Genomic DNA, 57,671 nt, shown 5'->3' with positions numbered 1-57,671 from the left:
TAACTAAATAAGCATAGTAAAAACTAAACTTTTGTTCAGGCTATTCAGCCGATGAATTTAAGAAGCATTATGCTTCTAGATTAAGCTCCGTACAACGCTTCATCGTATACATTTGTGCGGAGCAAAGTTCTCTAATGAGTTTTACAAATTTTATATAAAGCATTTTAAAGCACCTTCCTTATTATAAATTTTAAATCAAATTTTAATAAGTGACAAGTTAAAATCCCTGTGACTATCAATGCCTGCATTTAATTGGTTTGCTTTCTTATCCATCTCTTCATAATCTCCAGCTGTAACTTTCTCTCCCCCCACCCAAAATTCGCAAAAACCCTCGCCTCTCTTAGCTTCAATCCCTCTTTTTAGCCTCTAGGCAATGGAACTAAGTTCTACCGTAATGGAGAGAAGATAGCAGAAAGAAGAATGGAACGCAGCTTTTCTTTAGTGTTTATACAAAAAAAAGAAATTAACGGAATAAAGAGTGGAAATCCTACGGAGTTATGGCATGGTGAAAACAAATTGAAACTCGTACGAATCAGCAGTGACAAGGGATTGAGACAATATTAGACCAAAAGAAAAAGACTGGAAGCGTATTGGATCCAGTCCGAATTTGTATTGATTTTGGATGTTAGAATATCTCTCTTTCTACTCTCCACTTTTTCCCTTTCAGGTACCAACTTAGTTACAGTAGGGGGAAAACAAAGTTACATGGGTACCGACTAAGTTACAGGGGGATAAAATTTGTTTCTTTGAAATAAAATAGTTTTATTATTTCTACCTATGTTGTTTTAACATCGCGCCCGTTTTGTTGAATGCGGAATATTGAAAATCATGAAAAGGCTACAAAAATGGTTTCTCAGTTATTTTGTAAAGCCACCATTGGTAAGGTGAAAAATGTTGTAAAGCTACGGATAATACTATATGTTTTTAGAATTTATTTTTCATTATTAGATAATAATATATCATGTTAAGGGGCTGATATGATATATGAAATTTAACAAGAAAAAAATCAACGTTGTAAATATGAAACAAACAAAGAAAAGCGTGTTTGCTACAGCAGTAGGAAACGCTATGGAATGGTTTGATTTTGGATTATATTCATATTTAGCTGTTATTATTAGTCAAAACTTTTTTAGTGCTGTTAAGAATGATGAGATAAAATTAGTTTTCACATTTGCCACATTTGCGATTGCCTTTTTAATGCGCCCATTAGGCGGTATTATATTTGGTAAAATCGGAGATAAATTAGGTAGAAAAGTCGTTTTAACAATTACGATTATGTTAATGGCTTTTTCCACACTACTAATCGGTTTATTACCCACTTACAATCAAATAGGTATATGGGCACCTATACTCTTATTAATAGCAAGAATTATTCAGGGTTTTTCGACTGGTGGCGAATACGCTGGTGCAATGGTCTACATTGCAGAATCTTCTCCAGACAATAAACGTAATATGCTTGGGAGTGGTTTAGAAATTGGTACCCTCGCTGGTTATATATTAGCTTCACTACTCGCCAGCATACTCTTTATCACTTTGTCTGATCAGCAGATGGCCTCGTGGGGTTGGAGAATACCTTTTCTACTAGGTTTACCATTAGGGCTTATTGGGTTTTACTTAAGAGGCAGCTTAGAAGAAACACCGATTTTTGAAAATGAGCTTTCTGATGACGAAGTCCAAGAGGAAGGCTTCCTAACTATTTTAAGAAATCACAAAAGGGATGTTCTTGTATGCTTTGTAGCTGTCGCATTTTTTAATATTACAAACTATATGTTATTATCATACATGCCTTCTTATTTAGATCAGATTATTGGATTATCGAGTACGTTAGGAACCGTATTAATTACTATCGTAATGGTTATTATGGTGCCTCTTGCTTTCATGTTTGGAAAGCTCGGTGATAAAATTGGAAACAAGGCTGTTTTCTTAATTGGTTTAGGGGGATTAACCCTATTATCTGTCCTTGCTTTTTATTTAATAAACTTGAATACGATAGTATTTATTTCCTTAGGAATTTTAATTCTGGGTGTTCTTCTTTCAACTTATGAAGGCACAATGCCCGGATCGTTACCAACTATGTTCTACACAGATATTCGATATAGAACATTAGCTGTTACCTTCAATGTCTCTGTTTCATTATTTGGTGGGACTACCCCATTAATTTCAACATGGCTAGTCCACCAAACTGGGAATAACTTAGCACCTGGCTTCTATCTAACAATCGTTAGTATTATCGGATTTCTAGTGATATCATTCTTTTTCAGCAACACCTCGGGAAAATCTCTAAAAGGTTCTTACCCAACAGTTGCTTCAAAGTCTGAGTATAAAGAAGCTGTTGAAAATCCAAAGGATTCATTATGGTGGAAAACAGAAAAAAGAGAAAAATAAATTGAATTAAAAAGCACCTTTTCAATATTGAACTATTACTCGGGATATGGACACTCAAAAAGAGTGTCTGTATTTCGAGTTTTTGTTTTACTTAATTAATTTTTAAAAATATGTAGCGACAAATAAAAGGGTAAACTGGAATGATTATTCATACTCCTGTAACTAATTTATTATATAATCCTTGAAATAAAAGTTTGATCAAAAATAGTGATGTTTCAGGACTAAGGCTCATTAAAAGAATACATTTTGAATGAACCGGATCTCCTCCCCCAAAACGATAAAAATCTATTGTACAACTATCATCTTTAGTAGCTAGATATCGTCTCATTTAGCATACAAACTTATAGAAAGACTTAAAATGATTTAAGGCAGACCCAGCTATAGTTAATTACTCTATTTAAGCATAAAATGGAGAAGCATCCAAACTGGTTCATTTGGATGCCTTTTTCTGCAATCTAAGACGGACACTATAAGATGTTCATTGAAAGTAATTATTTTTCAGCTGCTGTATTCCCCATACGGTTTTCAATGAAGAGCCCTTGCCAAAATTGTACGGCATTTTCTTTCCTACTATACTTACCGGAGTTGGGTATCCCCCTTTATACATTTTTATTGCGATGGATCCAAATCCGACTCCTTGTATATATAATGAAAAAATTTTCCTCACTGTTTATATGATTGCATCATTTCTTGGTTATAATTTTGCATCCTTAATAAAGTAGCCATAAGGAAGATTAGAGCCTTTATACTCTTCCTTTAGTGAAGCTGTTTTTATACGGGTAGAGATTCTCTGACTCTTTTCCTCGTAAAACCAAGCATACAGACCGAATTTATCATCAGTATTATCCTTTATTGTATCAATAGCACCAGCGAAAAACGTTCGCTTCAATTTATTGCTGAATTTGCATTCTATATGTGGCCAGAACTAAAAACCGCTCATCCTCCAAAAGAAGTAAGCGGGTTTTAAGCGTACTACTATCTCAATCCGATGTCGTCAGGGACGCCTGGACTTCTGGACTAATTTTTGGGTAAGGATAGTTAATTTTTTCATCAAATTCCACCCAGTCGAGATTTGCCATCATTAGCAGGTAGCGTTTGCCGCTGGACGGGTCGCTGATGATGATGTGGTCACGACCAGCCGTTTCTATGCGCCCGTGGTAAACCATTGCATTCCATCTTTTGTTACCTTGATAAGTAAAGTAGAATGTACCTACCTTACCTTTGTTAAACCGTATGATATTTTCGATAAATGATTCTTCCGTCGCGCCTGCCAGAAGTTGCTGCGCAGTCCCCATCGGGACCACTGGGGCGGCATACGCGGGGCCAGAAGGCATGGCCATCGGAGAGCCAGTAGGTTGTGTGCGACTGGTCCGCATCATGGAAGCTGGATAAAAACCAGGATAATAATTTATTGGATTATAACCAGAGTCTCCACAAGTCATGGGAAAATCAGCTCCTTATTATTTTATCTATAAAACTCTGGGCAATAGCCCGGTACCGCGACATAGAAGCAATGGTTCCTGTACGCAAAATCGAACTTCGTACTGGGGGATCTTGGCATCGTTTCGGTACAAGGAGCTCGGTACTTTTTCCCCGGACTAGGGTTAAAAAACCACAAATTCATCCTTGCACGTGGTTCCCTATCACCTTGTAACAAATTCCTAGCCCTCTGGAGGTCAGCTTCTGTGGGACGTTGTGTATACAATGTTCCATTTAAGACAGGCTCGAAGTGAGGAATATTGGTTCCAGGTATGGTTTGATAGATCGCGTGTCTGATATTACGCAACCCTTTGAAGTCGGGAGCACAGTCAGCCTCGACTCGATTAGCCACAACCGATCCTACCATGTTCATCCCTTGAACGCCTTCACCGATTGCTTCCGCCAGCATGAGTCTCGCTAACTCCTCCACGTCACGTGAAGTATGTTTTATTCGTCTGCCCATTTTCTCACCACCTTTGGCTTATACAAGTAATTTATTACCTGAAGCTGGATTTGGTAACTTGCCTATCAGCCCAAATACTTTGCTTCTGAAAGTTCATAATTAGGACATATGTTTGCCCGTTTTCCCGAAAAGGCGAACATTGCAAGACAAAAGCGGAAGCGCCTTGCTCATCGACGTACAAACTGGAGGGGCTTCAGTACGAGATAAAGGAAACACGATGAGCCTGATAAGGCGAATCGATGTTGACTTATCGTAGGGAGGAGACCTGAAGTTTGCTAGTCGATAGGCGCTGGAACTGGACGAAGAAAACTTTTCACAGAGGTATACACTTTGTACGATTTTATAATTTCCTATACCACTAAGGAAAGCGCAAGGCGAATTTTGATGAGGGAGTTCTTCAGCCACCACAGCAATTTGACTTGATCCTTTCGCCGATGGCGCCTGAGGCGGGCTTAGGCAGCGACGTCCTGTCGCTTCGACCGCGCTAGGACATCCTGTCCATCGCTTGACATATCACATCACCGTTTGAATAAAAATTTCGTATCAAATGCGCCTTGGCGTATTTGAGCCCAGATTTTATCGAGCTTCGCTCGATAAGTTTCCTCTGAAAATCTGTGGCATCCGCAGGAGGCTTTAACTTTATTCAGCCGGGGTTTGAACCCCCACTGAATGGAATACCAATATGCATTCATCTCACCACTTATAGAAGTGGGAGACTTCTACTGAATCAAGTTAAAAGAATACATTTTGAATGAACCGGGTCTCCTTGCCCAAAACGATAAAAATCTCTTGTACAATTATCATCGGCGGCCTAACTGTTTTGAGCTTGCATGAGTTCATATATCTTACGAGCTGTGTTGACATTTCTTATAGTAACTTGTTTGTATAACTTTGACCCAATTATCTTTGACATTCCGCTTTTGGTTACATTTTTCTTGTCAACGGACCATAGAATCGCGCCGGGGACATATTTCACCGTGTCAATATTTGGTTTGATGACCAAATTCTTAAGTACAGATTCATCATCAATTTCATCCCATAAAAACATGACATCACTTTTCATGTCTTTGTCATTTTTCCATGTGTCAGGAATTGCATTAATGATTCCTCTGACATCATCGACACTACGAACTACTACTTTAATTTGTAATCCGAAATCATAATGTATCGCTTCTTCCAAAATACATGATAGTTCAGTTTTTGAGTTGCCTTTGAATGAAAAAATAATATTACCTGTATTGATGTATGTCACCACATCATTCATCCCGGCTTGTTCAAACGTTTGTTTAAGCAACTTCATGTCAATTTTATTTTTCCCACCTACATTAATTCCCCGAAGAAGAGCGATATAAACCATAACCATCTTCCTTTCGACTTTTTACTCATTAATCCATAATATCTTATTGACTATTCTGATCAAATGCGCCTTGGCGTATTTACGCCCAGATTTTATCGAGCTCCGCTCGATAATTTTCCTCTGAAAATCTATGGCATCCGCCGGAGGCTTTAACTTTATTCAGCCGGGGTTTAACCCCCCACTGAATGAAATACCAATAGTCATTCATCTCACCACTTACAGAAGTGGGAGACTTCTGCTGAATAAGTTAAATATTTCCTTGCCCACCCCTCTGCCATTTGGCTTCTGCAAGAGTTCCTGGTGTATAAGAAGTAGATTGACTTTTTAAATATAATATTACTTCTTCTATTAAAATAAGATGGCAACATATAGACCTAATAATGTGATGTATGGAATGGGAATCGTTAATACAATCCCTTGTTTAGGCGATAGGTGGTTTCATCCGTTCATTAAAACAACTTTCCCTTTATTTCCATTTGAGAATTCTGCAATATCTTATTAATGATATATAGTTTTAGAAAATGTGTACAAAAATTTCCATTATATTGTTATCGCTTTTCCTGGGTCTGACTAAGACAAGATTCAATAGAGTTTTTCATATGATTAACGAGTGCTGTCACCTCGGAATCCAGTCCTTCCCACTTATCAACATACTCTCCTCGATAAGCTTTTCTGGCTAAGTCGAGTAAAGTCGAATATTCTTTGGGCAACCGAGGTAAAGCCCATTTTGCAGCCACATCTTTTGGAGAAATTTCACCGATGGATACTGTCTGCCACATTCGAGCCAGGGTTAAAATTACATTACGCTCATCACCTTTGATACCCTCAATCAACCCTGGCAAAGACCCCTTAATCCCTCTTCGAATATCTGTCATCGGAACGGGGTCAAGTATATCAGAAGCATCAGGACCAAATAGAGAAATGCTATTCTTTCTCGCTTGTGCTAAAACAATAGCCAAATCAGGGTCATAGGTTGGTTCCTGGATTTGTCCTTTTTCAAACTCACTTCTGAGCCACTCACCATAGGTAAATTCATTTCTTGGTGGATATCGCCAAGGTACAACATCGCTATGGTTTATCACCGTGACTTCAAGTGGTCTTACAGAATCTGTATTTCCTATCTTTCCAGATATAAGCATTAGTCTGTCTGTTAGTTTTTTTCGATTTACTTCAGGTAAACAATGATTCACAACCACTAGGACATCTACATCACTGTTAATGCGTAAGCCACCATTTACCGCAGAACCAAATAGATATACCCCGACTATCGAACTTCCAAGCAACTCCTCTACGATTTTTAATGCTTTCATCGCTTGTTTTGGTATTTTTTCGTTACTCAAATCGCTTATCAACTGCAAACTCCTCTCCTCTGATTATGTTCGCATAATGTACGTTTATATTGGTTTCGTTGGTATTCAATTAAATGACTGATTACTGAACAGAAACATTTTTTACAGAACATTTTATCAAACTTTAATATAATTATCGTTCTTTATTTCAAATGATCAACCTTTATTATACGTTCGAAGTGAGAATTTGCCTAACTGTGGTTTTGAAATAAAGTTTAATAATTTTAGCAGTGGCAAACCTGTAATTCCATCTTATAGACGCGATTCATAGTAGATATTTGTAGTAATTACAATGATAAATGACAGAAATACCATAAATGCAAATGTTAGAAGCATACCTAATAATAATTCATTTGGCATCCATGCATACAAAAAAATAAACATAACCACGAATCCTATACAAACTATTTGCATTATATGAAAGCTTTTACTAAGACTTTTTTGAGTAACGTATTGATTCCGTTCATCTATTTCTTCTAAATGACTATTACGTACCTTTTCTTTAGAGATGCTATTTCTGATTTCAACAAAAGAAAAGATAAATAAAATACATGTCAAGATACTTAATTTCAGGTCAAATCCTTTGATAAGAAGCACTGACAAAGAAACTATTGTCATCGTTATACTGACTATGCCTGATAAAAATTTCTTTTTGCTATAAATCTTCATACACTTGATCCTCCAATTTTTTATTTTCAGCTAAACAAAATAGATCCTCGACGGTTGTTTCAAAAACACAAGCTAAACGATACGCCAACATAATCGATGGTCTATACTTTCCTTTTTCCAATGAAATGATTGTACGCTGTGATACAAAAACATGTTCTGCTAGTTGCTTCTGCGTTAAATTAGATCTGTTTCGATATTCCTTTACTCGATTTTTCATCCTATCTCCACCCTAAACATGAAGTGAACTTCACATGAAGTACACTTCACATTTTTGCATATAATTCATTCCATTGCAATCTAAAAGGGCAGTATTTTAAATAACCTGCCCTTTACTAAAATATCTGAATTTGAGTATTTTATTTTTGTTCAATTCAAATAATTATACATTTTTACAGAATTTCATTGCGAATTATAAAAGTAGTGGAAAATGTAATTATGATTACTTCCTCTTTTACATTTGAATTTTGACTTACCAACAGTTCATTTGGGTGTTTTTTCTGATTCAATGCACTTTTTCTTAGTAACTGCAGTATTTGTTTAGATGAGGTTCACTTCTCTTTTCTTTCCTTTTTGATTCAATTCCATTAACCCTTGAATTGCTTGAAGCTTCAACTTATTATAATCCGTGTCGATTGCTGATGTTTTTACGATTTTTTCAACTAACTTATGAATCTCTTTAGAAGATAATGCATCAAAAATACCAATAGCAGCAAAAGAAAAAAGGCTGGATCACTATTGGACCCAGCCCGAATTAGTATTGATTTTTGATTGGGAAAACCAATTGAGCAAGGATTGAATCTGTCCACTCTTTTTTCTCCATGCTCTTTCCTCTAATGTACCAACTGTTTAGCAGTAAGTACCGACTTTTTAGTAGGGAGATAACTTTGTTTAAAACAGTACATCTTTTTATAAACGGTACAACTTTATTCCAAATCCACAAAATTATGTAGCTTTAAAATAAAGTGTGATTAAAAGTACCCTGCAAAAACCTGATTATAGGAAAGAATCTGTATACATTTTTTATAAAAAAGTGTGATCATTTTTTGGCTGTCCATTTTCCACAATCAAACGCGATTGTTAGAAGAATAACATTCCAAAACGGTAAATCGCAGAGGATGGCTTTATTTTCCTTGCCTTTATTGCATGTTTTTTGGTGTTATATTGTGTTATTTCAATTTTCCTCTACCGGAAAGTGAACTACTTATCTTACTGACATATCCTTTTCACATGTTTAATATATATTACTAAATCTTAGATTTAACAGAGACTAGCTCTCCGTCCATGTGTTTGTTTAATTTCTTCGGATACTTATTTGTTACTTTCTTTGAACTCATAACAAACCCTTGGTTGTATTGCTTAACCGTACCATTTGAAATACGATTCATAGGATCGAACCTCTAATATCCCTTCCAGCCAGATTTGATAGTCATTGCATGACTACTAGATATACTTGCAAAACTGCTTCAGGTGTAACCAACATTTCCTTTTACTGCTGATTTCTAACCAGTGTTTAATGTTACGCTAAAGGAATGCCCTTTGCTGGCTGAATAACTTAAAGTAAAGGTGTCGCCTCCACCATTCTTTGCAGGGTTTTTCTGAATAAGACTAGACCGTTTACCCTTTACTACTTTTGTTGACTTACTAGTCCCTATGTATCGATAATATACCTGTGGAGCAAAAACAGTATAGCCGTTTTAAACTTCAGTGGCATTTTTATCATTTTAGGAGATGCTGTCAGAAATATCATCTTCTTTTAGGTTCGGATCAGATGCTTGTCTATCAATATATTCATCCATATCAACCTTTCCAACAACCTCCCCGTCTTCGACCTTGAATACTTCGATGTATCCCTCTGAGTCTACGTCATAATACCCCTTGTTCTCTTTGTCATAAAAAATGTTAGGAGTCTTTGTGGCTCGCATCTTATTGACGTTTACATTATTGTTATTTGCTTCTTCGGCTACCCACGGTCGCGCCCATAATGAAAACTGCAAAGATTGAAAATAGAAAAGCAAGCGATGCCTTTTTCATTCCACGTATCCCCTTTATGTTTTTTTGTAATTTCAGAAAATAATACCATAATTCCACGGATAAGACACTTTTTTTACTTTTGCAAAAATTGTTATTTTTATGATATGATTTTTACAACATGAAACAAAGGGGTAAGCTCTAATGAAGTATTTTATTTTGGCAGGCTTGTTTTTCATTTCGGCTTCGATTTTATATTCAGCAAGATACATCACTTCTGGTATGATTAGTCTAATTGAAAACAGCGTTGGGGGACAATTGTCCTCACCGCAAACCCTGCCACTCCTTATTTGGAGTATTATTTTAGTAGTGCTAGGGGTATTGTCAATATTTATCGGCTTCTTTAGAAAAGACTAATGTTAATCGGCTTGTAAAAAAATCAAAAAAGAGGAGAATTCCAGATAAAATTGATAAAAAGCAGAGTGAAGTATTGAACTTGATCAAATGCGCCTTGGCGTATTTGCGCCCAGATTTTATCGAGCTCCGCACGATAAAGGTTTCTCTGAAAATCTGTGGCATCCGTCGAAGGCTTTGACTTTATTCAGCCGGGGTTTGAATCCCCACTGAATGGAATACCAATAGGCTTTCATCTCACCACTTACAGAAGTGGGAGATTTCTGCTGAATGAAGTTAAAGCAACTCGAGAATTTAAGGGTAGATGTAAAAAAGTATTCCAGGGCGATGCTGATTGGGCCATTCAAATGTGTTAGGGAACTGTGGCAAATAGATATTTTGATGAAATAGGATTTGGAAAAATATAATGAATAGCTAATAGATGCAAGTATGAGAAAAGATTATACCACAAATTGGCCAGTATAACGGAATTATCACAATCCCACTCATTAATTTAATCGTATCAAACCTTTTTATAAATTATCGGACTTTATTCCAAATGATCAATCTTTATTATAAATTATCAAACTTTATTTCATGGCCACATTATCAGCAAACACAAAAACTCCATTTTGAACAATGACTGATCAAAATGGAGTTTATCTTTCTAACTAAATATAAAATTTTTATAAAAAAGTTTGAACATTTTCTACCTATGTTTCTCCACAATCGCGCTCGTTTGCTTAACTCTACAACGTCTTTTAAATGGATACCGACAATATGATTAATTTTAAAACCTAAAACAAGCAAAACCCCGTTTGGATTTTAGGACAAGATTAAAATATAGTTGTATAATTTTGATGTAAGATAGATACTTCAATGCACTTAAAAATATAACAATAAAGTCGTTTAAACAACTTTATATATTCTATCTATTCACTTTTAATTTTTTAATAGAATAAAAGTAAAATATACCTCCGATCATCCAGTAAGGCTCCCAAAATACTAACCTCCAAAAGATGGAATATCTATCTAATTCAAGATTTAAAACACCGATTGAACTGAAGGCTATTGTTATGAAATTGAACAACCCATATAAAAACAGGAAAATTCCAGAAAACTTTGTAATGAAGTAGAGTATCTTTTGTATTCGAGAATTTTCCCATTTAATTAACAAAATTATGAGCAATACTGCACCAAATAATTTTATAAATCCAGTTATCCAAACAATGGCGATGAATGATGGCTCTGGATTCAAAGCCTGTTCATAAATTGCACCACCTAAAGACTTAACTCCAAACATGCCCCCCATTGCCCAATAAAAACTCATACCAGCAAATAGTAAAGCCCATATCACTCCTGAATACAAAAACCATTTATTGGTTTTCATTAACTTATTCCTCCGATAGCTTTTCTAAGATTATCTCCTAAACCTAAAAAACCAAAAATAGCATTATACTCTAACTTATCACTTTATTTTAAACACATTTATTGTAGTTAACAAATTTATTTGTAATTAAACAACTATATTGTCATTCAACATTTAAGGGTCTTTATTTCACTCATTTGTTATCTCCCTTCTATAACGGTAAATGTTCAAATAAAGTCAATCATATAAAAAAACCTTTAGACAAAGAATATCTAAAGGGGATAAAATTTCGCGACTTTTTTATAAACACCGTGACTTTGTATTAAACATCGCAACTTTGTTTTAAAATAACAAATTATGTTATGTAACAATAAAGTTGTTTAATTTTGAAGCCACAATTACGCATAAAACCGTTCGAAAAACTGAACGGTTTAAAATAATAGTTGTTTAATTTTTGCAGGAACTATTTTTTTCATGAGAAACAAATAACAATAAAGTTGTTTAATTCTTCACCATAATTTTTCATCTCATCTTTATTCTTTCTAAACCCTAAAATTATTTATCAATAATCCTCCAAAAATTTGGCCCATAATCTGTATTCTCAATAAAAACATTTAAATCAAAGTAAGGTAAAGCTTCTCCAACTGTTAACTTACATATTTTGTTGTGTATAGGAGAGCCGAAGGAGAATTCTAGTTGTTTGGCATCTAAATCAAACAATATAGAATGAACGGTTCCAAAATTTTGTTTATAATTGTGCACAGTTAATCCCTCAGGATACTCTTTTAATGTTAAACTCCGTAGGTGGTTCTTCGAAATAAAATCATTGCTTTTTAAGTTGTTTTCCATTAAGTCATAACGTACTCTGGAATGTTCCAACATTCCATTCTCTTTTCTTGAAATATTGGGAAATAGCGCATGGTTAGTTGCAATAATGAATTCTGATTTGTTATTGACTCTTTCTACAGCTCTTTCCCCATCATAAGTTTCTATTAAGGCTGCGTTACCATTTGCATCCGCCAGAAGCAAATTCATATTTGTTCCAATAGGCATATCCTCTAAATAAGAAATTCCTTCCTCAACGTTTTTACAATTTTCAAGTAAAGCTCTGACTATTACCATAAACTGTAGTCCTTTTATGATAGGCTTTTTCATTCCTAGATGTTTTCCAACTGGCATACCGCAAGAGGCAAAAGCTACACAGAACCCCATTTCATTTAAGCCTTCACTTCAACCTAAATAAGAAACGGAGAATCCGGTATGACTGTATTTACCCTTTACTTTTGTTGTACAGAGTCTCTTATCAGATATTGCTGGTGACAAGTCGTAGTTTCTAAGGACATAGGTTTTACTATCATTTGTTTTAGACGGTAAAACAGCACCCAAACTACATCCACCTGGTTGTAGCAAAGCTTCATCAAAGAAATTAAGATAACTAGGCTTTACATTTAGTGAATCTGCAAACCCTTGTAATTCTTCGATTAAGCCAGGACAATACTGGTTCATTAGTTTTTCCATATCCTTAAATTTCGCCTCATCTATTGGTTCGGGTAATAAAACTACATTCATTGCATTAGGAATTTTTTTTATTTCTTCTCCTTGCCTTCTACCAATCTCGTAGCTGTTACCTTCAAGAAAAGAAAAATATGCTTGAATTGAATCTTTCATATTTGTCTCTCTCCAGTCCAAATTATTGATTAATATCGTCGTAATACATAAGGTGTCCCTTTTGAAACGGCATCTATCAATCGTCTATCTGATACATATTTTGCTCTGTTTGGTTGTCCCTCAGCTCTGTTTATATCTAATGTATTTAAGTTTGCTACAACAGAGAAGAGCGTACCAAAATTATGTTCTTTTAAATTTAAACAAACATGTCCCTTGGTTTCTGACATAATTGATTGTGCAATGGAAAGAGTCATTTTATTGATGTTTTCTTTAAGACGTATATCTAATGTTTCAAAACGTTCTTTTGATTTGCTCCAATTCCAGCTTTCAGATACTGATGTACTTTCATGGTGATTGGTACAATGAATATAATTATTGGTAGGGAGACGTACTTGATAGTCATTAGGGGTAACTTCTACAACAGCCATATTCCCTAATGGATCTGCTAACAAATAGTTATTAGCTACCGAACTTGGGAATCTTTTTAACACTTCTATTCCTTCTCCCACAGTACAACAATTTTCTAAAATATATTTAACAGCAAAATAAAAATTCAATCCTGGCTTAATTCCCTCATGAGGAACTGATGTAATTCCTACAAATAAACCATGTTGATTTAAACCATCGACTTTTCCAATAAAACAATCTGAATGACCTACATACTTATTTTTGCTTTCAAAACAAACTAATGAGGACTCTGTTATTTTCTTTAAATTTAAGAGCATATCATAATTACGTCCAACAATCATTTCTCTTCCATTGAATGCTGAGAAAATGCTGCATTGACCGGTCAACTCAAATACACCTATACTTAAGAGAAACGAACTGACTTCTTCCAATGAAGAATGACAACCATCAGCAAATCCTTGTATTTCCTTCACAATACTAGGGTCAAATTCAGTGAGAATAGGTTTGCATTGCTCCCCGAATTTCAACTTTTCTTCTGTTACTTTCGGGAATCGAAATCCATTTTTATAAAGGATTTCTGCATAACGCTTACCTGCCTCGTAAGTATTTCCTTTTAATCTCGGATGATACATGTAATTCCCCTCCGTTATTTCTTTGTATATATAAAGAATAAACCCTCCAGTAGGTGGAGAGTTTACCCTATTTCTATATAAAAGCTGTTACTTAACTATCGTTCTTGATAACCTGTATACATATTTTGGTGATAAACTCAGAGGGATGTCTGTTAAAATCTGGTCGTATCTCTCTTATATTAAAATCGGAAGGAACAAGTCCTTTTTCATAAATCTCTATCTCTTTCCCTACATGGGTTAGATTCTGTTCCATTATCCAATTTTTTAACATTTCATATCCTACATCCAGCTCTGAATAGGGACCTTTAACAGTCAGGCATGCGTATGTCCCACTAGATAAAATTCTACAACCGTCTATTTTGTTCGTATCTTTTATTGGAAGAAGTAGTTCTACATCTGCCTCTTTTTGATTCAAATCTCGTTCGTGAAAGATAGCCATTAGTTTTCCTGTAATCACGAGATTAAAAGCGTAAACTCGATCAAATAAATTTTTAACCAACTTATCGATAAATTTAACCTTTATTTTCTCACGAATCGTATAAACTAGTATTTCCTTTCGATTTTCAATAGAACAGTCGGATAAAAGAGGCCCCGGAATTATAGAAGCCTCTTTTTCGATTTGTCCTTTTAACCGATTCATCTCTTCTATTTGTTTGGAAATTTGTTCTTTTTGATCCTCAAGTTCATCAATTTTATGTTCTAATATGCTTTTCCATTGTATCTGATCAGAGCTTTCAATAAATTCCTTAATCGTAACTAAGGGGAATTGACAGCTTTTTAGAAGCATAATTTTTTTTATGATTTGAATTTTGTCATAGTCATAATACCGATAGTTTGTTACAGGATCTATGTATGAAGGTTTTAGTAATCCAATGTCGCTATAGTAGCGTAATGTTTTAACAGGAATATTACATATTTCAGAAAACTTTCCTATAGAGTACATTTTATTATCCTTTCCACTTTAGAAATATAGATCTCTAGGCTCCCTCCTTTAAAACTCGTATGCTAAATATTTCAACTAATCAGGAACAAAATATCTTCACAAAAAAACACACGTTCGATTACTTTAATTGTAATCGATAACGTGTGCTTTAAACACCTTTATTGTAAATTAAATAACTTTATTTGTAATTAAACAGCTTTATTGTCACGAGACAAAATTTGTGGCTTTAGAATAAAGTTTAATCAAAACCACCTTGCAAACCCACATTTTACGCTAAATTAAAAGAACCCGTTTTGAAAAAAGATTGATCAAAACGGGGTAATTTCTTGTGAAATACCGTGCAATTTTTATAATAAAGTTTGATCATTTTCTACTGTTGATCTTAAAAAATCTCTCCCTATAGTTGAAGATCGTAATTCTTAGAACTATCACTTTTGGAACTGACTACCTAATTTTAAGGATCCATTTATAATATAGTAAAACAATGAGGAGCAATAGAGGATTAATGATTACCGAATACCACAAATTCCACCATCCATAGTTAAAGTAGCCCCATGGCTCGGGTAATAATGTGATGGCTTCATAAAGTAAAATGGCTATTACCCAACAGAATATATAAATAATACGTTTATGAAAGGGACGTGCACACGGATACCAATTTAAAAACAGCGTATTCACTGGTGGAAGGAATAATATTAATGTGAAAATTTCACTCCACTCAATAATATCTTTAGAAAAGTACCAATAGCCATGATATCGTGTATCAATATATAAATCAGCAAGTTGGTGCAAAGCAATTGTAAATGTCAAATATGTATGATTTGATTTGTTGTTAGCCTTTTGTTTGTTTTAAATGCAATAAAGTTAAATAGAATAATGGGATAATAAGTCCAATCATAAGTTTTCCTTTTTGATTGAATATACCACTTATTGACAAGAAAAAAAGTGATCCCCTCCCTAAGCTCCACACCTTCGCTTCCCCTGTAAACTGCTACATTGCGGCAAGGGTGTTGTAGATTATATGTTGGCACAAGACCTAGATTTCACCTACTATGAGGGATCAGGGGGGCATGATTGGGAGTTTTGGGATCCACAACTTAGACAAGCGATGGATTGGTTACCACTTTCAGAAGGGTTTGTCGACTAGCTATTATTTGAACAACAAATTCTAGAAGAAAATATAACTAAATTTATTTAAACCACCTGGAACCGCTTGAGTCTAGAAGATTCCAACGACCACGCGGAAATGGAATTGATATACACTCAAGTTTCCTCGATATATTTAGTTTCCTAATCATGCTATAATATAGGCGCCATTAAGACCGATTTTACCGTATTTTACTCCAATAGTTGGACGAGTGACTTGGTGCAAAAATCTGTGCCATTCTTACCGTCTTTTTCACTATATTTACCATGACAGGAGCTTAGTCCCCTAACCATCCTTTTAAAAGGATGGTAGAATATAAGTAAAAAAGGAGGACTTAAATTGAATCGAGATAATCATAACAACGAACCCCCATCTTCAGAACATGACGTTAAGGTCATTGATTTTCTTGAAGAAAAGGAAAAATCCAAAGTAAAAGAAGGACTGAAATGGGTGCGATTGGCTATTGATGCCGGGGATACAGGGGCAATGAACGAAATGGCTTATATTTTGTTATCCGGAAAAGGTGTGGAGCAAAATTCGAAAGAAGGGGAAAAATGGTTACGTCAATCGGCGAATGGCGGTGATCTATGGGCCATGTTGGATCTTGCTATTCGTTTGCTCGATGGTGACGGACTCACCCAAGATTTGGCCGAAGGGGAAAAATGGCTGAGGGAAACGGCGGAACGTCAGGATGAAATTGCAATGAGAGTCTTGGGATACCGATTACTGGAGGGAATGGGTTTAAAGCAAAATCTCCAAGAGGGAGAACAATGGCTCCGAAAAGCAGCGCAATTACAAGAGCCAGCTGCGATGAGGATATTAGGCGTTCGCCTACTAAAAGGAGACGGCCTTGATAAAAATGTGGAGGAAGGAGAAAAGTGGTTAAAAAAGGCAGCTGAATCCGGCGAGCCGACAGCTATGAGGGAATGGGGCAGATATTTAATAAGGGGTTTTTGAACTATCCCTTCTTAACACTTTGAGTTGTTTGAACTGGATCTTTTTAGACTTAAATTGAGGTTACCTGTAAAAAAGTCCTACCCTCCCACTCCCCCATCTCCCTCAAACCCTTGCCCCCCCAAGGTTCCACGCCCTCTTTCCCCTATCCTTTTTCTGCTAAAAAGTTGGTACTCAAAATAGAGGATTTTTCGGATTTCCTTCTATTCTTCCATTCCGGTTTGTACAGAATATTCCGATTATGTAAAATGGTTGGCCCGGTGACTCAACTAATTTAACGACTTGGACGCAACACTCTTACGTGATACTTCCGTTCCTTTAAATGGCACTTCTTTTTGGGTAATCTCATAATCAATCTCATCATTATCCGTTAGCCATGCGGGTCTTAATACTGTATAGTTAAGGTCTGAAGCCTCAATAATATCCACAGACTTTCGATATGGGCCTAAATATTGGTCGATTGCACGATTAGTAAATTTCCCAAATTCCCCTGGGACTTCATCATAAATACAACCGAGCTGATAAAGATCAAACGTTTCACCCCGGTCGTATCCATTGCCTCCACAATAGCCTTCGCTTGTTCCTCCAGATCACCAGCTAAATTCGCATAGACAACATCTTGTCCTACTATTGCTTCCTTTAATGTTGCAATATCCCGAACGTCACCTTCAATTATGCGTACACGATCAGACTCATATTTTCTTAGTCTATTTGAGTTGCGTAGATATAGAGTCAATTATGCATCCGTTTCGCCTAAGAATAAATCAATAGCATAACGTGCAATTTGCCCATTAGCTCCAAGAATCAATACATTAGTCAAATACAAAACTCCCTTTCCGTTTCTCTAATGTAATGATTATTTTAGATTTTCTATAAATACTAAATTCCTAAAGATTCTTGCTAAAGAAATCTGTTAACTTAGGTACAACTTAATTTTTTCCTCATTCCAAGAAGTATTACGCTTTGACATTACCATCTACCTCTCCATTTTCAGAATAAAAAAACACACGTTTGAATACATCCATTGTACTCAAAGACGTGTGTTTTTTAAATAACTTTATTATTTTTTAAACGACTTTATTATTATTTAAACAACTTTATTATGATGAAACAAAAATTAAATAGAAACAGCTACCCCATCACTCCACCGTCACACTCTTCGCCAAATTCCTCGGCTTATCAACGTCACACCCACGGTGCAATGCGGCATAGTAGGCAATCAGCTGCAGCGGGATAACTGAGACCAGCGGTGTGAGCAGTTCATGGACTGCCGGCAACACGAAGCGGTCTCCCTCTGTTTCCAATCCTTTCATTGAAATGATACAATTATTGGCTCCGCGGGCAGCCACTTCCTTCACGTTTGCCCTGATGCTTCCGTTGACTCTAGCCTGCGTAGCAAGTGCTATGACAGGTGTTTGTTCCTCAATCAGTGCTATTGTACCGTGCTTCAGCTCTCCTCCGGCGAACCCCTCGGCCTGGATATAGGAAATTTCTTTCAGTTTCAGAGCTCCTTCCAATCCGACGAAATAGTCAATGGAACGGCCTATGAAAAAGCAGTTGATGGCTGCAGGCAAGTATTCGATCGCCATCAGCTCGAACTCTTCTTTAGTATCACATAAGATTTCCATTGCGTTGGCGACGATTCCGAGTTCTTTTACCAAATCAAATTCTGCAATCGTGTCTTTTGCAGAACCTGTCGCAGACGCCAATATTGCTAAAACAGCCACCTGTGCTGTGTATGCTTTTGTTGAAGCCACGGCAATTTCAGGACCTGCATGAAGTAGCAAAGTGTAATCCGCTTCTCTTGAAAGCGTTGATCCCGGAACATTCGTAATCGTTAAAGCACGATACCCCATTTCCTTCACTTTCACCAACACGGCTCTGCTGTCCGCTGTTTCCCCGCTCTGAGAAATGAAAACGAATAATGGTTTTGCTGAAAGCAAAGGCATGTTATAGCCGAATTCACTCGCAAGATGCACTTCTACCGGAATTCCCGCTAGCTTTTCAATCAGCTGCTTTCCAACCAATCCCGCATGATAGCTTGTTCCGCAGGCAACGATATAAATCCGGTCTGCGGCCGCCATGGCATGTTTAATATCGCTGTCGATCTCTAGATTACCATCTGCATTCTGATACGCTTGGATGATCTTTCTCATGACAAGAGGCTGCTCATCAATTTCTTTCAGCATAAAATGAGGATAGGTTCCTTTTTCGATATCCGTAACGTCCAGTTCCGCGTGATAAGGCTCTCTAATGATGACTTCGCCTTGCAAATTATAAATATCCGCCTGATCTTTTTTCACAATGACGATCTCTTTATCCATCAATTCAATGAATTGATCCGTGATTTCAATCATCGCCATAGCATCACTTGCCACAACATGAAAGTCTTCTCCGACTCCGACCAATAAAGGACTTTTATTTTTAGCAACAAAGATGGTATCAGTCGCTTCTGTATCCAACATTGCGATCGCGTAGGAGCCGTTGAGCAAGCGAAGAGTTTTCATGAAAGCTTCTTCCGTCTCCATGTCTTTCGCAAACTTCTCCACAAGCTGAACAATCACTTCGGTATCTGTATCGCTGTTGAATTTCACATCTTGTAAATACTCCACTCTAAGCTCAGATTCATTTTCGATGACACCATTATGAACCAATGTAAAACGTCCAGAAGCACTTTGATGCGGATGGGCATTGCCTTTACTTGGCGCTCCGTGCGTAGCCCAGCGTGTATGTCCGATTCCCACTTTGGCAGTTACTGTTCCGTCCACAACTGCCCGCATGTCTGCAATTCGTCCTTTTTCTTTAAAAATGTGAACACCGTCCTGATTGAAGACAGCAATTCCAGCCGAATCATAGCCGCGATATTCGAGCTTTTCCAAGCCTTTTAACAATATTTCCTTCGCATCATTTGTTCCGATATAACCAGTAATTCCGCACATTTTGTTTCCTCCTGTGAAAGGAGGGCAAGCAGCTCGAGGGCACACTTACCCTCTATTTCATATTCATTTTTTATCGGACACATTTCCTTTCCTTTGTCCACCGAGTCGCCTCGCATGATTTACGAAAGAAAATTCGACTGTGTGCCGCAGCCGGGAGGTATCCGCCGAACGCTCGATAAACCTCCTCCTCGTCAACTGGCAATCTGTTACTGCAAGTACATTCACCAGTTCTGGCGCTTTAAAAAAACCTTACAATGCTCCTTTCCATTCAGACTAAAAATGAAACATGAATATCATACTATATTCCTTTTTTTGCAGTCAATGGTAAAATCAATAATATCGTTATATGTTATAACTATGCTGTTTTACTGCATTTTGCGATTAGGAGGTTGTGTGTGAATAAAAAAGCATTTTGGATGGCTGTCATTACGATCATGATTTGGTCATCGGGATTTGCCGGTGTACGAGCTAGCTTGCTTGGTGGATATACTGCTGCTCATCTTGTTCTTCTCAGATTTTTAATTGCCTCCGGGGTTTTTCTTCTATATGCCTTTTGGCCCGGGGTAAATATGCGTCTTCCTGAAAAAAAGGACTTAGTCAGGATCGTGTTCCTCGGTTTTATGGGAATCAGTGTTTACCATATTGGACTTACATTCGGGGTACAGACTGTTTCCGCCGGAACCGCGAGCATGATTATCGGATCTGCTCCTGTATTCACTTCCATTATTGCGGTGATCGTCCTGAAAGAGAGAATGGACTTGTTTGGCTGGATCGGTTTGGGCATTGGCTTCATAGGTATTATCTTAATCACGATCGGATCATCAGGTGCATCTTTTACCATTTCAAAAGGAACCATTTACATTTTAATCGCTACTATTGGCACTTCCATCTTTTTTGTCTTTCAAAAGCCTTTACTGGAACGGTATAATCCGATTGATTTGACTGCCTATTTTACATGGGCAGGTACCTTGCCTATGCTTGTTTTCATGCCGGGTCTATGGGAAAACATCCAGGAAGCATCTACGGCTGCCCACGTTTCCGCTTTATATGTCGGTATTTTCCCGGCTGCCATCGCATACGCCACATGGGCCATCGCCCTATCTGCCGGCAACACAACAACACTTTCAAGCATGCTGTACCTTGAGCCTGCCCTCGCCATTATGATTGCCTGGTTCTGGTTAAGCGAATGGCCAAGCACCTTATCGCTCATTGGCGGGGCAATTGCCATCTCCAGCGTGTTTGTGGTCAATTTTATTGGCAAGAAGAAATACTATAAGGGGTCAGACCCTCTTTAGTGTACTAAAGAGGGTCTGACCCCTATTTCCAAAGCAACCGGGCAATGGTCGCTCCCCATCACATCAGAGTATATATGCGCATCTTTTAACTGGTCTTTAAATCTTTCCGAAACGATAAAATAGTCGATCCGCCAGCCGATATTCCTTTCCCTCACTTTGTGCATGTAGGACCACCACGTGTAGGCGCCCTCCTTATCTGGATAAAAGTGGCGGTAACTATCAACAAAACCATGTTCCAGCAGCGTGGAGAATTTCCCACGCTCCTCATCTGTAAATCCTGAATTGCCCTTGTTCGACTTAAAATTTTTCAAATCAATATCTTGATGGGCAACATTCAAATCTCCACACATAATAACCGGTTTGTTCTGATCCAATTCTTTCAAATATAAAAGCATACGGTCTTCCCATTCCAGCCGGTAGTCAAGACGCGCCAGATCCCTCTGTGCATTTGGCGTATACACATTAACCAAATAAAATTGGTCAAATTCAAGCGTAATAATCCTGCCTTCTTCTTCACGATCAGACTCCCCAACGCCATAACTCACAGACAACGGTTCGTGTTTAGTAAAAACAGCAGTCCCAGAATAGCCTTTCTTGACCGCATAATTCCAATATTGATGGTATCCATCCAACTCTAAATCAATCTGGCCTTCTTGAAGCTTTGTTTCCTGTAGGCAAAAAATATCTGCATCCAATTGATTAAAATGGTCCAAAAAACCCTTGCGTACGCAAGCCCTGAGCCCATTCACATTCCATGATACGAATTTCATCCGGTGACTTCTCCCTCTGTCTATTATTCTATCACCTATTGTGCCATTCTTTCGCCAGGCAAACAAGCAGATGAAAACCTTTGTTGCTGGCCAGCCCTGAAAGGGCACTGAAAAGTTCGCCAACCGCACTACTCTTCCGGCCAACCCTAAAAGGATTCCCCTATCTCTTTTCATTTTTTCTCTTTACTTCTTCACCTGTAATGGATCGATGAATTCCGTCACTTAATTGCTCTGCAACTATATCACCTTGTATTGATTTCGAATGTACTCTTCAATTACTTTCTTATTTCTTCCTACTGTATCCACATAAAATCCGTTACACCAAAATTTCCTATTTCCATACCGATATTTTAAATTGGCCTGCCGATCAAAAATCATCAAACCGCTTTTTCCCTTTAGATATCCCACAAAAGACGATACACTTATTTTCGGCGGAATACTAACCAACATATGAATATACACGCTGTAGCTTCTAAAATTTCTACGCCTTTTCTTTCACACAATTGCCGTAATATTTGTCCTATATCTTGTTTTAGTTTTCCATAATTGATTTATTTCGATAAAGACGATGTGATACTTATAATTCCATTTTGTATGTGCTAAACTGTTTTTGTCGGAGGACATAATGGGTCCCTCCTTGGTGTATAAATTTGGGTGGCGAACCAAAATTTATTTTAACACCGCGAATGAGCCTTTTTTATACATCGTTATAAGCTCTCCTGAACCATACGCCTAGCGTATGGTTTTCATTTATCCAATAAGGAAAGCCGGGATTCCGACAGATTCCCGGCCTTAGCTTATTTCGCTTTTTTGATGGAATATTTTTTCATGCTTTCGACAACTTCTGAGTATTCCTCTTTTGTATTAACCGGAATTCCCTGCATCAACCTCATTTGCTGACTGCTCTCCAGCTTCTTCACATCAATTTGAAAAAAAGACTGGATGACATCCGATTCTTCAGGCTTGCCATTAAAAATGGACAAAGTCCCATCATCCGTAATACCAAAATAACCGTTCATTTTTAATAAAGGTGAAATATCATCGACCTTCTTTTCAAATAAAAGGCGTTCTTCATCCATATCGACAAGCTGCCAAGACTCATACTTTGCCCAAAAATCTTCCAAAGCAAATATCGTTTCTTTCACAATCTCTTCGCTGGCCTCACCATCCAAGTAAACCTTCTTTAAATGGACAGTTAGCTCCAAGGGCTGTTCGTTTGTGACAGAGGGGGCATCGTACATCTGCTCTGCCTGTACTTGTACTGGCTCATAAACAATATTACTGACAAACATACCGCCAGTTAAAAGAATCAAAACTAAAATGGCTCTCATTTCAGATCACCTCTACACCTTTAATCAAATGCGCCTTGACGTATTTGCGCCCAGATTTTATCGAGCTTCGCTCGATAAATTCCCCCTGAAAATCTGTAGCATCCGCCGGAGGCTTTAACTTTATTCAGCCGGGCTTTGACCCCCACTGAATGGAATACCAATAGGCATTCATCTCACCACTTACAGAAGTGGGAGACTTCTGCTGAATGAAGTTAAATCTTTATAAGATTTAGTGTGACCTTTTTTTACATGAATATCCATTAAAAAAAAGCTATTCCAAAAGAATTCACATCTTTTGGAATAGCTTTTTTAGTTATGATAGACGTCCTGGACGTCGTCATCGTCTTCAAGCATGTCGATGAGTTTTTCAAGTTTCTCCTGCTGTTCTTCGTCTAGCTCAGCTTCTGTTTGCGGCACCATTGTAACTTCCGCTGACGCAAATTCAAATCCTTCATTTTCAAGGCTTTCTTTTACATCCATGAAGCTTTCCGGCTCAGTATAAATTTCAAAAACTTCTTCGCTAGTTTCCATATCTTCTGCACCGGCTTCAATTGCCTGTAGCAACAGATCATCTTCTTCAATATCAAGTCCGTCTCTTTCGATTACAAGATACCCTTTTCGGTCAAACATGTAAGAGACGCAACCTGATTCTCCAAGATTCCCACCGTTTTTTGTAAAAGCATGACGGACATTGGATGCAGTCCGGTTTTTATTATCAGTCAGGCACAATACCATGACGGCCGCCCCGCCAGGACCGTAACCTTCATAAATGATATCCTCATAGTTTTCGCCGTCTTGGTTCCCGGCCGCTTTATCAACTGCCCGCTTGATATTATCGTTTGGCATATTAGCCGACTTAGCTTTCTCGATTACAAGACGAAGCGAAGGATTCGTGTCCGGATCTCCTCCGCCGCTTTTTGCAGCAACATAGATTTCTTTGGCAAGTTTTTGGAAAATTTTCCCACGCTTTGCATCTTGGGCGTTTTTCCTATTTTGAATATTTTTCCACTTGGAATGTCCAGCCATTTGTAATCCTCCCTCTAACAAACCTTTCTATCATATCATATATTGAAAAGGTACGACTTAGCAAATGAGAAAATTTCCAAGCGGCTTTATTCCGTATCACCTTCAATTTGATTGACGATCCACTTAGAGAAAACCATCCTTTTTTCAAATTGATGGAATGTTATATCCTTTAGATGCTTCCAGTATTTTTTCTGCTTCTTTTTATCATAGTCGCTGAAATAATTCCATTCCCTAAAGATATCAGCAGGGTATAATAATGCCGCCAGGAAAGGAATGTCCTTTTTAAATTGGCTGATCGCTTCTCCTTCGGCAAACAGACGGGTCGGGGACCAGCCAATTTCAGGCAAGATGCGGTTGCAATATTGGAGGATATCTATCTGTTTCGGGCCGATGCTCGCTAGATCAAAATCAATCATAAAAAGACTGCCATCAGCTTGCCTAATAAAATTGTGATGGGCCAGGTCTCCATGCAAGATACAGTATGGCCCCATAGAAAAATAGGCTTTATGACCCCGCATGATTTGCAGAGAAGCTTCACCAATCGCAATATATTTATCTAAATGGGGATATACGGATAATCCTTTGAGAGAAACAAAATTTCTTTTAAAGTTTTCCAGGCGCTTTTCCCATTTCTTCAATAAATCGAATTTAATCAGTTTATCTTTCAGTTGAGGCACACATTTTGAGGTTGTAGAATGAAAACGGCATAACAGCGAAAGAGCCTCTTCCCGGTTTTCCGCGCTGTCGTAATAGAACCGTTTATGTTTTAGGGATTCTATATATTGAATAATTCCGAGACATCTTCCCTCAAAATAACAAGGCCCGTTTCTGTGAATAGGATGAAATCTATAAGTGTTGTGGAACCCATGCTTCCATAAAAGTTCCGTCAATTGGACTTGTTGAATCAACTTGTCAGAGTTGGGAAATTCCTTGATAATCCAGCGTTCATTTTCAGAAGAGGTAATCCAAACTGCTTTTTTAATGTTGGATATTTTTCTGAAATCGATTCCGGTTCTTTTTTTTAAATAAAGAAGGAGACGGGAATTGAATCCGTCTCTCGATTGATTGAAGATATTAGTCATCTTCTTCTTCGTCAACCCTTGGCATCATTGGGTAAGGTCCTCCTGCTCCCGGCATGGGCTGCTGACCAAAAGGCATTGTTCCATACGGCATTCCCATTGGCTGACCTTGCTGGACTGGCATCATTGGGTATCCTCCAGATGGCTGAGACCACCCCTGCATTGGCATAGCTGAATATGGCGGCGGATCATTCACCTCTTCTCCCATATGGTGATGGTCGTGATGGTGATGATGCCCATGATGATGTCCGTGGTGGTGATGATACATTTCCATTGATGAAGAACTGGATGATTCGTCTCCCCAATGCTGAGGCATTACTCCATATTCTGCTGCTGGCATCACGGCTGGCATTTGGGTATACATTGGCATCTGTTGCATATATCCACCCATTGGCATTTGCGGATAGGCCATCATGCCTTGCACTTGCGGCATCATAGGGTACGGATAGCACGGATCGCAAACCGGCATGACTGGCGGTGGACAGTAATATTGTGGATACACTGGCGGACAACCTCCTTGTATAGGCATCACTTCTACTTGAGGCACTTCTTTTACTACTTCCACTTCTTTTGGCGGCGGCTGTTGCTGAACCTGTGCCTGCATTTGATTCATGTTCATCATATAGTAGTTGCTTACATCAATTTCAGGAAGCGGCTGCGGCATGACCGGCTGGTAGATTTTTTGTGGCACTTCTTTTTTAATGATTTCTTTTTTCACTTCCTTGTGAACTTTTGGGGGATGATGGTGCTCTTTTGGCATTTCTTTATGACCTCCATGCGACACATGGGGCTTTTCTTTTTTTACATGTGTCCCACCTGCTGGAACTTTTATTTTCATTCCGGGCATGATCATATCCGGATTCGACAATTGCGCGTTCATCTTTTTCAACTCTTCGAAGTTTACGCCATATTTTTGGGCGATTTTCCACAGAGTATCCCCCTTCTGCACGATATGGATCTTCACTTGTTTCCCCTCCTCAGGCATATGTCCATACAGTGTATGATTAATTGGGCAAATTGTTATTCAACTTCTCAAAAATACATATGAAAGAGGAAGATTATTTATGCTGGGGAACAAATATGCTACTATTTATATAAAGAATTTGAACAGGGGATGGGCACGTGAGTAAAGAATTAGAAAAGAAACTGCTCGGGGAAGAAAGAAGGGAATGGCTCCTTAACTACTTAAAGAACAGCTCCGGTCCTGTTACAGGCACAGCATTGGCCAAAAAAACCAATGTAAGCCGCCAGGTGATCGTCGGAGATATGACTTTATTGAAAGCACGGAATGAACCGATCATTGCTACAAGCCAAGGCTATCTGTATATGCGCGCCGGAAGTCAAAGTCTTGTGGAAAGGATCATAGCCTGCCAACATGACCCCAGCCAGGCGGAGCAAGAAATGAATATCATTGTTGATCATGGAGTGACGGTGAAAAACGTAATTGTAGAACATCCTGTGTATGGGGATTTGACCGCCTCTATAATGGTTTCAAACAGAAAGGAGGTTCAAGCTTTTTTAAAGAGCATCCGAAATACAAATGCATCCCTGCTATCGGAACTGACTTCTGGATTACATTTACATATATTGACTGCAGCTGATGAGCAAATGATATTAAACGCGAAAAAAGCCCTCAATAAAGCCGGTATTCTGGCAGAGGAAAATTAAAAACGGGATCTCCTCTTATGAGGTATCCCGTTTTTTAAGTATTGCGTAGCCACTTGCGCTTTTCTTTTTACCCTCCGGAACTCAAAACTTCTACTTTTATCACAAATTCCAGCCTCCTGAATTCCGTGAGAAGTTCATCCATATCCACAGTCATTTCAGTGATATCTAACGACAACGTGACATTGGCCCTTCCCTGTAACGGGATAGTCTGATGGATGGTCAGCACGTTGCATTTGGAAGCTGCCACGGTTCCAAGCAGCTTGGAGAGCGCTCCCGGCTTGTCTTCAAGGAAGAAAAACAACGATATGATTTTTTCTTTTACAACCGTATGAAATGGAAAAACCGTATCTTTGTATTTATAATAAGCACTTCGGCTCAAGTCCACTTGCTGGACCGCATCCCAAATGGATTCCGCCGAACCCCTTTCTAACAATGCTTTTGCCTCTAAAGTTTTTTTCATTGCTTCAGGCAGCACATCTTCTCTTACTAAAAAAAATTTCTGGTTAAATTCCCTTTTCCCCAAGGCACTCCCCTCCAAGCAAAGAAGACCTAATCAACAAACTCAAATTCAAACTCAAGCAAGCGGACTGTGTCGCCATCTTTTGCCCCTCTTTTCCGAAGGGCGTCATCTACCCCAAGGGATCTGAGTTGACGTGAAAATCGGCGTACAGACTCCTCCCGAGAAAAGTCGGTCATTTTAAACAAGCGTTCGACCTTAGCACCGCTGACTACGAAGCTGCCATCAGGATCGCGTGTGATGTTAAAAGACATTTCATCCTCTTCATACTTATACACAACACGGTTCACCGCTTTTTCTATCTCAACCTCTTCATAAAGCGGGAACTCTGGAGTTACTTCTAATTTATCGGCAATAGCGAACAGCAACTCCCTTACCCCCTGTTTTGTCAATGCTGAGATAGGGTAGATCGGATAGTCCTGTTCAAGTCGCGCCTTGAACTCCTTCAGATTCTCTTCTGCTTCTGGCATGTCCATTTTATTGGCAACAATGATTTGCGGCCTCTCCATCAGACGAAGATTATATTGCTCTAACTCCTCATTGATGCTCACGAAATCCTGATACGGGTCTCGGCCTTCAGTTGCTGACATGTCGATTACATGTACGATAACCCTTGTCCTTTCCACATGACGCAGAAATTGATGGCCCAGCCCAATGCCTTCATGTGCCCCTTCAATCAATCCGGGCAAATCAGCGATAACAAAGCTTCTGTCATCTTCTGTTTGGACAACACCTAGATTAGGCTTAATGGTTGTAAAATGATAATCCGCAATTTTCGGTTTAGCAGCTGAAACGACTGAAAGCAGGGTTGACTTTCCAACATTCGGGAATCCGACCAGACCCACATCTGCCAGAAGCTTCAACTCTAAAATAACATCTCTCTCCTGGCCCGGCTCACCATTTTCTGCTATTTCTGGCGCCGGATTAGCAGGTGTCGCAAAGCGAATATTTCCCCTTCCACCGCGTCCTCCTTTGGCTATAACCGCTCTTTGGCCATTTTGGACCAAGTCGGCAATGACTTCTCCAGTCTCTTCATCCGTTACTACAGTACCAGGCGGAACTTTGATAACGAGATCTGCAGCCCCTTTTCCATGCTGGCCTTTGGACATACCATTTTCACCGCGATGTGCTTTAAAATGGCGTTGATAGCGAAAGTCCATCAAGGTGCGGAGGCCTTCATCTACCATAAAAATAACACTGGCACCTTTTCCTCCATCACCGCCAGCCGGGCCGCCCATAGGTTCATATTTTTCACGCCTGTAGGCTACCATGCCGTTTCCGCCATCTCCGCCTTTAACGTATATCTTGACTCGATCAACAAACATATAAGACACTCCAATCTGCCAACTAACCGTTCATTTGATAAAATACCGCCTGGATGAGCCAATCATTTTCCCCTACTTGATCAAATTCGACCTGATCAGGATAATTGTCATTGCTCTGCAGCCATTTTTTAAGTTCTGTTTCATTTTCTATTATACCGTTGAACTCAAAAAGAAACCGCACCATTTCTTCCGTAGATTCAATTTTCACATATAAACAGTTTTCGTAAAAAGGTAAAATTGCCTTGTTCAGCTGTTCAAAAAAAGCGCAGATCCATTCTGTAAGCAGATCATCATGCAGAGGAAATTTTTTAGGCAGTGTGATAAGTTCATACTCAACTTTGAAATGGCTGCCGCTCCAATTATGTGTTAATAATTTTTCGGCAAATCGAGGGAGTTCTATGTTGGACAGCATGGCTTCCTGCTGCATCTCCATTACAATTTCATCCATAATCCGTTCAGCTTGTTCAGTTTTCCCCAATGAGATATTTCCTTTTATAAGCTGCAGTCTGTTCAACCAATCATGGCGTGTGTATTTTAACGTTTCTAGAATCGTCCAATTTTTACTCATCCCTAGTCTCCTCGATTAGACTTATTAACTATATATTATAACAAAATTAATAATCTGTACGGAATAGGATGTTTTGATGTATATCTAAATAAAAGTTTACACTCCTAGCTGAATAAAAGCTTTCTCGAATGAGCTATGAGCAGAAGCTGCTGATTTCTTCAGCCCCGTGGAAATTTTCTTCGATTATGATTCGTCCAGCTTTGTAACAAGGCAACACGATTTCTTTTAATATTTCGGATCAGGAGAACTGTTGATCACTAGACGGACGCCGAAGCTGGAATAAAAAAGCTCCAACCGGCATTTCGGTTAGAGCTTTATGTTTATTATGCTTCTTGAGCTTCTGGGTAAACACTCACTTTTTTCTTGCTGCGACCAAACCGTTCGAAACGAACTACGCCGTCAACTTTTGCAAATAGAGTATCATCTTTACCGATGCCCACGTTTTCACCAGGATGAACCTTTGTTCCGCGTTGACGGTAAAGGATAGAACCACCGGATACAAATTGGCCATCTGCACGCTTCGCACCTAGACGCTTCGATTCGGAATCCCTGCCGTTTTTAGTGGAACCCGCACCTTTTTTGGATGCGAAAAATTGAAGATCCAATCTTAACATATTGATTCACCCCCTGTTTTTAAAAATAATGTTAATATACTTTTTGTAATCACGTTCAATGGTTTGCAAAGAAATAGCCATGCCTTCAAGGAGAAGCTGAATCTGCTCAGATATTTCAGCCGGCAATCCTTCCGGTAGCGTACAGGAAAGAAAGCCACTTTCTGTCTGTTCAATGTCTGGTGTAATTCCTGTTAAACTGATTACTGCATTGATTGATCCGAAAGCAACGGCCGATGCTCCAGCACAAACAATGTCCTGGCCTTTTTCCGCGAATTCAGCGTGACCGCTCATCGTAAAAGATGTAATCTTTCCCTTGTCGTCTCGGCAAATCTCAACAAAAATCATGTTCTCAACCCATTAACCGTTAATTTTTTCAATGACAAGCTTTGTGAAAGGCTGACGATGCCCTTGCTTTCTGCGATAGTTCTTTTTAGCCTTGTATTTGAAAACAACGATCTTCTTTTGACGTCCTTGTTGTTCAACTTTGGCTGTGACAGTAGCTCCCTCAACAAATGGGTTCCCTACTTTGACGTTATCGCCGCCAACGAAAAGAACTTTATCAAATGTGAATGTATCACCTTCAGCCGCATCTACCTTTTCTACATAGATAGCTTGGCCTTCTTCAACTTTGACTTGTTTTCCGCCAGTTTCAATGATTGCGTACATATGCCGCACCTCCTTATTCACTAAGACTCGCCGAAAGCAGGTGTCTATCCAGAGACAGAACTTGAAAAACCTGGTCCGTGCGGTTGTAGCACAGGTGCTACAGACTAACATTGCAATTTTATCACACGATTTTTTGACTGTCAACGTAAGTTTATTTTTTAAGTCTGTATTTGGATTGCAAACTAAACGTACGAAAATCGTATAGTTCGGAAAAATATTCAATTGCGAATTCAGTTGAAGAGTTTTGAATTCAGGATGCCCTGTATCGCTCGCTTTTTCTATGTATATCAAATGCGCCTTGGCGTATTTGCGCCCAGATTTTATCGAGGTCCGCTCGATAAATTTCCGCTGAAAATCTATGGCATCCGCCGGAGGCTTTAACTTTATTCAGCCGGGGTTTGAACCCCCACTGAATGGAATACCAATAGGCATTCATCTCACCACTTACAGAAGTGGGAGACTTCTGCTGAATGAAGTTAAAATGCTTGATTCCACGCGTATCTTTCTTTCACTCTGACTCAAAAACGATACCAAAAACATGTCATTAATCAAAGGAGGGGTTATCATTAAAAAATCATTTTTGTGTCTTGATAAACAGATCAATTATAGGTGTTGCCCGTTCACACAACTCCTTCAATTTTTATGCTCTGCGTGAAATTTTTTTCCTAATATAGTTCCCATGAATGAAGCTATACCAACAAAGACAAATAAGATGAAATACCCCATGGTACTCCAGTCATCCATTGCAAAATAAGATATTATCGCTACAACTAGGGTTATAATCGTTAAAATCGCACCTGGCAAAATGTAATGATTCTTAGATGGATTTTTTTCAACAAATATGATGATAAAATCGCAACTATAATTATTACTCCTATGGCTATCCCTACAAAATATGGCATTTTGCATACCCCTTTGAAAATATTACTATATTAAACATAATTGGGTTCATAAAAATGGGTACAATGCAAAATCAAATTTTGCCAACATTCCTTTCGTTCGGTCATTTTGGCATTTTAAAAAACAGGCATCAAAAATCAGATTTTTTGATGCCTGTTGTAATCTTTATTTTCAGATAAACATCAAATGCGCCTTGGCGTATTTACGACCAGATTTTATCGAGCTCCGCTCGATAAATTCCCTCTGAAATCTGAGGCATCCGCCGGAGGCTTTAACTTTATTCAGCCGGGGTTTCAATTCCCACTGAATGGAATACCAATAGGCATTCATCCCACACTTACAGAAGTGGGAGACTTCCGCTGAATAAATTTAAATGCTACCAACATCAGTCACTTGAAACAATTTCTTTCAAACGGGCGTTCACCTGTTTTTTGGCAAAGTATACGTGTAGCATTTCGTTTTCATCCATTGAAAGGTCATTGTCCACATGAATTAAATGTTTGCAGTCACGCTGGAACTTTTCCATTGCCTGATAAATGAAATCATTGCCTCTTGCTTCAATAACTTCAAGCCTTTTGATACCCAATTGCTTGCCGTAATACCTTTCAAGCAAAAACCTCATGAATACATATCTGACCTGCTTCCACTCCAACCAGAGGATCAAATATAAATAAAGTAAGATAATCCAAATATGAAGATTGAATGGAGCAGCAATAATCAATGCAAGGTGAATAACAGATAATATAATCACTGAGCTGATCAGTGTTTTTTTCAATGCCCGTAAAAAAGGATTTCTGGCAGATAATAATAAATAAAGGAATTTACCGCCATCGAGCGGCCAAACAGGCAGCAGATTAAATAAAAAAATCATCAGATTAAATTTATGAAACAAAAGTAAGGACTCCATTGTGATCAATCCGGCCATCTCCAAAAGGACAGCGCCAGCTGCAAGCCAGATATGTTGAAGCGGCCCGGCTGCCACGATGATTAGTTCTTCAAAAATCGGACGGTTGCCATGTTCATCAACTTCACAAGCGCCTCCGAATGGAAGGATCAGAATCCGCTTGATTTTCCAGGAGAAAAACAGCGCAGCTGCTGCATGTCCCAGCTCATGGATAAAGACAATCATAAATAAGATGGAAAGCTCCCAAAAATATCCTGTCAAAATGGCAATCCCTGCGACCAGCCAAAAGAGAGGATGAATCCTAACCTTTCCCAGAAGCCGCACATATTTAATCAAGATCCATCACCTGGATCGGATCAATAAATTCATCTTCTTTTTTAAAGGCAAAATAATATTCACCGTAATTTCCATCCTCGCTTGAGGACACTGCTCCAATCACCTGGCCGCTTTTGACATGCTCGTGGGGTTTAACAGCCGCCTGGTCCATCTTGCCATACCAGGATTCGGTATGGTCACTATGCTGGATGATAACCGTTTGTCCGATATCCTCTTTTTTTCCCGAAAAAATAACCACTCCATCCGCTGCCGCTGTCACCTCTGCTGCACTTTCAGTCTGAAACATGACCCCTCTCCCATCATGCGAAAAACCTTCAGAAATCTTAGCTCCAACAGGTAATGCGTAATCCCCTTCTTTCGCAAGCTGGATATCTGAATCCTTTTTGTCATTTGGAAAAAGAGAAAGCGGTTTGCCAAATTGATTTTCGTACCAATTTGCGACTGCAGCAAATTGAAATTCCTTTCCCATCGCTTTTTTGACAATGGATCGAGTATCATCAAATACAGGAGAAGGTGACTGAAAAAGGATTCCCACCACAAGAATTAGTGCAATAGACAAAAGCAGCTTCAGCATAAATATTTCTTTCCGCCATAAAGGGTGTATGGTGGTTTTTGGTTCAAAAATATTCTTCTCATCATCTGAATAATATGTGGGAGTATCCAACTTATCCAACATGTATTCATTAGGCTTTTCCATGGCACGGTTGTTTGCCCGCCTTCTTTTTTCTATCCGCTTCCTTATTTTGTTCACCCGATGGCTCATCCTCCACCATCTCCCTCGATTTAAGTTTCTACTAACCTATGACTTGTCCTTGGTTAATATGACGTAGAAAAGCGGAGTCAGCTGGTTTTGTATGCTACGATTCAAAGGAAAGAGATGTGCACTCCTCAAACGGGTACAACTGTCATGAGGGACAATATAAGGCCACAAGATGTGCTAATCGCTATGAAAACCTGCAAAATAGGGGTGAGGTAACCTGAAGAAGCATACCGGCCGGCTTCATTCAGATGAAGAGCATCGGAGAGTTCTCGTTGCTTCTGCCAATCAAATGCGCCTTGGCGTATTTGCACCCAGATTTTATCGAGCTCCGTTAGATAAATTGCTTCTGAAAATCTGTTGCATCCGCCGGGGGCTTTGACTTTATTCAGCCGGGGTTTGAACCCCCACTGAATGGAATACCAATATACATTCATCTCACCACTTACAGAAGTGGGAGATTTCTGCTGAATGAAGTTAAATTACATTTCGATACCCCCGCAATGAATAAATGAAAAAAACTCTACAGATAATGCAATGCCGCTACAAAAATTCATTTAGAAAAAACATCTCTCAATGCCCCTATGAGGCCATGAGAAAGGAGGACGATACCAAAAATGAAAGTACACACATTAAAATAGGGCGTTTCGTAGAAGTTAAACCAATCTTCCATAAATGTATATCCAGCAATTTTACCGAACACAGTCCCGTCTATATCTTTTAGATTTGGAATCCATCCAGTAAACTCCATTGTCAAAAAAAAATTTGTATTAAAACAAATGAACTGATAGATAATACCCAAGACTTTTTGGAAAATGATTGTTCTTTTACAGTAAAATCATCCAAGCAATACCCCCCCTTCTTATTACTTCGAACAAAATATTTCATCTAATTTTATAGTTTCTCAATCTTTTAAAACAAATGAACTTACGGTTAATGCTCAAAGCAAGTAGAATCATCCAATACATCCCCTTTCTTAAAACGCCTTATTCTCGTAGATATCGATAGATAACAGCCATTAAATATTGTAAATGACTAGGATTGTGATTACTGTACCAGCTAAAACCGATACGCTATCAAATTCTAGCCGTCAATAAATAATGGCTTTTAAATGCGTAGGAAAATGGACACATAAACGAGGCAATGCGTAGCCCATAGACAATTTCTCCTGACAGTATCTCTGATTAAATTTGATTGCAGATTCCTTCATAAATAGGCTCTTTAGAGTTATGCGAAATGAATATATGCATGAAGCCTCTTTGAATATTGAATATATACTCTATACATAATATATATACCTTCTAAAACAAATGTCAATATTTTATTGAAAAATAAAAGACACGTATTAATTCCAATAAAAAGGATTTAATACGTGTCTTTATAGTATCTCGCCATATCAAATGCGCCTTGGCGTATTTGCGCCCAGATTTTATCGAGCTCCGCTCGATAAATTTCCTCTGAAAATCTGTGGCATCCTCCGGAGGCTTTAACTTTATTCAGCCGGGGTTTGAACACCCACTGAATGGAATACCAATATGCATTCATCTCACCACTTACAGAAGTGAGAGACTTCTGCTGAATGAAGTTAAATATTCCAACAATTGATATACGAGCGAATAGTAAAAGATGATACCTAATTCTAAGCTTGAATCACCTTCTAGAAAATCTTGATTTCAAACAAAATGATGACTTTCGCTTCAACGTTCCGAAAATTCTTTCAAAAATAAAGGCTACACAAGCCTTTTTAAGAACGCACACCGAAAAATTGTTTAATTCGTGTGAACATACCAGCTTTCTCTTCATCCAATGATTGAAGGGGCACAGATTCACCCAATATTCTTCTTGCTATGTTCCTGTACGCTATGGATGCTTTGCTGTTCGGATCAAGAGCGATCGGTTCGCCTTGGTTAGAAGATTTTATGACGTCTTCATCATCCTGGACAATCCCTAATAGATCGATGGATAAATGCTGAGTAATTTCATCTACGTCTAGGACTTCCCCTTCTTTCATCATCTTGCTTCTAATTCTGTTGATGATTAATTTTGGCGGCCCGATGTTTTCTTCTTTTTCAAGAATACCGATGATTCTGTCGGCATCCCTTACTGCAGATATTTCCGGTGTTGTCACAACTATTGCCTGATCGGCCCCTGCGACCGCATTTTTAAATCCCTGCTCAATACCGGCAGGGCAATCTATTAATACATAATCATATTCCTGCTTTAAATCAGAAACTAAACTTTTCATCTGCTCGGGGCTGACTGCCGTTTTGTCGCTTGTCTGAGCAGCTGGCAACAAGAACAGTTTATCTTCAAATCTTTTATCCTTGACGATTGCTTGATGGGGCTTGCATCTTCCTTCCACAACATCAACAAGATCGTAAATGATTCGATTTTCCAGGCCCAGTACTACATCCAGATTGCGGAGTCCGATATCCGTATCTATCAGGCAGACCTTTTTACCCTGCAAGGCAAGTGCCGTGCCGAGATTGGCGGAGGTGGTAGTTTTTCCGACTCCTCCCTTGCCGGAAGTAATCACGATCGCCTCACCCATAATAATGTCCCCCTTTGAATCTAGTAATATTCGGCCTTAAATGCTTAAGCACTTGAAGCCTATCAATCATTATTTGATGGTTTTTATCAATATAGGCACATTCCATTTGATGGTGCTCCTCCTGATCGTAATGGTCAGGAGCTCGGCTGATGCAATCAGAGATCCGAAGCTGTGAAGGAGTCATGAAGGAAGCAACGATGACTGCATCATTCCACCCAGAATAGCCAGCATGCGCAACCCCTTTTAATGCTCCCATGATAAAAATGTTTCCTCCAGCTCTTACAGTTCCGCCGGGATTCACATCCCCTACAAGCAGCAAATCTCCCGGGACCTCCAAAACCTGACCCGATCTTACAATTGCTGCAACGGATGTCACTTCTTGACTCTCTACCATTCTCGTGGCATCTTCTTTTGTGATGACATCACTTTCAATTACTTCGACGATCAAATTTTTCTGTTGGCGGATAAGTTCTTTCAACTCTTCCTCCTGCTCAGTCGTCAAATAGCGGTTCCCTGTAAGAATCCGTACCGAAACAAGCTGATTTTCCTCTGAACTTTTCAACTCGGAGATTTTTTCCTCCAGCTCTGATAAAATTTCATCATAAGAGCAACGATCATTCAATTGGAGCGAAAGGCCGCTTTTTGTGCCTTTAATCATCACGTTTTGAGTTTTCATGTCAAGCGGGCACCTTCACGGCTCGAAGAGGAATGCCCTATTTCTCCTTTCAAAGACAAACATCACTTTCACAGCGCGAAAATAATGAGTCATTTTCACTATTTTCGACAAACGGCACCAATTTTCCTTTTTTGGAAAATATTTGCCTGCTGGCAGTATTATTCAGAGAAAATCTCTTTACTTCTGTTTTGCAGCCATCTGGAAAAAGGAAAGAAAATAATCAAATAGAAAATAAAATTCAATGTCAAAGTTGGTAACAGTCGAGAATATATAAATTGAGATACCGTCACATTCACATCAAACAAAAGAATATTTAAACCGTATATTAAAGCTTCTGTTATAGCGACGATAATTATAGTGATTAACCCTGATGTCAGGACATTTATCTGCAGAACCTTCACCATTTTGGAAGCTGTATAAACAGCGATAGGGAATAAAAATAAATAGGCCCCTATCACTCCCGTATAGTATATATCGAATAGCAGACCAAAGATCGCAGCATAAATTAAGGTCACATTCCGAAAGTAATAGATTGCCATCAATATCAGAACAACTAGAAGAAAGCGAGGAACTACGATTCTGTTATCTAGGAATGAAAATATCGGAAGCAATTCTACGAAAATGCTTTCTCCGTAAAAACAAAGGACAGTGATAAGAGGAAGAACAACGCGTTTCATCATTCCTCACCCTTATCTTCCGCGCCCATCATTGAACGGGACACAACCATCACATGCTCAAAATCATAGAAATCAGCCGACGGTTTCACATAAGCTGTCTGAGTTAGACCAAACTGATCGAGTTTAAGCTCCTCGACCTTACCAACATCAAGTCCTTTTGGGAAAATTCCTCCCATACCTGATGTAACTACATTTTGTCCAGCCTTCAGCTTATCCTGGTCAATAGGCAGATCCTTCATAATGATCATTTTCTTTTCTTGATCATAGCCGTCAATTAACCCGTACACGGATTTCTTTCCCTTAATTTGAATTTCAGCTGCAACACGGTACCTTGCATTATCAGAACTTAATAGCTCTATTGTTGATGTCATTTCTGACGTACTAACTACCTTCCCTATCAGGCCTTTTCCGGTGATGACAGCCATATCAGGCTGAATCCCGCTCTTTTTTCCTTTGTCGATAATGATCTGCTCATACCAGCGGTCAGGCGTTCTGCCGATCACCGTCGCCTGAATAGGTGTAAAGTCTCCTAAGCTCTCTTTTTTCTTTAATACTTCTCTAAGCTCATTATTGTCTTTTTTCAAATCCGCTATTTCTTTTTCAAGCTTTGCAAGTCCCTCTAGACGGGCCTTCAGTTTTTTGTTCTCAGTATATGTATTTTGCAAATCATCAATATTCTCAAAGAACCCAGCAAATTTGTGGGCGGGCTTTGCTGCAAGTGATTGACCAAAACCCACAATATCCTTCACAAACTGTTCAGGACGTGAAATATTTTCCCTATCCCTAAGTGAGAAACCAATTAAAGAAACGAGAATAATGATTCCGATCAGCAAGATGATGAGACGCTTATTAAGAAAGAAATTCGGCATCATATCCACCTCTAACTTCAAATAGCCTGCCGGTTTCACGCCAGAAACCCGGAGGCAAAATGCATGGAAAAGCAGAGTACCGCTTCGTAAGCGGCCTCTTGCTTTTTACAATCCGGGAACTACGCCCGATCTTTGAACAGATTGATGTGGTCAAGTGCTTTTCCTGTTCCAATTGCAACACAATCAAGCGGTTCTTCAGCAATAAGTACAGGCATTTTGGTCTCATCACTGATTACTTTATCCAGGTTTCGAAGCAATGCTCCGCCCCCTGTCAACACGATACCCCTGTCCATAATGTCCGCAGCCAGTTCTGGTGGAGTGTTTTCCAGCGTATTTTTCACAGCATCAATAATGGCATAAACAGTGTCATGCAATGCACCGGAAATTTCTTCTGCAGTGATTTCAATTGTTTTAGGAAGTCCTGTTAACAAGTCACGCCCACGAATTTCCATATTTTCAATTTCGTCGATTTCGCCGGCAGAACCAATCTCGACCTTTATCGTTTCCGCTGTTCTTTCTCCGATGAGCAGATTATAGTTTTTACGAATGTAGTTCACAATAGCTTCGTCAAAGTTGTCTCCGGCAGTCCGGATGGAGTTGCTTGCCACAATGCCTCCAAGTGAAATGACAGCCACTTCTGTTGTGCCGCCTCCGATGTCCACAACCATGCTTCCTGTCGGCTCCCATACAGGAAGATCTGCGCCGATAGCAGCGGCAAACGGCTCTTCAATAGGATAAGCTTCACGGGCCCCAGCTTCCCTAGTAGCATCTAGTACCGCCCTTTGTTCAACGGCTGTAATTCCGGATGGGACACAGACCATGACATAAGGCTTTCCATTGAATGAGCCTTTCACTTTGGCCGCTTCTTTGATGAAGTACTTCATCATTGTTGCTGTTGTTTCATAATCCGCGATAACTCCGTCTCTCATTGGGCGCATAGCCACAATATTTCCAGGAGTTCTCCCGATCATTTTCTTAGCATCGTTACCGACTGCAACAATTTTCTTTGTTTCTGTGTTGATGGCAACAACTGAAGGTTCACGTAAAACAATTCCTTTTCCTTTTACAAAAACAAGAGTGTTCGCTGTACCTAGGTCAATTCCTAAATCTTTCGTACCGAATCCAAACATGATATGTATTCTCCCTTTCTAACCCCATTGCATTTCTATTTTTAACGCTTTTTAAAGAAATAAGCTTGGTAATATTGATAATATCCGTGTCAACCGACAAAAATCACAAGACTTATTATATCTTATCATTTCTAAAAATCATAGTGTCACATAAATCCTTTTTCTTTCATACTGATTTATTTATGATCGCCAATCATCAAGTGGTCGAGGGCATTCATTTTCCTGCATTCGACAAGTCTTTTGCCGATTAAAAATATCTTCTCTTGATGGTGATGGATTTCCGGTTAATGCTTGTGTAAGCAATTAATAGACCTTAAACCCGCGTAAACTTCCTTGAATACATTATTGGTGAACAATGCAACGTTCAGTTTCTGTTGAAAATTGTTTGTCTGTGGAGAACTTGATTCTTTGTATTCAGATGAGGCATGTAGAGTTCACATAAATACAGTAGAAAGGAAAAGATTCTATATTAAGTATAGGCTATCTTGGAGCAAAAATTAATATGTTTATGGAAATAAAATGATCTTCTTTACAAAAAACTTATGAACACAGAAAATCCATTGCGCCTTCCTTTTATGATTTTACGCAATTTTATCAAGTGGTTATGTCTCCTTTCCATTAATATAACCGGAATGTGTGAACCATTTTTAACAAAATCAAAAGTTTCGTTCCGTCCAAGTACTTATTTTTAATAGGTCTCGCAAAAAAGACTAGTTAATTATCGCTGACCATGGGTACAAGAAATTTTGTGAGAGCTGCTGGATTAGATGGGATGCAAAAATAAGAGCGGTCGCGTGTAGCAATTTAAGCATCCTATTGAAAGCAAACAACAGCTCCGCATAAAATGATACGGTGACTGCTGTTATTAAGTTTTTTGACTTTTTTCGGAACTAATGAGTTTCCCCGCGTGATTAAATCAAATGCGCCTTGGCGTATTTGCGCCCAGATTTTATCGAGCTCCGCTCGATAAATTTCCTCTGAAAATCTGTGGCATCCGCCGGAGGCTTTAACTTTATTCAGCCGGGGTTTGAACACCCACTGAATGGAATACCAATATGCATTCATCTCACCACTTACAGAAGTGAGAGACTTCTGCTGAATGAAGTTAAATCCTGAACGGAATAATGGTAAATGTTTTTCAGGTAATGTTCCTATTAATAAGCGCTCATCCTGCTTCACAATCTAGGCTGATTAACACCCTCCCCGTACAATTGGACAATCGATCCTCAAATAGCAAAAATCCTTCCAAGAATGAAATACTCAACTCCTTGAAAGGATTTCCTATTAATCTATTTTTTCCAAATCGTATTTTTCTGTTCCTGCTTGTTCACTGTCAGCTGAAATATATCCGGCCGTGCATAATGGCCAACTACATCAAAGTCGAACTGCGCCTCAGCAATCTTATTCAAATCGATATCGGCATACAGGATCTTTTCTTCGCCGAAAACAGGCGCAACAATGAATTCGCCTAGCGGATCAACAATACAGCTCCCTCCTCGGGTAAGCTCTTCAGGCAATTCTTCAAATTCCTTCCGTGAAGAAATGTCTTCTGGATACATATCTTTTGTAGAATATTGATTACATGACAAGACGAAGCATCTTCCTTCCACCGCTACATGCCGCATCGTAGAAAACCAAGCATCTCTTCCGTCAGCAGTTGGCGCAACGTAGAGTTGCACTCCTTGATCATACATCGCTGCACGAGCAAGCGGCATATAATTTTCCCAGCAGATGAGTGCACCAATTCTCCCATACGGCGTATCAAAAACAGGCATTGTGCTTCCATCGCCTTCTCCCCAAATAAGGCGCTCCGATCCTGTAGGCTTCAGCTTGCGATGTTTCCCCAATAGTTCTCCATCTGGACCAAAAAACAATGCTGTACAATAGAGTGTTCCCTGGCTTGATTCACTATCTTTTTCAATAACCCCTATTACGACATAAGCTTTTGCCTTCCTTGCTGCTTTGCCGATTTCTGCAGTTTCCCCCCCCGGGACTGTAATGGAATGATCCCAATATCGAAAAAAGTCTTTCCTACCTTCATTTGATCGTGATCCTACTACCGTTCCAAAAGACATCCCCCTTGGATACGCTGGTATGAAGGCCTCTGGAAACACGATAATTTTAGCTCCTCCTTGGCCAGCTTCTTCAATCAATCGAATCGTCTTTTTTACCCCTTTAACTTTATCCATCACTTCTGAACCAGCTTGAACTACCGCCACTTTAAACTGTTTTTTTTCCTTCATGGTAAACATCCTTTCATTTTGCCTCACTAGGAAAATAGGTTTCCACCATCTCCCTATGATGTATATGTTTCTCTTGAGTGTTGCTATCCTTCGTCAACATGCTGACAACAACAAAAGTTATAATTCCCAGAATAAATCCTGATGTTGCAGGCCCTAACGGTAATGGCGAACCAAAAATGTAAACAATCACCAAGGTCGAAAGACCTACGATAATAGATGACACTGCTCCAGCCAATGTACCCCGCCTCCAATATAAGGGTCCTAGTGCAGCAGGTACGAGTTGCAAAACAATTCCATAGCCTAATGCAGCAACCGGAACTAGAAATCCTTGGGCAGCAGGAATAAATGCAAAAATTACAACGATCAATGTCATCAACAATATAGTTATCTTACTGATGAAAGTCGTTCGTGCAGGACTTACATCTTTATTAATGAAACGAACATAAATATCGTTTACTAAAAGACTAGCTGAAGACAGTAGAGCACTATTAATGGTTGAAATCCCTGCCGCTATAACAGCAGCAACGACAACTGAGCCGAATAGCGGAGCATATGTCGAGAAAAACAATGGAATAATAGTGTCACTGTTCTCAGGCGTAAGTCCAGGAACCAAACCAGGTGAGCGCGCAATCATTCCTATAAATAATGCTCCAAGCGCCATTAGCCAAGAATTCCAAAAAGGCGTGATAATAGAAGTCTTCGCAAGAATCATCGGAGATTTCGCTGAATAAAACTTTTGCCACATATGAGGCATAATCCAAAAGCCAAACATCAAGCCGATGGCCGTCTCCATAATGCCCGAAAACTGTCCCTTATTCACCAGAATTTCTGGCGCAACGGATTGCAAGTTGACAAACGCATGAAATCCGCCCGCTTTATAAATGAAGATGAATGTAATAACGACTAAAGTAGTTCCGAAGAAAAAACCCATGAATGTATCAGCCCAGGCAGCCCCTCGCCCACCGCTAAGCGTCACGATCATTCCAACGAAAACACCCATAATCAATATACCTACCCAATAGGGAATCGCGTTGTTCGTCAAGCTATTTAGAGAGAATGCACCCCCAGTTATTTGAATCAACATATAGGGAATAAGTCCGACCATTCCCACGATCGCAAATAAAAGCCTAAGAAAGGGACTCTTATAATATTTTTCCATCATGTCTCCAGGAGTCACAAAATGATGCTTTCTTCCCAAATACCAAATTCTGGAGCCAAATAACCAGATGAACAGTGCATGAACCACCGCCCAAGCAGCAAATGCAGAGAACCAGACCCCGTCCCTATAATGATTTCCAATGGCTCCGAGCAATGTCCAAGTACTGAAATAACTAGCACCCGTCGTCATCGTCATGACAATCGTTCCGAGGCTTCTATTGGCCAGAAAAAAATCACTAGGTGTCGCGATGTTTGACTTTGATGCTAAACTGCTGATCCAGAGCAATATTCCTAAAAATAATATCAACACGATGATCGTCACAGCTACCTGGCTAATGCTCGTTCACTCCCCTCTTCATCTTCCGATATTTTCTCAACATTCTGTGCAAACGGCTTGAAAAACTTAAAATAAACGACAAAAATAATGACAGTATTTATTGCATTCAGCAATAATACCCAAGCCAATGATTGCGGCAAAAAACCGATGAACTTAAGATCATTCATGATTCCGAAGTTCGGTAAAAAGGTTAACAAATAAAGAACAAAGAACACGGTCATTAACAAAGCATGCTTTCTTCTCACTGCACTACCTCCTTATAAAGTGGTGAATCCGCTTTCATATCTACAATAATTATTGTATACTCCAGTTATTATGAAGTGAAATACATGATAGGAATTATAATCATGATTAAATGGAATGGGTTAGGAGAGACTGATATGCAGTTAAGAGCACTCGAAGTTTTTGTCACAGTTGTTGAAAAGAATGGATTTACCAGAGCAGCGGAAGCCTTATATGTAGGCCAGCCTGCCCTAAGTAAAACGATCCAAAAGCTGGAGCAAGATTTAAATGTCACATTATTCGATCGAACGAGCAAAAAAATTCAATTGACGGATGAAGGAAAATTACTCTATGAAAAGAGTAAAGAAATATTAGCAAAAATTAACAGCATCCCTGAAAGTCTGAATGAATTATCCCAAGTCATTAGCGGGGAAGTAAAGGTTGGCATCCCACAGATCATCGGTTCAATATTCTTTCCCCAAATCGCATATCATTTCATGAAAAGATATCCAAACGTAACGCTGACAACAAAAGAAGATGGAGGCGTTATTATAGAAAAGCTCGTGACTCAAGGTGAATTGGACATTGGCTTCGTTGTACTTCCAGCAGCAAACACAATAGAAGCAGAATTGATTTATCAAGATAAATTTGTAGTTTGCGTATCATCAAAACACCCGCTTGCGAAAGTACAAGCCGTACGATTGTCGGAATTGAAAGATGAAAAATTTATTCTCTTTGATAAATCTTTCGCATTATATAATCTGATCCGAAATCGAATCAGACTTTTCTCCAGAGGTTTCCTTTCAAAGCACCCAGTGGGATTTGGTTTTAGAGCTTGTTTCTGCACAATTGGGAATATCCATCATTCCAAAAAAATTGACCAATAAGTTAAATGACATTGATATTGTCGCATTACCGATCAAAGAACCAAATATGAGATGGAACATCGGAATTATCACAAAAAAAAATGCACACAAGTCGTATGCACTTCAAGAATTTATTAAGGTGGTAAGAGACATTTATAAGTGAACTACTCACCACTTAGCTAATCGATCCTTAAGTGGGAGCTTCTAGGGAATAGGACATACTCCCCAGTTTATTTTTTTACTCGGTATCAAGCTCCCCTGTAGCCCCTACGGTTCTTCGGCTGTCTAGTTTATGCTGGAGCGTATTCTTAGGCTCTCAGTCAAAATATTTTTATTAGCATTGATATTTCGGTCATGATAAGCATGATAAATAGGACAAGTTTAGGTAAATCCCTTTCTTTATTTACTCGTCCAATAGCTACACATGAAACCATAGCTAGAGCCTCAAGCTTTTTTTATAGTTTCTATCATTTTTATATACTGCAAATCCCCGAGTCCATATTGAGGAAATAAGTGAAATAATTGTTTCAATAACTCATCCAGTGGCTTACCTACATGTTTTTTTATATAAGCGGTGATTTCATTATCTTCCTTTAGATATTCTAAATATAATTTAATCCCCTGGTACATAACAGGCATTAATTTAGCTTCAGGAAGACGATGATGAATCAAAACTTGTTGATAAATTTCTTTATAACCCCCAAGCAATATATCCTCCGTTTCCTCCACTTCATAGCTCATGTCCTTGATCATATGAAAAAACACTTTTCCTTGATACCCCTCTTGTTCTAGAAATGCCAATACAGTCAGCAAATTCATTTGACAAAACATGTCATCACCGAACCATAAAACAATGCATTTGTATTTGTTTTCAAACAGAGGTTTCAAAGGAGTAACAGTAACCGTCTCATAATCTCGTATAGACACCTGATGTCCGGAAGCTCTCATTTTTTTAAATTCATCACTGAAGATCGAAACGCAAGTATCATTTGAGCACATTGCCTCGTTAAAAGGGACATAGTCACTTTTCTCCATTAACTGATGTTTAGAAAATTCCTCATACATCGCTTGCCCATTTAAGATATTCAATATATCCTGATCAAATTGCTCATAGATTTTGTTTTGCAAAGCTCCGATTATTAATTTCTGTGAAATGTCCATCATAAAACCGTCCTTTATACCATTTAAATTTAATTTCACATACGTTTGTAATGGCTGCGGAAACTTTCTAAAAGCATTGGGACTGATACCGAATGTCGTTTTAAATGCTCTTGAAAAAGCCTCTTGAGATAAAAATCCATATTTAAATGCAATATCTATTATTTTATTATTCGTTTCTTTCAGTTCAATAGACGCAAGATATATTTTTCTAAGTGACATATATCTTTTTATACTGATTCCAGTCACTTGATGAAATTTAAAAGAACAATAATATGGAGAATATCCCATATCATTCCCTAATCTTTCCAAGGAAAAATCTTCAAAAAGATGATCTTCAATCCAGTCAACCATCTCCTGCATCATATTGTTCATAAGCACCACTCCTGCATTTATTATAAAAGAAAAGGATTTTGTATTTTTGATATAAGTTGTGTTTGCTTATGATTTTAAGCATGACAATGATAATCGGGATATCCTTTCAGCCCTCGTCTATTCCATAACCAAAAGCTTTTGTTTCCTGTCATATCTTATCTAAAAATTTTATTTCATAGCTACTTTTTTAAAATATACATAGTCCCACAGAGGATATTCGAAAAATCTTTGGCTAATGAAGCGACTTTGAAGCCCATAAGCTAGATGAGCGAATCGAGGTTCCTTCCCCAAACTTGGTATATATCTCCCTTTCAATCCCATTGAGTTTCTAGTCCTGGAACTAATATTAATCCGTGTTACCAACAAAACTATTTTCTTTTATCACTTTAAGTGTTACATAAAGCCTTTTTCTTTCATGCTGGCATATTTATTGTCGCCAATGATCAAATGATCAAGGATTTCTATTCCGATAATCTTTCCACACTCGACAAGTCTTTTTGTCACTTCAATATCTTCTCTAGAAGGTGATGGATCGCCGGATGGGTGATTGTGTAAGCAAATGATGGATGCAGCGGACCTGCGAAAAGCTTCTTTAAAAACTTCACGTGGGTGGACAATAGAGGCGTTCAGACTTCCAATAAAAATTGTTTGTCTATGGAGAACTTGATTCTTTGTATTCAGATAGAGGCATACGAAGTGTTCCTGTGTTAAAAATCTCATATCGTTCATAACATAATTGGCTCCGTCTTCGGGACTTCGGATGACATAGCGGTCATCATACGTGAGATTGCTGATCCGCCTTCCAAGCTCCACGGCCGCTGCAATCTGGACCGCCTTGGCTTTTCCGATGCCTTTTAAACTCATGATCTCTTCCAAAGCCGCTTCCTTTAGCCAAAATAGACCGCCAAATTGTGTCAACAGACTGTTTGCCAGCTGGATGGCGGACTCGGATTTCGTTCCTGTCCTCAGAAGTATGGCGAGCAACTCATGATTGGAAAGACTGACAGCTCCGTGGTTGATTAGCCTTTCCCTGGGTCTTTCATCAATTGGAAAGTCCCTTATCATCAATGTTTCTGATTTATCCATTGCTTCCTCCCTTTTCAACGTATTATTGTGGAAAACCCATATTTTTTAATACTCGGTTGAGACGAGCGATTGGCAGTCCGACAACCGAATAATAGTCGCCGTGTATAGACTTGACAAGGAGCCCGCCCTGTCCTTGAATGCCATACCCTCCTGCTTTATCAAATGGTTCGCCACTGTCCAGATATCTTTCAATTTCCTCATTTGATAATTTCCAAAATGTTACATCTGTCTTTTCATAAAAGGTTCTGACAGATTTTCCATAAGTGACGGAAACCCCCGTGTATACCGAATGAGTACATCCGGACAAACTTAATAGCATTATTCTGGCAGATTCTCTGTCAGCCGGCTTTCCAAGCACTGTTCCTTTATAAACGACAATAGTATCAGATCCAATAACATACGAATCCGGATATTGATCTGCTACCTTCTTTGCTTTTCTGAAGGATAGTTCGGACACTATTTCCGCGGGTTTTAGATCTTTATCAATAGATTCGTCAACATTTGGTGAATAGGTGGTAAAAGGGATAGATAATTTTTCCAGAAGTTCTTTCCGACGGGGTGATGAAGAAGCCAAAACGAGGTTGGGCATGTAACACATCCTGCCTTTCTAATAGAATGGGAGATACAATCCCATCGTATCAAAACGACAAGAAAGAAACAATAGCAAGTGCAGCGTATCTTTACCAAAGACGGATGAAATGAAAGAGGCCCTGTTTTAAACAGAGGGCCCCTTAGATCCATCATAATATGCCTTTAAAAAGTTCAACAATGACTGTTGTGCTTTCGTCAAGCTTTCCTGGTTCTGCGATGTTGAATAAGCCCCCAACTGTTTGATTGTATCTTCTAATTGGACTCTTAAGTCAACCGCAAGTTTTTGCTGGATATTTTTATCTTCAAATTTCTTGATAGTTATTTCTGAATCCTGGAGGACTTGTTTGTTTATTTGGCCGCTGGAGCGCGCATCGGCCGCCTCTTTTGCAAGGATTCCAAATAGTTTCGGTGCTTCCGTCATCCATTCAGCCTCGATTTTGGAGTCAACCTTAATCTGATTTTCAGAAATGCTGAATTCCTTGGCATACACATCTATTCCGCTGGCTTTATAATCCTCCACCCAAGTTTTTGCCGTACTCAGGTCTTCTGTAACTCCAATGAATAAAAACTGCTGCTCATCTACATTTAATGAAATAGACGGTAGACCTTGGCTTGTGAATTTGTCAGAGAAGCTTTCTGCCGCTTCCTCTGTTGAAAAAGCTCCGCCTTGAACGACTGCCGCTGATAAATCAGGCATTGTTGCTGTCAATGCCGCTCCCTTTTCCTTACCTTCGGATGGAACAGCTGGTGCCGCATCTGTCAATGTGGTGCTACTTTCAGGATTTACTACGAGCTTCCAAACAAATAAACCAAATCCGAGACCAATTGCCACTGCCAAAATAGCCGATATTATAAGTCCTTTTTTGTTTGGTGAAATCCTAGTTTGAAGATACTTCGATATGTTGATTTTGGGTTTCTTTTCCTGTTCAATGCTCTCTGGAATACCTTGTACTGGCTGAAACTCCGGAACTTCCGGAATGTTCTTATTCGGTAAAACCCACTCAAATTCATCATTTTCAAGTCTATCCTCGGCGGCTGCAGTTTCCTTTTTGGCCTTACTCCAATCTTTGATGACGACTTCCTCGTTTAATGACTGTTCTTTACCATTGATTTTAACTTTCATTTCCTTTTTGGCCTGTCTTTTTTTGCGCGCCATATCATCAATCCTCCCGCTCTCATGATTTGTTCATATGCTAGCACGACAAAATAAAAAAAGGACAAGACTTTTGTCGTCTCGCCCTTAAAGGATTTCGCCAATTTCTCCTTTGGTTATTCGTAATATGAAAATTTCTTTAGAATTTCAGCACAATGTGTGATTTTAAATTGAAAGACTATCACGAAATAGCATTCTGGCGTTTCTTGAAAAACTTTAATATTCCTACAGTTTTTGTATCTGATGTATTGGTTGACAATGAGAATTTCAATTCTATTTCTTCCTTAAGAGAATACTTGACTGCGCCGTGTCCGCAATAACCAAAGGGCGTAGTCTGTCTTTCCTCAAGCTGTGCCATTTCGTATTATAAAAAGCCAAAATACCATTGCAACATCTCTTCATGATAGAAATAAGCCAATAGTGTTCCTACTGCGATAAAAGGTCCAAAAGGAATGGCTTCTCCCTTTTGGAGGGATCCGAATATCATTCCGATGCCGCCTGTAGCAGCCCCAATTAGAGTGGCCAGAAAAAAAGAGAGTAAAACAACCTCTGTTCCTAGAGCAAATCCTAAAACGGCAAAAAGCTTAATATCTCCACCACCCATTGCGCCTTTGCTGACAATCGCTATAGACAGGAGCAAACCAAAACCAACCGCGGCACCTACCAGGGAATCCCACCACGGATCAAGAGGCTCTATTAACCTTACTAACAAAAAAAGCCCAGAAAAAATCAACAGCACCTTATCAGGTATGAGCATATAAGTAATGTCAGATACTGTAATAATAATGAATAACGAGATGAGCGTACAGGCAATAGCAAATTCTAACATCCAACCGAATTTAATAAACGCTATTGCAAATAATCCTCCGGTTAACAGCTCCATCACAGGATAAACAGGCGATATCCGAACCTTGCAGGAACGGCACTTTCCCCCTTGAAGTAGGAAGGAAATCACAGGTATCAGCTCAATTGCCGATAAAGGATTATTGCAATGTGGACAAGAGGATTCAGGCGCGACGATTGATTTGTTAAGAGGAATTCTCAATCCTGCGACGTTAAAAAAGGAGCCTAAAAGAAGACCGTAGATAAAAATGATAAATGTCATAGTGTAGTGAGCCCTTTCAATTAAACTTCAATTATTAATATATATAGAATCATTTTCAAAAACAGAATATGAATAGGTAAAATGGTACGGACTGCATAGAATAATGGGCTTTGGATTTGATGTTTATTAACATGAGAGGAAATTTTTTTGGTCAACCTGCCTCTTACTTTCCTATTAAGGCATGGTGCAGTTGAAGTGAGGCAGAAAGCTGAGGAAGATTTATAGATGTTTGATATGCGTGGTTGATGTATTAAGCGATACTCTGTCTTGCGTCTACCTCCAATCCATGATAGGAAAATACAGAGTATCACCGATTGGAATGATCGTTCCATTTCAATTTCGCCATTCGGAAATGGTACAGAATCGGGGTGTATAAAATAATATCTAACGTTTCTTGGGTTAGTAAATCAAAGTCATGGCTCTTAACCAAGATTTTATTAAATACCTGTTTTTTCCAATCATTGTGGAGTTATCTGCAATACATTCTCTCCCCAGCCAATTGGATTGCCAACACTTGCATCATGAAGAGATCTCCACCAGAACAAATTCCAGTCTCTCTTTCTCCTGCCTGAAAAGATGAGCATCAATGAGCTCGTTGTTCATATCATGATAATGCGGATAGTTATTTTTAAAAATATATCCCATAAAGTCTGTTACATAGAAGCATCTTTTTGTTTTCAACGGAAATTGGGTAGTTATGCTGAAACCTCATAGTCTTACTTGCAGTCTCGCAAACTCTATCACCCTCATTTTTTTCGAAAACACCCCTCCTCGTAAAAATATAGACATCATGTAATAGTATTCGACACTCTTAGATAAAACCCTTTAACTTCATTCAGGAGAAGTCTCCCACTTCTGTAAGTGGTGAGATGAATGCCTATCGGTATTCCATTCAGTGGGGGTTCAAACCCCGACTGAATAAAGTCAAAGCCTCCGGCGGATGCCACAGATTTTCAGAGGAAATTTATCGAGCGGAGCTCGATAAAATCTGGACGCAAATACGCCAAGGCGCATTTGATTAATCAATCTGATCATCATCTTTTTGTTTTCAATTCCCATATAGTTTGATTTAATATTTAGTACGATCTTTTTGAATGAAAGGGTAACATATGCTGAACAATAACAAGATTACAAATAAAAAAATCGTATCAGTTGTTTGTATTTTTTTACTGTTACTGACCATTTTTCGTTTACTATGGATGTTTTATTATCAAACCCCCGGACAGCCAACTGTAAAAAACGGTGTCTTAGACCTGAGGAACTGGCAGTTTGAAGAAAATGACACCTTCTCACTTGACGGGGACTGGTTGTTTTACCCTAATACTTTCTTAAGCCATGGTACCTCTAGCGTCAACCACCAATCCATCACTGTGCCAGAGAGCTGGGAAAATTTACTGCCGGAAAGAACAGCTTTTGGCTTTGGAACGTATCAATTACGCATCCTTCTTCCTAAAAAGGAAAAGGAGTTGTACAGTTTCTACTTTAAAGAAGTTGCCACCTCTTCGGAAGTCTACGTGAATGGGGAGCTCATTCATAAGGCTGGTCAACCTGGAGAGTCTAAACAGAGTTATACGGGTTATTTACAGCCTTTTATTACTACGTTCCAATCTGACAACCAAGAGCTTACTATTTTAATTCATGCGGCCAACTTCGACCTCTCACATGCTGGCGGCATTACAAAATCTATCAGATTTGGAACTGAATCTGCTATCCATAAAGAAGTAATGTCCACCATGATACTTCAGACAATTGTGGCCAGTATTCTATTGCTTCACGTTGTCTATGCCCTTTTTCTGCTATTCATTAATAGATTTAAGCAAAAAGAGGTCATTTACTTTGCATGTTTATTATTTTTTGCAGCTCTTTCTATTCTCGTGGACGATGATAAAATCTTGTTCAACCTATTTTCTGTCAACGTAGAATGGTCTGTAAAATTAGCATCCATAAGCTTTATTTTTCTCATATTTTTCATGCTTCGCTTCAATCAGTATTATTTCTCTTCCAAACATCGAATATATCATATCTTGTATATATTGTATGGAATTCTGCTGATTACATGTATTTTTGCACCACTGAAGTATTTTCCATATGTCTTTTTATTCCAAATATTTATAAATATAGGATCTTACGTCGTTATGGTCATACATACCTATAGAATGATCCGAAAAGGGCTTGCGGGCGCACTATTCATTTTCTTAGCTTTAATCAGTAATTTCTCCAACCTTGCTTGGGGAATTGCAATTAATTTAAACATAGTGGATATACCTTATTACCCTTTTGATTTTTTAATAGCCATTATTCTGTTTATCCTTCTTTTAATCAATAATGCCTTGCAATTAAAGAAAGAAAACACTCAACAGGCTCGTAAATTAGAACAGATGGATGTGACTAGAAATGAGTTTCTTGCCAATACTTCACATGAATTACGAAACCCGCTTCACGGCATTATTAACATAACTCAATCCATTTTGGATGACGAAGAAGAGAAATTATCACCCAAACATAAAAGTAATTTGAAGCTGTTGGTAGACGTGGCACGGCGAATGTCCTTTACCTTAAACGATTTACTAGATGTTGCGCAATTAAGAGAAGATAAATTCATTTTAAACAAGAAAAATATTCACCTTTCTGCCATCACATCAGGTGTCCTTGATATGCTCCGCTTCATGACAGAAGGGAAAGATATTAAGTTTGATCTTCAAATTGAGGAGGATTTTCCACTTGTACCAGCGGATGAAAATCGACTGATTCAAATTTTGTTCAATCTCATCCATAATGCCATTAAGTATACTGAATCTGGAGATATAACCATTAAAGCTGAACATAATCGGAAAACAGTGACAATCTCAATTGAAGATACTGGAATCGGGATGGATGAGAAAACTAAGAGGAGCATTTTTGAACCATATGAGCAAAAAAATGCAGGCATGACAGCTCTGGGAGGAATCGGGTTGGGACTGCATATCACTAGAAAATTGGTAGAGTTGCATGGCGGCGAAATTCAAGTTCAATCTACCCTTGGAAAAGGATCTACCTTTTATTTTACGCTCCCATTACTCGACAAGACGGTGAACAATGTAGATGAAAAGAAGGAGCCAGAACACCTTGATTCTTCTATAAAAATAAATCAGGAAGCAGAGAATCTTTTACCAGCAATAAGTCAGCCTGAGGCTTACAACCATAAACCGCGAATCCTGCTTGTCGATGATGACCCTGTCAATCTGCAAATCATTCAAGGTGTACTCGACAAGACTTATCACATCTCGGTGGCTTTGAGTGGAGAAGAAGCATTAAATTTGATCAAAAATAGCCAGTGGGATTTGATTATTTCTGATGTGATGATGCCCAATATGTCAGGATATGAATTAACCCAAATCATCCGTGAACAATATTCCCTCTCTGAGCTTCCAGTCTTACTATTAACTGCGAGATATCAGTTGGAAGATATTTATAATGGATTCCGTTCAGGTGCTAATGATTATGTGGTAAAACCGGTCGATTCATTAGAGTTGAAATTCAGAGTACGGTCGCTGATTAACTTAAAATTGTCCATTCATGAACAGCTTCGAATGGAAGCGGCGTGGCTGCAGGCACAGATTAGGCCGCATTTTTTATTTAATACGCTAAATACGATTGTCTCTTTAAGTGATTTGGACTCGGAAAGAATGATTGGCTTATTGGAAAAATTCGGAAACTATTTACAAAGAAGCTTTCACGTAACAAATTCAGAGACCGTAATTCCGTTAAATAATGAGTTGGATTTGGTCCGTTCTTATTTATATATTGAAAAAGAACGATTTGGAGAACGATTAACCATTGAATGGGATCTAGATATAATAAACATCAATATTCCGCCTTTGTCCATCCAGCCATTGGTGGAAAATGCTGTGCAGCACGGCGTATTAAAGCAAATAGAAGGTGGCACAGTCGTGATTCGGATCAAGAAGGCCAGCAATGGTGTTGATGTAATTATTACTGATAATGGGGTGGGTATGGACCAGCAAAAGATAAATAAAATTTTAAATAACACTTTAACTGCTTTTCAGGGAATTGGCATTATCAATACGAATAAGCGCTTAAAGAAGATCTATGGGAAAGGACTCACCATCGAAAGTCAGCCAGGTATTGGGACTACGGTCCATTTCACTATACCTGACACAATCACTAGTAAAGCTGCAACTAAAAAAGACTATAGTGACAGGTTTTAATGGGGAGCGTGTAAAATGAACTTCTTGCTCCATTATTGGTGACTGCTTTTAGTGGAAAACGCGTAAGACGGGCTTCTTTACCCACTAATCGTGAAAGGTTCGACCGAAAGCCACTTAAGATGGGCATTTTTCTTCACTAATCGTGATCGATTTTACTGGAAACAGCCAAGAAATGGGCACTAATCCCGCTTACTTAGATCTGGTCTTTTCCGGACACCCTTTCTGCCATCATGCCGCCTATTATAAATAGCTTAGGCGGCATGCTATGTGCCTCATATGGATAATCCTCAAACAATCATACAGTTTATTTCTCTCGAATAATCAAATGCCCTTGGCGTATTTGCGCCCAGATTTTATTGAGCTCCGTTCGATAAATTTCCTCTGAAAATCTGTGGCATCCGCCGGAGGCTTTGACTTTATTCAGCCGAGGTTTGAACCCCCACTGAATGGAATACCAATAGGCATTCATCTCACCACTTACAGAAGTGGGAGACTTCTGCTGAATGAAGTTAAAATCACATTTTTCATTAGTATCGGCCCCTTAATAACCCCACAATGAACGGTTTGACTTCAGATATAAAGTAGAGAGACCCCGTGACTGCCAGTACATCTTCAGGATTTAGTTCGTTAACCATTCTTTTCGTAAGCGAACGCCAGTCATTTTCAATGGCAGCATCCTCTATTTGGGCAATCTCCTTGAGTTTCGTGGCGGAAGCTGCCCTTGGAAACTCAAACTCTGTAAAGGTTACTTGTGCGTTGATCTTTTTAAACAGCGGGAGCATATAGGACAAATCCTTATCCTCCAATGCCGCAAAGATCACTTTGATTTTTTTCTCTCTATATCTTTCTTTCATCGTAGATAGGAAGGCTTCCAGCCCTTCTGTATTATGGGCACCGTCCAAAATCACTGTAGGATGGTCTTGCAAAACCTCCATTCTCCCCGGCCAATACGCTTTCTTCAGTCCCGCTCTGATGTCTTTTTCATGCAATTGAAGTAGATTTTTTTCTTTCATGTACAAAAGACTCACAACTGCTAAAGCGGCATTTTCCGTCTGGTGGCGCCCCAAAAGAGAGACCTTCAAATTTTCATATGTCAGTTCCTTTGATAGAAATGTAAACTTTTCGCCACCAGGAACGGATTCATTATTTTCAATAGAAAAATCACTTCCCAGTTGAAAAAGGTCCGCCTGTTTTTTTTCCGTTTCCTCCCGAATGACAGACAGTGCTTCTTCCTGCTTGGCTCCGGTAAACAACGGAATTCCTTCCTTGATAATGCCAGCTTTTTCGTACGCAATTTTACCAATCGTATCACCGAGAATGTTGATATGGTCCTTTCCTATGTTCGTAATGATGCCTGCGAGCGGCCGGATGATATTCGTTGAATCGTATCGTCCCCCAAGTCCCACTTCCAATATTGTAAAATCGACCTGGCGAATGTTTCCAAAGTAATACAAAGCCATGGCTGTAATGATTTCAAATTCTGTTGGCGGTCCCCATTCTCCTTTTTCCAGTTCCTCTGCCAAAGGTTTGATAATGCGTGTCAATTCGATCAAATCATCATCTGAAATGGGGTAGCCATTGATACTGATCCGCTCGTTGAACGTTTCTATGTATGGAGATGTAAATGTTCCGACATCATAGCCGGATTCATTTAAAATAGAGCGAAGAAAGGTAACAGTTGAACCCTTACCGTTAGTTCCAGCCACATGAATGACCTTCAACTTCTTTTCCGGATTCCCCATCTCCTTTAGAAGCCATTCCATCCTTGCCAATCCCAAGTTGATCCCATGCTTTAACTGCGAATGAATCCAGGAAATTGCCTCAGAATATGTATTCACTGTAAACCCCTCTTTTCGTTAAACAAGGGAAGCAAATCCGTCGCGGACTCACTTCCCCCTTTTGAATTACGGTATATTGCTGCGCCTGGCCTCTTAGTTAGAAGACTTCAGTTCTTTAATGCGTTCTTCTACTGTTGCGCGCTTGGATAAATAATCTTTTTCTTTCGTACGCTCTTCGTCAACTACCGCCTGCGGTGCTTTATTGACAAATCTTTCATTGCTTAACTTCTTCTGAACTCTTTCCACTTCATTATTCCACTTCGCCCATTCTTTTTCGAGCCTTGCAATCTCTTCTTCAATATTCAAAAGACCAGCTAATGGAAGGAACAACTCAACACCTGTGACTACTGCAGTCATCGCTTTTTCCGGTGCCTTCATTTCGACTTCCATGACAAGCTTCTCAGGGTTGCAGAACTTTTCCAGATAGCTTTTGTTCTTCTGTAAAATATCAAGGACTGCTTTATCCTGAGCTTTCAACATAAGCGTGATTTTTTTGCTCATCGGTGTGTTCACTTCAGCACGGATGTTGCGGACCGAGCGAATGATATCCATCAATATTTTCATTTCATTAGCCGTATCCCGGTCAGTCAGCTCCTCTTTGACCTTTGGCCAGGAAGCAACCGTAATGGACTCACCTTCATGAGGCAGGTTCTGCCAAATTTCTTCAGTAATGAACGGCATGAACGGATGCAAGAGTCTCATAGTCTGGTCAAGCACATAAGCTAAAACGGAACGAGTCATTTTCTTTGCAGCCTCATCCTCGCCATAAAGTGGGAGTTTGGCCATTTCAATATACCAATCACAAAGATCGTCCCAAATAAAATGATACAGCACTCTTCCCACTTCACCGAACTCGTATTTGTTTGAAAGGTTGGTCACTGTTTCAATCGTATCGTTCAACCTTGTCAAAATCCATTTATCCGCAACCGATTTTTCAGCAGATAAATCAATCTCATTGAATTTGAAGCCATCCATGTTCATTAATGCAAAACGGGATGCATTCCAGATTTTATTGGCGAAGTTCCAAACTGATTCGACTTTTTCAATGCTAAATTTTAGATCATTTCCCGGTGAACTTCCTGTAGCAAGGAAATATCTCAATGAGTCAGCCCCATACTTGTCGATCACATCCATCGGATCGACTCCGTTTCCTAGAGACTTGCTCATTTTGCGGCCTTCTGCATCCCGGACGAGACCGTGAATCAATACATCATCAAACGGGCGCTTCCCTGTAAATTTTAAACCTTGGAAAATCATTCTGGATATCCAGAAGAAAATGATGTCATAGCCTGTTACTAAGCAATCTGTCGGGTAATAACGTTTAAAATCTTCTGATTCTGCATCAGGCCAGCCCATTGTTGAAAAAGGCCATAGCGCCGAGCTGAACCAAGTGTCAAGGACATCTTGATCCTGCTCCCAGTTTTCTTCATCTTCAGGCGCTTCAAGCCCCACATATAATTCACCGGTTTCTTTATGATACCAGGCTGGGATCCGATGCCCCCACCAAAGCTGCCGTGAAATACACCAATCGCGGATATTCTCCATCCAG

59 protein-coding genes, 4 pseudogenes and 1 other annotated feature (1 of these 64 only partly in view) are annotated in these 57,671 nt (G+C 39.0%); of the genes and pseudogenes, 9 read left to right on the top strand and 54 right to left on the bottom strand.

What is annotated here, in order from left to right; genetic code table 11:
• The first annotated feature begins 984 nt into the window (after nt 1-984).
• Complete coding sequence (locus D5F11_RS13245; protein ID WP_120116209.1) at nt 985-2,385, top strand: MFS transporter; 1,401 nt, start codon at nt 985-987, stop codon at nt 2,383-2,385.
• Between the two features lie 980 nt (nt 2,386-3,365).
• Here D5F11_RS13245 and gerQ read toward each other — a convergent pair.
• The 10 genes and pseudogenes from gerQ to D5F11_RS13215 all read right to left on the bottom strand — a co-directional run bounded on the left by gerQ (nt 3,366) and on the right by D5F11_RS13215 (nt 9,717).
• Nucleotides 3,366-3,827, bottom strand: coding sequence for a spore coat protein GerQ (gene gerQ, locus D5F11_RS13240; RefSeq protein ID WP_120116210.1), 462 nt, complete (start codon nt 3,825-3,827; stop codon nt 3,366-3,368).
• A gap of 23 nt (nt 3,828-3,850) precedes the next feature.
• Nucleotides 3,851-4,273, bottom strand: a complete 423-nt coding sequence (locus D5F11_RS13235) for a cell wall hydrolase (protein WP_281277089.1) — start codon at nt 4,271-4,273, stop codon at nt 3,851-3,853.
• 572 nt (nt 4,274-4,845) lie between these two features.
• On the bottom strand, nt 4,846-5,019 hold the full coding sequence (locus tag D5F11_RS26475; protein WP_185830686.1) for a hypothetical protein: 174 nt from the start codon (nt 5,017-5,019) through the stop codon (nt 4,846-4,848).
• A 119-nt stretch (nt 5,020-5,138) separates the two neighbouring features.
• The gene (locus tag D5F11_RS13230; protein WP_120116212.1) at nt 5,139-5,684 is read right to left on the bottom strand and encodes a DUF1697 domain-containing protein; all 546 of its coding nucleotides are present in this window, start codon (nt 5,682-5,684) and stop codon (nt 5,139-5,141) included.
• Between the two features lie 79 nt (nt 5,685-5,763).
• The gene (locus tag D5F11_RS27780) at nt 5,764-5,892 is read right to left on the bottom strand and encodes a hypothetical protein (RefSeq protein ID WP_281277088.1); all 129 of its coding nucleotides are present in this window, start codon (nt 5,890-5,892) and stop codon (nt 5,764-5,766) included.
• A 22-nt stretch (nt 5,893-5,914) separates the two neighbouring features.
• Nucleotides 5,915-6,016, bottom strand: a pseudogene (locus D5F11_RS27440) (arsenate reductase); the annotation flags it as partial.
• Between the two features lie 216 nt (nt 6,017-6,232).
• Complete coding sequence (ant(9), locus tag D5F11_RS13225) at nt 6,233-7,033, bottom strand: aminoglycoside nucleotidyltransferase ANT(9) (RefSeq protein ID WP_120116306.1); 801 nt, start codon at nt 7,031-7,033, stop codon at nt 6,233-6,235.
• Between the two features lie 252 nt (nt 7,034-7,285).
• Complete coding sequence (locus D5F11_RS28335; RefSeq protein ID WP_120116213.1) at nt 7,286-7,702, bottom strand: DUF2178 domain-containing protein; 417 nt, start codon at nt 7,700-7,702, stop codon at nt 7,286-7,288.
• Nucleotides 7,689-7,919 (bottom strand): helix-turn-helix transcriptional regulator, encoded by a 231-nt coding sequence (locus tag D5F11_RS13220; protein WP_120116214.1) that lies wholly within the window; start codon nt 7,917-7,919, stop codon nt 7,689-7,691. The genes D5F11_RS28335 and D5F11_RS13220 overlap by 14 nt, the downstream gene beginning before the upstream one ends.
• 1,504 nt (nt 7,920-9,423) lie before the next feature.
• Nucleotides 9,424-9,717: a hypothetical protein gene (locus D5F11_RS13215; RefSeq protein WP_120116215.1), complete on the bottom strand. Its 294-nt coding sequence runs from the start codon at nt 9,715-9,717 to the stop codon at nt 9,424-9,426.
• 157 nt (nt 9,718-9,874) lie between these two features.
• Here D5F11_RS13215 and D5F11_RS13210 point away from each other — a divergent pair, with 157 nt between their 5' ends.
• Nucleotides 9,875-10,087, top strand: coding sequence for a hypothetical protein (locus D5F11_RS13210; protein ID WP_120116216.1), 213 nt, complete (start codon nt 9,875-9,877; stop codon nt 10,085-10,087).
• A 904-nt stretch (nt 10,088-10,991) separates the two neighbouring features.
• On the opposite strand, the gene D5F11_RS13205 is transcribed toward D5F11_RS13210, so the two are convergent.
• The 5 genes and pseudogenes from D5F11_RS13205 to D5F11_RS13190 all read right to left on the bottom strand — a co-directional run bounded on the left by D5F11_RS13205 (nt 10,992) and on the right by D5F11_RS13190 (nt 15,083).
• Nucleotides 10,992-11,453 carry a DUF3995 domain-containing protein gene (locus D5F11_RS13205; RefSeq protein ID WP_120116217.1) on the bottom strand — a complete coding sequence of 154 codons (462 nt, stop codon included), beginning with the start codon at nt 11,451-11,453 and terminating at the stop codon, nt 10,992-10,994.
• Nucleotides 11,454-11,987: 534 nt separating this feature from the next.
• A pseudogene (locus tag D5F11_RS27435) lies at nt 11,988-12,647 on the bottom strand (C45 family autoproteolytic acyltransferase/hydrolase); the annotation flags it as partial.
• A 15-nt stretch (nt 12,648-12,662) separates the two neighbouring features.
• Nucleotides 12,663-13,100 (bottom strand): C45 family autoproteolytic acyltransferase/hydrolase, encoded by a 438-nt coding sequence (locus D5F11_RS27430; RefSeq protein ID WP_245998202.1) that lies wholly within the window; start codon nt 13,098-13,100, stop codon nt 12,663-12,665.
• Between the two features lie 29 nt (nt 13,101-13,129).
• Nucleotides 13,130-14,140, bottom strand: a complete 1,011-nt coding sequence (locus D5F11_RS13195) for a C45 family autoproteolytic acyltransferase/hydrolase (RefSeq protein WP_120116218.1) — start codon at nt 14,138-14,140, stop codon at nt 13,130-13,132.
• A 91-nt stretch (nt 14,141-14,231) separates the two neighbouring features.
• Nucleotides 14,232-15,083, bottom strand: coding sequence for a MerR family transcriptional regulator (locus D5F11_RS13190; RefSeq protein WP_120116219.1), 852 nt, complete (start codon nt 15,081-15,083; stop codon nt 14,232-14,234).
• A gap of 1,486 nt (nt 15,084-16,569) precedes the next feature.
• Here D5F11_RS13190 and D5F11_RS13180 point away from each other — a divergent pair.
• Nucleotides 16,570-17,187 carry a tetratricopeptide repeat protein gene (locus D5F11_RS13180; RefSeq protein WP_120116220.1) on the top strand — a complete coding sequence of 206 codons (618 nt, stop codon included), beginning with the start codon at nt 16,570-16,572 and terminating at the stop codon, nt 17,185-17,187.
• Nucleotides 17,188-17,453: 266 nt separating this feature from the next.
• Here the strand turns inward: D5F11_RS13180 and D5F11_RS13175 are convergent.
• Together D5F11_RS13175 and glmS are read right to left on the bottom strand one after the other, a co-directional pair.
• Nucleotides 17,454-17,920, bottom strand: a pseudogene (locus D5F11_RS13175) (NAD(P)H-binding protein).
• A 403-nt stretch (nt 17,921-18,323) separates the two neighbouring features.
• On the bottom strand, nt 18,324-20,123 hold the full coding sequence (gene glmS, locus D5F11_RS13170) for a glutamine--fructose-6-phosphate transaminase (isomerizing) (protein ID WP_120116221.1): 1,800 nt from the start codon (nt 20,121-20,123) through the stop codon (nt 18,324-18,326).
• Nucleotides 20,124-20,518: 395 nt separating this feature from the next.
• Here glmS and D5F11_RS13165 point away from each other — a divergent pair, with 395 nt between their 5' ends.
• Nucleotides 20,519-21,418: a DMT family transporter gene (locus tag D5F11_RS13165; RefSeq protein ID WP_120116222.1), complete on the top strand. Its 900-nt coding sequence runs from the start codon at nt 20,519-20,521 to the stop codon at nt 21,416-21,418.
• Here D5F11_RS13165 and D5F11_RS13160 read toward each other — a convergent pair.
• The 7 genes and pseudogenes from D5F11_RS13160 to safA form a co-directional block, all read right to left on the bottom strand.
• Nucleotides 21,415-22,188 carry an exodeoxyribonuclease III gene (locus tag D5F11_RS13160; RefSeq protein ID WP_120116223.1) on the bottom strand — a complete coding sequence of 258 codons (774 nt, stop codon included), beginning with the start codon at nt 22,186-22,188 and terminating at the stop codon, nt 21,415-21,417. The two genes, D5F11_RS13165 and D5F11_RS13160, sit on opposite strands and share 4 nt — an antisense overlap.
• 160 nt (nt 22,189-22,348) lie before the next feature.
• Nucleotides 22,349-22,812, bottom strand: a pseudogene (gene tnpA / locus D5F11_RS13155) (IS200/IS605 family transposase).
• A gap of 173 nt (nt 22,813-22,985) precedes the next feature.
• A complete protein-coding gene (locus D5F11_RS13150) occupies nt 22,986-23,519 on the bottom strand; it encodes a BofC C-terminal domain-containing protein (protein ID WP_120116224.1) in 534 nt (177 codons plus the stop codon).
• Nucleotides 23,520-23,539: 20 nt separating this feature from the next.
• Nucleotides 23,540-23,680, bottom strand: coding sequence for a hypothetical protein (locus D5F11_RS26470; RefSeq protein WP_185830685.1), 141 nt, complete (start codon nt 23,678-23,680; stop codon nt 23,540-23,542).
• A gap of 148 nt (nt 23,681-23,828) precedes the next feature.
• The gene (locus D5F11_RS13145; RefSeq protein ID WP_120116225.1) at nt 23,829-24,545 is read right to left on the bottom strand and encodes a YebC/PmpR family DNA-binding transcriptional regulator; all 717 of its coding nucleotides are present in this window, start codon (nt 24,543-24,545) and stop codon (nt 23,829-23,831) included.
• 86 nt (nt 24,546-24,631) lie between these two features.
• A complete protein-coding gene (locus tag D5F11_RS13140; protein WP_120116226.1) occupies nt 24,632-25,642 on the bottom strand; it encodes an aminoglycoside phosphotransferase family protein in 1,011 nt (336 codons plus the stop codon).
• Nucleotides 25,620-26,588 carry a SafA/ExsA family spore coat assembly protein gene (gene safA / locus D5F11_RS13135; protein WP_185830684.1) on the bottom strand — a complete coding sequence of 323 codons (969 nt, stop codon included), beginning with the start codon at nt 26,586-26,588 and terminating at the stop codon, nt 25,620-25,622. Before safA ends, D5F11_RS13140 begins: the two co-directional genes overlap by 23 nt.
• A 158-nt stretch (nt 26,589-26,746) precedes the next feature.
• On the opposite strand from safA, the gene D5F11_RS13130 reads away from it, so the two are divergent.
• A complete protein-coding gene (locus D5F11_RS13130; protein WP_120116228.1) occupies nt 26,747-27,292 on the top strand; it encodes a transcription repressor NadR in 546 nt (181 codons plus the stop codon).
• Nucleotides 27,293-27,359: 67 nt separating this feature from the next.
• Here D5F11_RS13130 and D5F11_RS13125 read toward each other — a convergent pair whose 3' ends face one another.
• The 22 genes from D5F11_RS13125 to D5F11_RS13025 all read right to left on the bottom strand — a co-directional run bounded on the left by D5F11_RS13125 (nt 27,360) and on the right by D5F11_RS13025 (nt 43,765).
• The gene (locus D5F11_RS13125) at nt 27,360-27,815 is read right to left on the bottom strand and encodes an ACT domain-containing protein (protein ID WP_120116229.1); all 456 of its coding nucleotides are present in this window, start codon (nt 27,813-27,815) and stop codon (nt 27,360-27,362) included.
• A gap of 26 nt (nt 27,816-27,841) precedes the next feature.
• The gene (gene obgE, locus D5F11_RS13120) at nt 27,842-29,134 is read right to left on the bottom strand and encodes a GTPase ObgE (RefSeq protein WP_120116230.1); all 1,293 of its coding nucleotides are present in this window, start codon (nt 29,132-29,134) and stop codon (nt 27,842-27,844) included.
• A gap of 22 nt (nt 29,135-29,156) precedes the next feature.
• Nucleotides 29,157-29,702 (bottom strand): Spo0B C-terminal domain-containing protein, encoded by a 546-nt coding sequence (locus D5F11_RS13115; RefSeq protein ID WP_120116231.1) that lies wholly within the window; start codon nt 29,700-29,702, stop codon nt 29,157-29,159.
• 323 nt (nt 29,703-30,025) lie between these two features.
• Nucleotides 30,026-30,316, bottom strand: coding sequence for a 50S ribosomal protein L27 (gene rpmA, locus D5F11_RS13110; protein WP_120116232.1), 291 nt, complete (start codon nt 30,314-30,316; stop codon nt 30,026-30,028).
• Between the two features lie 6 nt (nt 30,317-30,322).
• On the bottom strand, nt 30,323-30,661 hold the full coding sequence (locus tag D5F11_RS13105; RefSeq protein WP_120116233.1) for a ribosomal-processing cysteine protease Prp: 339 nt from the start codon (nt 30,659-30,661) through the stop codon (nt 30,323-30,325).
• A gap of 12 nt (nt 30,662-30,673) precedes the next feature.
• Complete coding sequence (rplU, locus tag D5F11_RS13100) at nt 30,674-30,982, bottom strand: 50S ribosomal protein L21 (RefSeq protein ID WP_120116234.1); 309 nt, start codon at nt 30,980-30,982, stop codon at nt 30,674-30,676.
• A gap of 13 nt (nt 30,983-30,995) precedes the next feature.
• Nucleotides 30,996-31,077 (bottom strand) — a sequence feature (ribosomal protein L21 leader region).
• 155 nt (nt 31,078-31,232) lie between these two features.
• On the bottom strand, nt 31,233-31,418 hold the full coding sequence (locus D5F11_RS13095; protein WP_126646584.1) for a hypothetical protein: 186 nt from the start codon (nt 31,416-31,418) through the stop codon (nt 31,233-31,235).
• Nucleotides 31,419-32,053: 635 nt separating this feature from the next.
• A complete protein-coding gene (locus D5F11_RS26465) occupies nt 32,054-32,212 on the bottom strand; it encodes a hypothetical protein (protein WP_185830683.1) in 159 nt (52 codons plus the stop codon).
• 55 nt (nt 32,213-32,267) lie between these two features.
• Nucleotides 32,268-33,122, bottom strand: a complete 855-nt coding sequence (locus D5F11_RS13090) for a M50 family metallopeptidase (protein WP_120116236.1) — start codon at nt 33,120-33,122, stop codon at nt 32,268-32,270.
• Nucleotides 33,115-33,885: a M23 family metallopeptidase gene (locus D5F11_RS13085; RefSeq protein ID WP_120116237.1), complete on the bottom strand. Its 771-nt coding sequence runs from the start codon at nt 33,883-33,885 to the stop codon at nt 33,115-33,117. The genes D5F11_RS13090 and D5F11_RS13085 overlap by 8 nt, the downstream gene beginning before the upstream one ends.
• Nucleotides 33,886-34,010: 125 nt before the next feature.
• Nucleotides 34,011-34,316 (bottom strand): hypothetical protein, encoded by a 306-nt coding sequence (locus D5F11_RS13080; RefSeq protein ID WP_120116238.1) that lies wholly within the window; start codon nt 34,314-34,316, stop codon nt 34,011-34,013.
• Between the two features lie 116 nt (nt 34,317-34,432).
• A complete protein-coding gene (locus D5F11_RS27420) occupies nt 34,433-34,681 on the bottom strand; it encodes a YfzA family protein (protein WP_425470813.1) in 249 nt (82 codons plus the stop codon).
• A gap of 563 nt (nt 34,682-35,244) precedes the next feature.
• A complete protein-coding gene (locus tag D5F11_RS13070) occupies nt 35,245-35,424 on the bottom strand; it encodes a hypothetical protein (RefSeq protein ID WP_120116239.1) in 180 nt (59 codons plus the stop codon).
• Nucleotides 35,425-35,623: 199 nt separating this feature from the next.
• Nucleotides 35,624-36,430 (bottom strand): septum site-determining protein MinD, encoded by an 807-nt coding sequence (minD, locus tag D5F11_RS13065; protein ID WP_120116240.1) that lies wholly within the window; start codon nt 36,428-36,430, stop codon nt 35,624-35,626.
• On the bottom strand, nt 36,423-37,106 hold the full coding sequence (gene minC / locus D5F11_RS13060; protein ID WP_120116241.1) for a septum site-determining protein MinC: 684 nt from the start codon (nt 37,104-37,106) through the stop codon (nt 36,423-36,425). The genes minD and minC overlap by 8 nt, the downstream gene beginning before the upstream one ends.
• 158 nt (nt 37,107-37,264) lie before the next feature.
• Nucleotides 37,265-37,783 (bottom strand): rod shape-determining protein MreD, encoded by a 519-nt coding sequence (gene mreD / locus D5F11_RS13055; protein WP_185830682.1) that lies wholly within the window; start codon nt 37,781-37,783, stop codon nt 37,265-37,267.
• Nucleotides 37,783-38,652 (bottom strand): rod shape-determining protein MreC, encoded by an 870-nt coding sequence (mreC, locus tag D5F11_RS13050; RefSeq protein ID WP_120116243.1) that lies wholly within the window; start codon nt 38,650-38,652, stop codon nt 37,783-37,785. Before mreC ends, mreD begins: the two co-directional genes overlap by 1 nt.
• A gap of 119 nt (nt 38,653-38,771) precedes the next feature.
• Nucleotides 38,772-39,782: a rod shape-determining protein gene (locus tag D5F11_RS13045; RefSeq protein ID WP_120116244.1), complete on the bottom strand. Its 1,011-nt coding sequence runs from the start codon at nt 39,780-39,782 to the stop codon at nt 38,772-38,774.
• A gap of 813 nt (nt 39,783-40,595) precedes the next feature.
• The gene (locus D5F11_RS13040; RefSeq protein ID WP_126646583.1) at nt 40,596-40,847 is read right to left on the bottom strand and encodes a hypothetical protein; all 252 of its coding nucleotides are present in this window, start codon (nt 40,845-40,847) and stop codon (nt 40,596-40,598) included.
• Between the two features lie 224 nt (nt 40,848-41,071).
• The gene (locus D5F11_RS13035) at nt 41,072-42,025 is read right to left on the bottom strand and encodes a carbon-nitrogen hydrolase family protein (protein WP_126646582.1); all 954 of its coding nucleotides are present in this window, start codon (nt 42,023-42,025) and stop codon (nt 41,072-41,074) included.
• A 13-nt stretch (nt 42,026-42,038) separates the two neighbouring features.
• Nucleotides 42,039-43,505 carry a sodium:solute symporter family protein gene (locus D5F11_RS13030; protein WP_245998200.1) on the bottom strand — a complete coding sequence of 489 codons (1,467 nt, stop codon included), beginning with the start codon at nt 43,503-43,505 and terminating at the stop codon, nt 42,039-42,041.
• A 2-nt stretch (nt 43,506-43,507) separates the two neighbouring features.
• Nucleotides 43,508-43,765 carry a hypothetical protein gene (locus D5F11_RS13025; RefSeq protein WP_120116247.1) on the bottom strand — a complete coding sequence of 86 codons (258 nt, stop codon included), beginning with the start codon at nt 43,763-43,765 and terminating at the stop codon, nt 43,508-43,510.
• 102 nt (nt 43,766-43,867) lie between these two features.
• Between D5F11_RS13025 and D5F11_RS13020 the strand changes: the two genes are divergently transcribed.
• Nucleotides 43,868-44,629 (top strand): LysR family transcriptional regulator, encoded by a 762-nt coding sequence (locus D5F11_RS13020; RefSeq protein ID WP_185830681.1) that lies wholly within the window; start codon nt 43,868-43,870, stop codon nt 44,627-44,629.
• Entirely contained in the window at nt 44,565-44,771 is a 207-nt protein-coding gene (locus tag D5F11_RS28135; protein ID WP_425470812.1) for a LysR substrate-binding domain-containing protein, read from the top strand. Before D5F11_RS13020 ends, D5F11_RS28135 begins: the two co-directional genes overlap by 65 nt.
• Before the next feature lie 281 nt (nt 44,772-45,052).
• On the opposite strand, the gene D5F11_RS13010 is transcribed toward D5F11_RS28135, so the two are convergent.
• From D5F11_RS13010 to D5F11_RS12990, 5 genes are all read right to left on the bottom strand, one after another.
• Nucleotides 45,053-46,141: a helix-turn-helix transcriptional regulator gene (locus tag D5F11_RS13010; RefSeq protein ID WP_120116250.1), complete on the bottom strand. Its 1,089-nt coding sequence runs from the start codon at nt 46,139-46,141 to the stop codon at nt 45,053-45,055.
• 393 nt (nt 46,142-46,534) lie between these two features.
• Nucleotides 46,535-47,227, bottom strand: coding sequence for a RadC family protein (gene radC, locus D5F11_RS13005; RefSeq protein WP_120116251.1), 693 nt, complete (start codon nt 47,225-47,227; stop codon nt 46,535-46,537).
• Nucleotides 47,228-47,249: 22 nt separating this feature from the next.
• Complete coding sequence (locus tag D5F11_RS13000; RefSeq protein WP_120116252.1) at nt 47,250-47,816, bottom strand: Maf family protein; 567 nt, start codon at nt 47,814-47,816, stop codon at nt 47,250-47,252.
• Between the two features lie 126 nt (nt 47,817-47,942).
• Nucleotides 47,943-48,974 carry a hypothetical protein gene (locus tag D5F11_RS12995; protein ID WP_120116253.1) on the bottom strand — a complete coding sequence of 344 codons (1,032 nt, stop codon included), beginning with the start codon at nt 48,972-48,974 and terminating at the stop codon, nt 47,943-47,945.
• Nucleotides 48,975-49,335: 361 nt separating this feature from the next.
• Nucleotides 49,336-50,076: a prepilin peptidase gene (locus D5F11_RS12990; protein ID WP_120116254.1), complete on the bottom strand. Its 741-nt coding sequence runs from the start codon at nt 50,074-50,076 to the stop codon at nt 49,336-49,338.
• 869 nt (nt 50,077-50,945) lie between these two features.
• On the opposite strand from D5F11_RS12990, the gene D5F11_RS26460 reads away from it, so the two are divergent.
• Both D5F11_RS26460 and D5F11_RS12985 read left to right on the top strand, forming a co-directional pair.
• Nucleotides 50,946-51,098: a hypothetical protein gene (locus D5F11_RS26460; RefSeq protein WP_185830680.1), complete on the top strand. Its 153-nt coding sequence runs from the start codon at nt 50,946-50,948 to the stop codon at nt 51,096-51,098.
• Between the two features lie 87 nt (nt 51,099-51,185).
• On the top strand, nt 51,186-54,284 hold the full coding sequence (locus tag D5F11_RS12985; protein WP_120116255.1) for a hybrid sensor histidine kinase/response regulator: 3,099 nt from the start codon (nt 51,186-51,188) through the stop codon (nt 54,282-54,284).
• A gap of 304 nt (nt 54,285-54,588) precedes the next feature.
• Here D5F11_RS12985 and D5F11_RS26455 read toward each other — a convergent pair whose 3' ends face one another.
• From D5F11_RS26455 to D5F11_RS12975, 3 genes are all read right to left on the bottom strand, one after another.
• The gene (locus tag D5F11_RS26455) at nt 54,589-54,753 is read right to left on the bottom strand and encodes a hypothetical protein (RefSeq protein ID WP_185830679.1); all 165 of its coding nucleotides are present in this window, start codon (nt 54,751-54,753) and stop codon (nt 54,589-54,591) included.
• Between the two features lie 58 nt (nt 54,754-54,811).
• The gene (locus tag D5F11_RS12980) at nt 54,812-56,122 is read right to left on the bottom strand and encodes a bifunctional folylpolyglutamate synthase/dihydrofolate synthase (protein ID WP_120116256.1); all 1,311 of its coding nucleotides are present in this window, start codon (nt 56,120-56,122) and stop codon (nt 54,812-54,814) included.
• A gap of 93 nt (nt 56,123-56,215) precedes the next feature.
• Nucleotides 56,216-57,671 carry the 3' portion of a valine--tRNA ligase gene (locus D5F11_RS12975; protein ID WP_120116257.1) on the bottom strand. The gene runs 1,193 nt beyond the window's last position, so only the last 1,456 of its 2,649 coding nucleotides appear in the window; the start codon falls outside the window, past its right edge — the gene reads right to left on this strand; the stop codon is at nt 56,216-56,218.

Source organism: Siminovitchia terrae, assembly GCF_003605405.2.
GTDB classification, from domain to species: Bacteria; Bacillota; Bacilli; order Bacillales; family Bacillaceae_C; genus Siminovitchia; species Siminovitchia terrae.
Note: the sequence above shows the minus strand (reverse complement) of the source record. Positions and strands in the feature narration are given on the sequence as shown.

Coding starts and splice junctions, on each gene's coding strand:
- D5F11_RS12990 (WP_120116254.1), bottom strand. CDS start 50,076: ATGACATTTATCATTTTTATCTACGGTCTTCTTTTAGGCTCCTTTTTT.
- D5F11_RS13115 (WP_120116231.1), bottom strand. CDS start 29,702: ATGAGTAAAAATTGGACGATTCTAGAAACGTTAAAATACACACGCCAT.
- gerQ (WP_120116210.1), bottom strand. CDS start 3,827: ATGACTTGTGGAGACTCTGGTTATAATCCAATAAATTATTATCCTGGT.
- glmS (WP_120116221.1), bottom strand. CDS start 20,123: ATGTGCGGAATTACTGGTTATATCGGAACAAATGATGCGAAGGAAATA.
- D5F11_RS13040 (WP_126646583.1), bottom strand. CDS start 40,847: ATGAATGCATATTGGTATTCCATTCAGTGGGTGTTCAAACCCCGGCTG.
- D5F11_RS13195 (WP_120116218.1), bottom strand. CDS start 14,140: ATGTATCATCCGAGATTAAAAGGAAATACTTACGAGGCAGGTAAGCGT.
- D5F11_RS13095 (WP_126646584.1), bottom strand. CDS start 31,418: ATGAATGCCTATTGGTATTCCATTCAGTGGGGGTTCAAACCCCGGCTG.
- D5F11_RS13035 (WP_126646582.1), bottom strand. CDS start 42,025: ATGAAGGAAAAAAAACAGTTTAAAGTGGCGGTAGTTCAAGCTGGTTCA.
- D5F11_RS27430 (WP_245998202.1), bottom strand. CDS start 13,100: ATGAAAGATTCAATTCAAGCATATTTTTCTTTTCTTGAAGGTAACAGC.
- D5F11_RS12995 (WP_120116253.1), bottom strand. CDS start 48,974: ATGGCGCGCAAAAAAAGACAGGCCAAAAAGGAAATGAAAGTTAAAATC.
- D5F11_RS13235 (WP_281277089.1), bottom strand. CDS start 4,273: ATGCTGGCGGAAGCAATCGGTGAAGGCGTTCAAGGGATGAACATGGTA.
- rpmA (WP_120116232.1), bottom strand. CDS start 30,316: ATGTTAAGATTGGATCTTCAATTTTTCGCATCCAAAAAAGGTGCGGGT.
- rplU (WP_120116234.1), bottom strand. CDS start 30,982: ATGTACGCAATCATTGAAACTGGCGGAAAACAAGTCAAAGTTGAAGAA.
- D5F11_RS13080 (WP_120116238.1), bottom strand. CDS start 34,316: ATGAATGTATATTGGTATTCCATTCAGTGGGGGTTCAAACCCCGGCTG.
- D5F11_RS13000 (WP_120116252.1), bottom strand. CDS start 47,816: ATGCCCAACCTCGTTTTGGCTTCTTCATCACCCCGTCGGAAAGAACTT.
- D5F11_RS13145 (WP_120116225.1), bottom strand. CDS start 24,545: ATGGCTGGACATTCCAAGTGGAAAAATATTCAAAATAGGAAAAACGCC.
- D5F11_RS13190 (WP_120116219.1), bottom strand. CDS start 15,083: ATGTACTCTATAGGAAAGTTTTCTGAAATATGTAATATTCCTGTTAAA.
- D5F11_RS26460 (WP_185830680.1), top strand. CDS start 50,946: ATGAATGCCTATCGGTATTCCATTCAGTGGGGGTTCAAACCCCGACTG.
- D5F11_RS26455 (WP_185830679.1), bottom strand. CDS start 54,753: ATGAATGCCTATTGGTATTCCATTCAGTGGGGGTTCAAACCTCGGCTG.
- radC (WP_120116251.1), bottom strand. CDS start 47,227: ATGGATAAATCAGAAACATTGATGATAAGGGACTTTCCAATTGATGAA.
- D5F11_RS13230 (WP_120116212.1), bottom strand. CDS start 5,684: ATGGTTTATATCGCTCTTCTTCGGGGAATTAATGTAGGTGGGAAAAAT.
- D5F11_RS27780 (WP_281277088.1), bottom strand. CDS start 5,892: ATGAATGACTATTGGTATTTCATTCAGTGGGGGGTTAAACCCCGGCTG.
- D5F11_RS12985 (WP_120116255.1), top strand. CDS start 51,186: ATGCTGAACAATAACAAGATTACAAATAAAAAAATCGTATCAGTTGTT.
- D5F11_RS13220 (WP_120116214.1), bottom strand. CDS start 7,919: ATGAAAAATCGAGTAAAGGAATATCGAAACAGATCTAATTTAACGCAG.
- D5F11_RS13205 (WP_120116217.1), bottom strand. CDS start 11,453: ATGAAAACCAATAAATGGTTTTTGTATTCAGGAGTGATATGGGCTTTA.
- minD (WP_120116240.1), bottom strand. CDS start 36,430: ATGGGTGAGGCGATCGTGATTACTTCCGGCAAGGGAGGAGTCGGAAAA.
- D5F11_RS13020 (WP_185830681.1), top strand. CDS start 43,868: ATGATTAAATGGAATGGGTTAGGAGAGACTGATATGCAGTTAAGAGCA.
- D5F11_RS28335 (WP_120116213.1), bottom strand. CDS start 7,702: ATGAAGATTTATAGCAAAAAGAAATTTTTATCAGGCATAGTCAGTATA.
- mreC (WP_120116243.1), bottom strand. CDS start 38,652: ATGCCGAATTTCTTTCTTAATAAGCGTCTCATCATCTTGCTGATCGGA.
- D5F11_RS13070 (WP_120116239.1), bottom strand. CDS start 35,424: ATGAATGCATATTGGTATTCCATTCAGTGGGTGTTCAAACCCCGGCTG.
- D5F11_RS26465 (WP_185830683.1), bottom strand. CDS start 32,212: ATGAATGCCTATTGGTATTCCATTCAGTGGGAATTGAAACCCCGGCTG.
- minC (WP_120116241.1), bottom strand. CDS start 37,106: ATGAAAACTCAAAACGTGATGATTAAAGGCACAAAAAGCGGCCTTTCG.
- D5F11_RS13150 (WP_120116224.1), bottom strand. CDS start 23,519: ATGAGAGCCATTTTAGTTTTGATTCTTTTAACTGGCGGTATGTTTGTC.
- D5F11_RS13105 (WP_120116233.1), bottom strand. CDS start 30,661: ATGATTTTTGTTGAGATTTGCCGAGACGACAAGGGAAAGATTACATCT.
- D5F11_RS13010 (WP_120116250.1), bottom strand. CDS start 46,141: ATGAACAATATGATGCAGGAGATGGTTGACTGGATTGAAGATCATCTT.
- D5F11_RS13045 (WP_120116244.1), bottom strand. CDS start 39,782: ATGTTTGGATTCGGTACGAAAGATTTAGGAATTGACCTAGGTACAGCG.
- D5F11_RS13245 (WP_120116209.1), top strand. CDS start 985: ATGAAATTTAACAAGAAAAAAATCAACGTTGTAAATATGAAACAAACA.
- mreD (WP_185830682.1), bottom strand. CDS start 37,783: ATGAAACGCGTTGTTCTTCCTCTTATCACTGTCCTTTGTTTTTACGGA.
- D5F11_RS13210 (WP_120116216.1), top strand. CDS start 9,875: ATGAAGTATTTTATTTTGGCAGGCTTGTTTTTCATTTCGGCTTCGATT.
- D5F11_RS26475 (WP_185830686.1), bottom strand. CDS start 5,019: ATGAATGCATATTGGTATTCCATTCAGTGGGGGTTCAAACCCCGGCTG.
- D5F11_RS13160 (WP_120116223.1), bottom strand. CDS start 22,188: ATGAAATTCGTATCATGGAATGTGAATGGGCTCAGGGCTTGCGTACGC.
- D5F11_RS13085 (WP_120116237.1), bottom strand. CDS start 33,885: ATGAGCCATCGGGTGAACAAAATAAGGAAGCGGATAGAAAAAAGAAGG.
- obgE (WP_120116230.1), bottom strand. CDS start 29,134: ATGTTTGTTGATCGAGTCAAGATATACGTTAAAGGCGGAGATGGCGGA.